Source organism: Geodermatophilus arenarius, assembly GCF_042654585.1.
Taxonomy (GTDB): domain Bacteria; phylum Actinomycetota; class Actinomycetes; order Mycobacteriales; family Geodermatophilaceae; genus Geodermatophilus; species Geodermatophilus arenarius.
Genome location: NZ_JBHSGR010000026.1, coordinates 1 through 57,671, shown reverse-complemented (window position 1 = coordinate 57,671; position 57,671 = coordinate 1). Strand labels below are relative to the sequence as shown.

Below are 57,671 nucleotides of genomic sequence, written 5' to 3'. Positions count from 1 at the left end.
GAGTCCTCGCTGGTCTGGACGCTGATCGCCGCGCTCCTCGTCGGCAACGTCATGCTGCTGGTGCTCAACCTGCCGCTGGCCCGGGTGTGGGTGCAGCTGCTGCGCGTCCCGCGGCCCTACCTCTACGCCGGGATCCTGCTGTTCGCCTCGCTGGGCTGCTACGCGGTCAACGCCGACCCGCTGGACCTGGTCCTGCTGCTGGTCCTCGGCCTGCTCGGGTTCGTGATGCGCCGCTACGGCTGGCCGGTGGCCCCCGCGGTCATCGGGCTGATCCTCGGCCCGGTCGCCGAGACCAACCTGCGACGCGCGCTGGCGATCAGCAGCGGCGACCTCGGGGTGCTGGTCGAGACCTGGTTCAGCCGGGTCGTGCTGTTCCTGGCGCTGCTCGCCCTGGTGCTGCCGGTGCTGCTGCGGGCCGTGCGCGGCCGCCGCTCCACCCCGGAGGAGCTGCAGGCGGGGGAGGGGCTGCGGCACCACGAGCACGGGCAGGAGGAGCGCGTCGGTGCGCGCGCCGACGGGGAGGAGGAGCGGTGAGCCGGCAACCGGTGGTCGTCGTCGGGCACGTGCCCACCCCGCGCGGGCAGGCGGCGCTCGAGCACGCCCTGGCCGAGGCGCACCGCCGCGGCGCCCGGCTGGTCGTGGTCAACAGCAGCCGCGGCGACGCGCTGGTCGACGAGGAGTACCTGCAGGGCGCCCCGCTGCGCCGGCTGCAGGACGAGCTCACCGTCTCCGGCCTGCCCGTCGAGCTGCGCCAGCCGATCGGCCGCGACGTCGCCGAGGAGCTCGCCGACGCGGTGTCCGAGACCGGCGCGGAGCTGCTGGTCATCGGCCTGCGCCGGCGCAGCGCCGTCGGCAAGCTGCTCATGGGCAGCGCGGCCCAGCGGATCCTGCTCACCGTCGACTGCCCGATCCTCGCCGTGAAGGGTCCGCCCGCGGCGACGGCTTGAACGCCGGGCGTCACTGCGCTTATCTTCTGTGTGACGGACGTCACGCCGTCGGACCGGCGTGGCGGGGTCCTCGATGGATGGAGTCGCCCATGAGCGCGCTCACGCCCGACTGCGATCCCGACCTGGCGCACTGCGGTCAGCCCCGGCCCAGTGACGGGATCCGCTCCACGCTGGTCCTCGTGGGGCTCGTGGCCGTGGTGGCGTCCGCCGTGGGCACCGGGACCGTCTCCGGCGTGACGGCCTTCCTCGCCGGCGGGGTCGGGCTGGTCGCGGCGCTCCTGCTGGGGAGCCGCGCGGTCCGCCTGGGCCGGCGCGCCGTCGCGGCGGTGCACCTGCCGGCGCTGCACCGCTCCCGCCCGGCCGGCTGACCCCCGCCCGCCCTGCGGCGGGACGGGCGGACCGGCAGGCTGACCTCCGACGACGACGTCCGAGGAGGCCAGCCCCGTGACCCTGCCCGCCGACCCCACCCTCGTCCCCGCCGCCGACGGCACGCGGCTCGCCGAGCGCCGCTGGACCCCCGACGGCGAGGTGCGCGCGGTCGTGCAGGTCGTGCACGGGCTGTCCGAGCACGCCGGCCGCTACGGCCGCCTGGCCGCCGCGCTCACCGCCCGCGGGTTCGCCGTCGCCGCGCAGGACCAGCGCGGCCACGGGCTCACCGCGCGGTCGACCGGCCCCGGCCGGTTCGGCGACCCCGCCGCCGGTCACGCTGCGGGCAGCGACGCCGTCCTCGACGACGTCCGCGAGCTGGGCCGCCGGCTGGCCGCCGACCACCCCGGCGTCCCCTCCGTGCTGCTCGGCCACTCGCTCGGCTCGGCGGTCGCGCTGGCCTCGGCCGAGCGGGACGGCGACGGGCTGGCCGGGCTGGTGCTGTCCGGGCCGATCGGCGTGGCGCCGCACCTCGCCGCGACGGCGGAGCAGCTCGAGGCCGCGGTGGCCGGCGGGGCGGGCGACGAGCCGATGGAGGCCCTCGCCGCCTTCAACGCGCCGTTCGAGCCGGCGCGCACGCCCTACGACTGGCTGACCCGCGACCCGGCCGAGGTCGACGCCTACCTCGCCGACCCGCTGTGCGGCGACGACGTCCCGCCCACCCACCGGTACGGCGCCGGCATGTTCGCCCTCGCCGCCCGCGCCGCGACCCCCGAGGCCGTCGCCGGGCTGCCGGACGGCCTGCCGGTGTTGCTGCTGTCCGGGCGGCGCGACCCGGTCGGCGGCGAGGACGCCGCCCAGGTGACCGCACTCGCCGGCCTGCTGCGCGGGCGTGGCCTGCCGGTGGAGCAGCACGTCTACCCCGACGCCCGCCACGAGGTGTTCAACGAGACCAACCGGGACGAGGTGACCGCCGACCTGCTCGCCTGGCTGGAGTCGCGGGTGGGCTGAACCACACGGATGTGCTTCCCCGCGACCGAGGGTGAGCAGACCGTCGGCCGCGCCACCTACTGTGGATGCGTGCCCGACCCGTCCACGTACCGCCCGGCGGTCGGCTCCATCCCCGAGTCGCCGGGGGTCTACAAGTTCCGCGACCCCACGGGCCGCGTCGTCTACGTCGGCAAGGCCAAGAGCCTGCGCCAGCGGCTCAACAGCTACTTCGCCGACGTCGCGGGCCTGCACCCGCGCACCCGGCAGATGGTCACGACGGCGGCGAGCGTCGAGTGGACCGTCGTCGGCACCGAGGTCGAGGCCCTCCAGCTCGAGTACAACTGGATCAAGGAGTTCGACCCGCGGTTCAACGTCCGGTACCGCGACGACAAGAGCTACCCGTCGCTGGCCGTGACCCTCAACGAGGAGTACCCGCGGCTGCAGGTGATGCGCGGGCCGAAGAAGAAGGGCGTCCGCTACTTCGGCCCCTACGCGCACGCCTGGGCCATCCGCGAGACCCTCGACACGCTCACCCGCGTCTTCCCGGCCCGCACCTGCTCCAACGGCGTCTTCAAGCGCGCCGGGCAGATCGGCCGGCCCTGTCTGCTCGGCTACATCGGCAAGTGCGCCGCCCCCTGCGTGGGCCGGGTCAGCGCCGAGGAGCACCGGGCGATCGTCGACGACTTCTGCGACTTCATGGCCGGCCGCACCGACCTCATGGTCAAGCGCCTCGAGCGGGAGATGGCCGAGGCCGCCGAGGCGATGGAGTACGAGAAGGCCGCCCGGCTGCGCGACGACCTCGGCGCGCTGCGGCGGGCGATGGAGAAGCAGGCCGTCGTCCTGGGGGACGGCACCGACGCCGACGTCGTCGCGTTCGCGCAGGACGAGCTCGAGGCCGCCGTCCAGGTCTTCCACGTCCGCGGCGGCCGGGTGCGCGGCCAGCGCGGCTGGATCATCGACAAGGTCGAGGAGGTCACCACCGGCGAGCTGGTGGAGCAGTTCCTCCTGCAGGTCTACGGCGGCGTCGACGAGCAGACCGGCTCCTTCGAGGCGGGCGAGTCGGTGCCCAAGGAGGTGCTCGTCCCCGAGCTCCCCGACGACGCCGACGTCTACGAGGAGCTGCTCAGCGAGCTGCGCGGGTCGAAGGTGTCGCTGCGCGTGCCGCAGCGCGGCGACAAGCGCAGCCTGCTGGAGACCGTCGAGCGCAACGCGAAGGAGGCCTTCGCCCGGCACCGGGTCAAGCGCTCCAGCGACCTGACCGCCCGCTCGCTGGCCCTGGCGGAGCTGCAGGAGGCGCTCGAGCTGCCCGAGGCGCCGCTGCGCATCGAGTGCATCGACATCAGCCACGTGCAGCAGACGAACGTCGTCGCCTCGATGGTGGTGTTCGAGGACGGGCTGGCGAAGAAGTCCGACTACCGGCGCTTCGCCGTGCACGAGGGCACCGACGACACCGCGGCGATGGCCGAGGTGGTCCGCCGCCGCTTCGCCCGGCACCTCAAGGAGGAGGCCGACCGGCGCGACGAGCAGGGCGTCGCCGCGGAGGAGGGCCGGCCGCGCCGGTTCGCCTACCCGCCGAACCTGCTGGTCGTCGACGGCGGCGCCCCGCAGGTGGCCGCGGCGGCGCGGTCGCTGGACGAGCTGGGCATCGTCGACGTCGCCGTCTGCGGGCTGGCCAAGCGCATGGAGGAGGTGTGGCTGCCCGGGGAGAGCGACCCGGTGATCCTGCCGCGCACCTCCGAGGCGCTGTACCTGCTGCAGCGGGTGCGGGACGAGGCCCACCGGTTCGCGATCACCTACCACCGGCAGAAGCGTTCGGTCAGCATGCTGGTCTCCCTGTTGGACGACGTCCCCGGTCTCGGGGAGACGCGGCGGAAGGCGCTGATGAAGCAGTTCGGGTCCCTCAAGCGGCTGCGCGCGGCCACGGTGGAGGAGCTCACAGCCGTCCCCGGCATCGGCCGCCGGACGGCGGAGGCGGTCATGGCCGCCGTCGCCGAGCCCGCCACCGGGGACGACGCGGGCCGTCCCGCCGAGGAGGACGGGGCGCCGGTGACCGGCGCGGAGACCGGCGTGGAGGCCGGCGTGGGGACCGTCGTGGAGAGCACCACGGCACCCAGCGGACCGGCGGAGCGGGGCACCCCCCGCCCCGGGGCCGGGGAGACCGCCGAGGTCGGCCGGGTCGCCTCGTGAGCGCCGGGCAGGACGCGGGGACGGCGCCGGTGCCGTCCCCGGAGGGCCAGCACGGGCCGCACGCCGACGTCCCCGCCGGGCTCGACCCGGCCGGCACCGAGACCCCGCCGGTCGAGGTCGTCGTCGTCACCGGGCTGTCCGGCGCGGGCAAGAACACCGCCGGGCGGGTGCTCGAGGACCTCGGCTGGTACGTCGTCGAGAACCTGCCGCCGGCGTTGCTGCTGCCGATGGTGGAGCTCGGCGCCCGCGGCGACGTGCGCCGCTTCGCCGCCGTCGTCGACGTCCGCAGCCGGGCCTTCTCCAGCGACCTGCAGGAGGCCATCCGGGTGCTCGCCGAGGCCGGCCACCGTCCCCGGGTGGTGTTCGTGCACGCCCGCGACGAGGTGCTGGTGCGCCGCTACGAGTCCAACCGGCGCGAGCACCCGCTGCAGGGCTCCGGGCGCCCCCTCGACGGCATCACCGCCGAGCGCACGCTGCTCACCGGCATCGCCGGCGAGGCCGACCTGTGGGTGGACACCAGCGACCTCAACGTGCACCAGCTGCGCGCCACGCTGGAGAACGCCTTCGCCCGCGAGGGCCGCACGCCGCCGCTGACGGCGACCGTGCTCAGCTTCGGCTTCAAGTACGGGCTGCCGCTGGACGCCGACCTCGTCGTCGACGCCCGGTTCCTGCCCAACCCGCACTGGCTGCCGGAGCTGCGCCCGCACACCGGGCAGGACGCCGACGTCCGCGACTACGTGCTCGGCCAGGCCGACGCCGGGCCGTTCCTCGACCGCTACACCGAGGTCCTGCGGCTGCTCATCCCCGGCTACCGGCGGGAGGGCAAGCGCTACCTGACGCTCGCGGTCGGCTGCACCGGCGGCAAGCACCGCAGCGTCGCCATCGCCGAGGAGTTCGCCCGCCGGCTGCGCGCCGAGGGCACCGACGCGGTCGCGCGCCACCGCGACCTGGGCCGCGAGTAGTGGGCGGCGACGACACGGCGCCCGGGTCCGGCGGCCCCCGGGTCGTCGCCCTCGGCGGCGGCCACGGGCTGGCAGCGGCGCTGGGCGCCTGGCGGCGGATCACGCCCGACCTCACCGCCGTCGTCACGGTCGCCGACGACGGCGGCTCGTCCGGCCGCATCCGCCGGGAGATGCCGGTGCTGCCGCCCGGTGACCTGCGGATGGCGCTGGCCGCGCTGGCCGGCGAGGACGACGGCCGGCAGGAGATGGCCCGGCTGCTGCAGCACCGCCTCGGCGGCACCGGCGTGCTGGCCGGGCACCCGGTGGGCAACCTGCTGCTCACCGGGCTGGTCGAGCTGCACGGCGGCGACACCGTCCGCGCCCTCGACGCGGTCTGCGAGCTGGTCGGCGCGTGCGGCCGGGTGCTGCCGATGGCCGACGTGCCGCTGGACCTCGTCGCCCGCGTGGAGACCGTCGACCCCGACGACCCCGCGCGCACCCGCACCATCCGCGGGCAGGTCGCCATCGCGTCCACCCCGGGGCGGGTGCGCGACATCCTCGTGTCGCCGCCGGACCCGCCGGTGCACCCCGACGTGCTCGAGGCGATCGCCAGGGCCGACGTCGTGTCGCTGGGTCCCGGCTCCTGGTACACGTCGGTGCTGCCGCACCTGCTGGTGCCGCGGCTGCGCGCCGCGCTGGCCGCCACCCGCGCCCGGGTGGTCGTCGTCCTCAACCTGGAGCCGCAGCCGGGGGAGACCGACGGCTTCTCGCCGGAGGAGCACCTGCGGGTGCTGCAGGCGCACCTGGGCGGTGTGGCGCTGCACACCGTGGTCGCGGATGCGGAATCGGTGGTTGACCGCTGTGGTCTCCTGTCAGCGGTGCGCGAGTGTGGCGCCGAGCTGGTCCTGGCTCCGGTCGCCGCGCCCGACGGATCACCGCGCCACGACCCCGCGCGCCTGGGGGCCGCGCTGAGCTCGGTGGTCGGGGCACGGTGAGCGGGAACGGTCCCGGCCGGAGCACCGGGAGCGGGGGTGCCCAGACGGTACGAGGGGGAGAGGTGACGCCGAGGATGGCGCCGCAGCAGAGCAGGGGGTGGTCGTCGTGGCGATGACGGCCATGGTCAAGGACGAGCTGTCGCGGGTGGAGTGCACGCGCACCTCCGAGCGCAAGGCCGAGGTGACGGCGCTGCTGCGCTTCTCCGGCGGCCTGCACATCGTGGGCGGCCGGGTGGTCATCGAGGCCGAGCTGGACACCGGCTCGGTCGCACGCCGGCTGCGCCGGGACATCAGCGAGGTCTACGGCTACACGAGCGGGGTCAGCGTGCTCGCCGGCGGCAACATCCGCCGCGGCGTGCGGTACCTCGTCCGGATCGCCAAGCACGGCGAGGGCCTGGCCCGCCAGACCGGGCTGGTCGACCAGCGCGGGCGCCCGGTGCGCGGCCTGCCGCCGTCGGTGGTCTCCGGCAGCATCAACGACGCCGAGGCCGCCTGGCGGGGCGCCTTCCTCGCGCACGGCTCGCTCACCGAGCCCGGCCGCTCCTCGTCGCTCGAGGTGACGTGCCCGGGGCCGGAGGCGGCCATGGCCCTGGTCGGCGCGGCCCGCCGGCTGGGCATCGCCGCCAAGGCCCGCGAGGTCCGCGGCGCCGACCGGGTCGTCGTCCGCGACGGCGACGCGATCAGCGCGCTGCTCACCCGCATGGGCGCCCACGACGCGGTCCTGGCCTGGGAGGAGCGGCGGATGCGCCGCGAGGTCCGGGCCACCGCCAACCGGCTGGCCAACTTCGACGACGCCAACCTGCGCCGCTCGGCCCGCGCCGCGGTCGCGGCCAGCGCGCGCGTCGAGCGGGCGCTGGAGATCCTCGCGGGCGACGCCCCCGAGCACCTGCTCGTCGCCGGCCGGCTCCGCCTGGAGCACGGCCAGGCCTCGCTGGAGGAGCTCGGCCAGCGCGCCGACCCGCCGATGACCAAGGACGCCGTCGCAGGCCGGATAAGGCGTCTGCTGGCGATGGCCGACAAGCGGGCCAAGGACCTCGGCATCCCCGACACCGAGTCGGTGGTCACCGAGGACATGCTGGCTCAGTAGCGCTCGCGGCACCGACGACGACGGGGCGCCCTCCGCTCACGCGGGGGGCGCCCCGTCGTCGTCACCCCCGGGGGTGAGCGCCCGGCCGCGCCGCTGTACCCCGCGCCCGGTGCCGCCGATGGGCGGGGTGGAGGCGGCCGCCCGGGCCCGCCCCGGTGCGGAGCGGAGGCGGCATGACCGCGGGGAACTGGGCCGTCGTCTTCGGCTGTGCCGCGCTGGTCGCCGTCGGCACCGGCGTCCTGGCCTGGCGCCGGCGGCGGCGCACCCCCGCGGCCACCGCGCTCGCGGTCACCATGGCCGGCGTCGCCACCTGGTCGGCCGCCGACGGCGTCGTCTACCTGGCCGGCAGCGAGCCGGTCCAGCGCGTCTACGTCCCCCTGCTCATGGCCGCCGTCGGTCTGGTGGTCGTGGGCACCTGGGTGCTGGCCCGCACCGTCGCCGACCCCTCGTGGCGGCTCGCGCCGCGCGCCGCGGCGCTGCTGGCGGTCGAGCCGGTCCTGCTCGTCCTGACCGGGGCGCTGCCCGCGACCCGCGACCTGGTGATGACCGACATGGTCACCGGCACCGCGGGCGCCGAGTCCCGGGTGACGTTCGGGCCCCTGTTCCTGGCCCACACCGCCTACTCCTACGCGCTGATCGGCGTAGCCTACGCCGTCCTCGCGCGCCGATGGCTGCGCGTCGCCGGCGTCTTCCGCCGCCAGATCGGCATCCTGCTCGGCTCGGCGTGCCTGTCCACGGTCGGCAACGTGGTCGCGGTCGGCTCCCAGCTCGACGGGCACGGCACCGACGTCACCCCGCTGTTCTTCCTGCTCACCGGGCTCCTCGACTGCTGGGCCATCTTCCGCGGCGGCCTGCTGCGGCTGGTCCCGGTCGCCCGCGAGCAGGTCGTCGAGACCGTCCCCGACGCCGTGCTGGTCGTCGACCCCGACGGCGTGCTCATCGACTGCAACCCCGCCGCCACCCGGATGCTGCGGGAGCTGCGCCCCGACCTCGACGGCGACCTCGTCGGCCGTGCCCTGCACGACGTCGCCGGGCCCCGGGCGGTCGGGGTGCTGCTCAGCACCGAGCGCCGCGACGGCCACCGCGTCGCCCAGGTCCGGCCCGGCGTGTGGCTCGACGTGCGCGACTCCGCCGTCGCCGACCCCCGCGGCCGCGCGCTGGGCCGCATCCTCGTCGTCCGCGACGTGAGCGAGCAGCAGGAGCGGCAGCTCGCCGTCGAGCGGCTCAACCGGCAGCTGGCCGAGCAGGTCGAGGTCATCGAGCGGCTGCGCGCGGTCGTCGCCGAGGAGGCCGTCCGCGACCCGCTGACCGGCCTGCACAACCGCCGGCACCTCGACCGGGTGCTGGAGGCCGACCTCGCCCGCCGGCCGCGCACCGGGCAACTGTCGCTGCTCGTCGTCGACGTCGACCACTTCAAGGCCGTCAACGACCGCTTCGGCCACGCCTCCGGCGACCGGGTGCTCCTCGGCGTCGCCGGCACGCTCGCCGCCGCCGTCCGCGAGGGCGACACGGCCGCGCGGCTGGGCGGCGAGGAGTTCGTCGTGGTCCTGCCCGGCGCCGGGCGGGAGCAGGCGCTGGCCCGCGCCGAGCGGGTCCGCCGCGAGGTCGCCGCCGTCCGCCACCTGCTCGACGGCGAGGACGTCGCCGTCACCGTGAGCGTCGGCGTCGCCGTCTGCCCGGCCGACGGCACCTCGGCGGCCGCCCTGCTCGAGGCGGCCGACCGCGCGCTCTACACCGCCAAGGCGATCGGCCGCGACCGCGTCGTCGCCGCCGCGCCGGCCGCCGGTCCGGCGCTGCCCGTGCCGGCCCCGCCCGGCGACCTCCCGGAGCTCGTGGCCGGGGCCTGACCTCATCCGGACGGACCCCGCCCCGGCCGATAGGGTCGTCGCCGATCGAGGCCGCGCGCCGTGCGGCCGACCGGGGCGACGGGCGTCGCCGGGGACACATGGAGGTCAGTCGTGACCGTACGCGTGGGCATCAACGGGTTCGGCCGGATCGGGCGCAACTTCTGGCGTGCCGCCGCGGCCAGCGGCAAGGACATCGAGATCGTGGCGGTCAACGACCTGACCAGCCCCGAGGTCCTGGCCCACCTGCTCAAGTACGACAGCATCCTGGGGGTGCTGGGCGAGGACGTCGCCGCCTCCGACGGCGGCATCGACATCGCCGGCAAGACCATGAAGGTCCTGTCCGAGCGCGACCCGGCGGCGCTGCCGTGGGGCGACCTCGGCGTCGACGTGGTCGTCGAGTCCACCGGCTTCTTCACCAAGGCCGACGACGCCCGCAAGCACGTGGACAAGGGCGGCGCGAAGAAGGTCGTCATCTCGGCGCCGGCCACCGGCGACGACCTGACCATCGTCATGGGCGTCAACCACGAGAAGTACGACGGCACCCAGACGATCATCAGCAACGCGTCCTGCACCACGAACTGCCTGGCCCCGCTGGCCAAGGTGCTCAACGACGCCTTCGGCATCGAGCGCGGCCTGATGACGACGATCCACGCCTACACCGCCGACCAGAACCTGCAGGACGGCCCGCACAAGGACCTGCGCCGCGCCCGCGCCGCCGCGCTCAACATGGTCCCCACCTCGACCGGCGCCGCGAAGGCGATCGGCCTGGTGCTGCCGGAGCTGCAGGGCAAGCTCGACGGCTACGCCGTCCGCGTCCCGGTGCCCACCGGCTCGGCCACCGACCTCACCGTCCAGCTGACCCGCGAGGCCTCGGCCGACGACATCGACGCCGCCTACCGCGAGGCCGCCGAGTCCGGCCCGCTGGCCGGGATCCTCAAGTACACCTCGGCGCCGATCGTCTCCTCCGACATCGTCACCGACCCGGCCTCGTGCATCTACGACGCGAAGCTGACCAAGGTCTTCGGGCCGATGGCCAAGGTGCTCGGCTGGTACGACAACGAGTGGGGCTACTCCAACCGGCTGGTCGACTCGGTCGAGCTCGTCGGCGACTCGCTCTGATGCGGTCCCTCGACGACCTGCTCGCCGAGGGGGTGTCGGGTCGGCGCGTGCTGCTGCGCGCCGACCTGAACGTCCCCCTCGACAAGCAGACCCGGGCCATCACCGACGACGGCCGGATCCGGGCGAGCCTGCCGACGATCGCGGCGCTGCGCGACGCCGGCGCCCGCGTCGTCGTCGCGGCGCACCTGGGCCGGCCCAAGGGCGCGCCCGACCCGCAGTACTCGCTGGCCCCGGTCGCCGCGCGGCTGGGGGAGCTGCTCGGCGCGGAGGTCCCGCTGGCCGCCGACGTCGCCGGCGAGGACGCCCGCGCCCGGGCGGACGCGCTCGGCGACGGCGACGTCCTGCTGCTGGAGAACGTCCGCTTCGAGGCCGCCGAGACCAGCAAGGACGACGCCGAGCGCGGCGAGCTCGCCGACCGGCTCGCCGCGCTGGCCGACGTCTACGTCGACGACGCGTTCGGCGCCGTGCACCGCAAGCACGCGTCGGTGTTCGACGTCGCGCAGCGGCTGCCGCACGTGGCCGGCCGGCTCGTGGCCACCGAGCTCGACGTGCTGCAGCGGCTGACCACCGACCCCGACCGGCCCTACGTCGTGGTGCTCGGCGGCTCGAAGGTCAGCGACAAGCTCGCCGTCATCGAGGCGCTGCTGCCCAAGGTGGACCGGCTGCTCGTCGGCGGCGGGATGTGCTTCACCTTCCTCGCCGCGCAGGGCCACGGCGTCGGCAGGTCCCTGCTGGAGGCCGACCAGGTCGACACCTGCCGCCGGCTGCTGGCCGAGGCGGGGGAGCGGATCGTGCTGCCGGTCGACGTCGTCGTCGCGCCGGAGTTCAGCGCCGACGTGGAGACCGCCGTCGTCGCGGCCGAGCAGATCCCCGACGGGCAGATGGGTCTCGACGTCGGCCCGCGCACCGTCGAGGCGTTCGGCCGCGAGCTGGCCGGCGCCCGCACGGTCTTCTGGAACGGCCCGATGGGCGTGTTCGAGCTGGCGCCCTTCCAGGCCGGCACCCGCGGCGTGGCCGAGGCCGTGGCCGCCGTCGATGGGCTGTCGGTGGTCGGCGGCGGCGACTCCGCGGCCGCGGTCCGGCAGCTCGGCCTCGACGAGGCGGCCTACGGGCACATCAGCACCGGCGGCGGCGCGTCGCTGGAGTACCTCGAGGGCCGGGAGCTGCCGGGCCTCGCGGTGCTCGCGGACTGAGGGGGCCGGGGATGGCACGCACCGCGCCGCGCGCCCCGCGCGAGGGCCGCCGCCCGCTGATCGCGGGCAACTGGAAGATGCACATGACGCACCTGGAGGCCATCGGCCTGGTGCAGAAGCTCGTCTTCAGCCTCAAGGAGAGGGAGCTCGACGACGCCGAGGTCGTCGTGCTCCCGCCGTTCACCGCGCTGCGCAGCGTGCAGACGCTGGTCACCGGCGACAAGCTGCCGGTCGGCTACGGCGCGCAGGACCTGTCGGCGCACGACTCCGGCGCCTACACCGGCGAGGTCAGCGGCGCGATGCTCGCCGCGCTGGCCTGCGGCTTCGTCGTCGTCGGCCACTCCGAGCGGCGCGCGCTGCACGGCGAGGACGACGCGACGGTGGCCGCCAAGGTGCAGGCCGCGCTGCGGCACGGGCTCACGCCGATCCTGTGCGTGGGCGAGGGCCTCGACGTCCGCCGCGCGGGGCAGCACGTCCCGCACTGCACCGACCAGCTCGACGCCGCGCTCGAGGGGCTGTCGGCCGACCAGGTGCGCGGGGTCGTGCTGGCCTACGAGCCGGTGTGGGCGATCGGCACCGGCGAGGTGGCCACCCCCGAGGACGCCCAGGAGGTGTGCGGCGCACTACGGTCCCGCCTCGACGGGCGTTTCGGCCCGGAGACGGCCTCGGCGGTCCGTATCCTCTACGGCGGGTCGGTGAAGGCCGCGAACACGGCCGGGATCCTGGCCGGGCCGGACGTCGACGGTGCACTGGTCGGTGGCGCGAGCCTGGACGCCGACGAGTTCGCGCAGATCTGTCGGATCGCCGCAGGCGGCAGCTAGCCCGCGGCCGCACGGGAGCGGGTGGGTGGACAGCACGCTGCAGGGACCCGCCCGCTCCCGGGGCCGCCGCCTGCCCGAGTGGCTGCGCGGCACGCCCGGGCGCGTCCTCGGGCTCGCCCTCGTCGTCCTGCTCGTCGTCGCGGTGGCCGTGAGCTGCAGCGGCGGCGGGGACGGCGACAGCGGCGTCCCGGTGCTCGGCGACGGGCCCGACGCCGGCGTCGACGGCGTCCGCGCGCCCTCCGACGCGACCGGCGGCACGCTGCGCGTGGTCACCAGCGAGGTCGACAGCCTCGACCCGCAGCGGTCCTACCAGCCCGGCGTGTGGAACCTCATGCGGCTCTACACCCGCACCCTGGTGACCTACGCCAGCGAGCCCGGCCGCACCGGCGAGCTGGTGCCCGACCTCGCCACCGACCTCGGCACCACCCCAGACGGCGGCCTGAGCTGGACGTTCACCCTCGAGCAGGGCGCCCGCTTCGAGAACGGCCGGGCGATCACCTCGCGCGACGTCAAGTACGGCATCGAGCGGTCCTTCGCCTCCGACGTCGTGGTCGGCGGGCCCACCTACGTCGTGGACCTGCTCGACGACCCCGAGAACCCCTACGCCGGGCCGTACCAGGACGAGACCCCGGGCAGGCTGGGGCTGGCCGCGATCGAGACGCCCGACGACGCCACGATCACCTTCCGGCTGCGCTCGGCCCAGCCCGACTTCCCCTACGTGCTGGCGCTGCCCTCGAGCAGCCCGGTGCCGATCGAGAACGACACCGGCGCCGCCTACGGCAGCGACCCGGTCTCCTCCGGCCCCTACGCGGTCACCACCGTCGACGCCGCGACCGGCATCGTCCTCGACCGCAACCCGCAGTGGGACCCGGCCGCCGACGAGGTCCGGACGGCGCTGCCCGACCGCGTCGTCGTCCGCACCGGGCTGTCCACCCTGGAGCGGGACCAGGAGCTGCTCGCCGGCTCGGCCGATGTCGACGTCTCCGGCGCCGGCCTGCACGCGGCCACCGCCGCCCGGCTCGCCGAGGGCGCGGGCGGCGACGTGCCGCTGACCGACCGGGTCGACGACCTGACCACCGGCGCGGTGCGGCTGCTCGCGCTGCCCACCGACGTCGCGCCGATGAACGACCCGAACTGCCGGGCCGCGGTGGCCGCCGCGATCGACCGCGGCGCCGTCCAGGAGGTCGCCGGCGGCGCGGACAACGCCGTCCGCACCTCGCAGCTGTGGCCGCGGTCCCTGGGCGGCGGGCCGGAGGACCCCGACCCGGGCCCCGACCCCGACGCCGCCCGGGAGGCGCTGGCCGCCTGCGGGCAGCCCGACGGGTTCCGCACGGTCCTCGCCGTGCCGGACGCCCAGGCCAGCGTCGCGGTGGCCGAGGAGGTCGTCGCGCAGCTCGCGGAGGTCGGGATCACCGCGGAGCTGCGCCCGCTGCCGGCGACCAGCTTCTACGCCACCGACGTCGGCAGTCCGGACAACGTGGCGCGCAACGGCTTCGGCATCGTGCTGGCCACCTGGACCGCCGACTTCCCGACGCCGGGCTCGTTCCTCGTGCCGCTGGTCGACGGCCGCTCGGTGAGCCTGGTCGGCAACACCAACTACGCCCGGCTCACCGACCCGGCGATCTCCGGGCTGGTCGACGCCGCCCGCGCCGCCGCCGACCCGGAGGCGGCCCGGGGCGCCTGGCGGGAGGTCGCGACGGCGGCCGGCGGGACCGGCGCCTACGTGCCGCTGGTGGAGACGCGCGTGCAGCTCCTGGCCGGGCAGCGGCTGCGCAACGGGCTGGTCATGGAGCCCTACGCGGGGCACGACCTGGCCACCGCGGGCGTGCGCTGACCGGGACGCCTACGGGCACCGGTTACGCTGGGGCCATGGTCGAGCTCGTCCTCAACGTGCTGCTGGTCCTCACCAGCGTGCTGCTCGTGGTGCTGATCCTGCTGCACCGGGGCAAGGGCGGTGGCCTGTCCTCGATGTTCGGCGGCGCGGTCTCCTCCCAGCTGTCCGGCTCCTCGGTGGTCGAGAAGAACCTCAACCGGCTCACCGTGTTCACCGGCCTGATCTGGACCGTGTGCATCGTGGCGCTGGGCATCCTGCTCAAGGTGTAGCCCCGCCCCGCCCCTGGTCGCGGCGAAATCGTGACCGGGGAGACACCCTCAGGCCCTAGACTGCCCGGGCGGCGTGATCACGCGCCGTGACGATCCAGCAGGCAGGTCAGGACGAGGGGGCGCTCGTGGCTGGTGGCAACGCGATCCGGGGGACCCGGGTCGGCGCGGGTCCGATGGGTGAGGCCGAGCGCGGAGAGGCGGCCCCGCGGCACCGGGTCGGCTACTGGTGCAGCTCGGGTCACGAGACGCGGGTAGCCTTCGCCACCGACGCGGAGGTCCCCGAGACCTGGGACTGCCCGCGCTGCGGTCTCCCGGCCGGTCAGGACCCGCAGGCGCCGCCGCCGGCGCCACGGACCGAGCCGTACAAGACGCACCTCGCCTACGTGCGTGAGCGGCGCAGCGACGCCGACGGTGACGCCCTCCTCGAGGAGGCCCTCGCCAAGCTGCGGGCCCGCCGCGGCGCCTAGAGCTCCGGTCTGACCGCCCCGGCGGCGGCCCCGTGGGCCGCCGCCGGGGCACCGGGCGTGCCGGGCGTCGGCAGCCCGCGGCCGTCGGCCAGCGGCCGCCCTCGCGGTGCGGCGCCGGGTCGACGGGCAGCACCCCGCGGAGCACGACCGACAGCCGCCACGGCTCGTCCTCCCGCACCCGCGTGCGGGAGGAGGACGCGTCGGCCTCCGTCGACGGCGCACGGCAGGCAGCCGTCGACGGTGGTCACCCCGCCCCGGGCAGGCGGCTCGCGGCGGCGGCGTCGAGCAGCCAGCGGGTCGCCCGGCGGCCGCGGGCCCCGGCGGCCGGGACCTCGGCGCGGTCGGCGCCACCCAGCGCCCGTGCCACGGCCTCGGCCTTGCCCTCCCCGGACACCAGCAGCCAGACCTCCTCGGCGGCGGTGATCGCGGCGAAGCCGAGGCTCACCCGCGTCGGCGGCGGCTTCGGGCAGTCCCGCACAGGCACCACGGTCCGTTCGTCGGAGACCGCGGGGGAGTCCGGGAAGATCGACGCCACGTGGCCCTCGGGGCCCATCCCGAGCAGCAGGACGTCGAACCGGGGGAGCGGGCCGTCGGTCCCGGCGTCGCGGGCGGCGTCGGCCAGGGCCCCGGCGTACCAGTCCGCGGCCTCCTCCGGGGTGTCGAAGCCGGCGTCGGACGCCGGGATCGGGTGCACCCGCTCCGGCGGCGCCCCGACCCGGTCCAGCAGCGCCTCGCGGGCGCCCTTCTCGTTGCGCTCGTCGTCGTCGGCCGGGACGAACCGCTCGTCGCCCCACCAGACGTCGACGGCGGTCCAGTCGACCGCCTGACCGGGCGCCGGCTCCTCGGCCAGCTCCGCGGCGTGCCGCAGCACCGCCGTCCCGATCCCGCCGCCGGTGAGCACCACCGACGCCGTCCCGTGCACCGCCTGGGCCGCGGCCAGCCGCGCGACCAGCGCGGAGGCCACCGCCCGCGCCAGCAGCTCGGCGTCGGGCTCGACGACGATCCCGGGCGTGGGGCCCTCGATCCGCTCCGCGAGCGCCTCGGCGATCCGGTCCCCGGGAGGCAGCGTCACCGCGCCGCTCCGGAGCCGGCCTCGGACGGGGTCTCGGGCGCCGTCGGGTCCGGGGTGTCGTGCTCGCCGTGCTCGGCCACCTCGTCGGTGCCCTCGGAGTCCGGCGGCACCGTCGGCGCCTCCCCGTGCGGGCTGTTGGTGCCGACGTCGTCCCTCGCGAACGGCGCGCCCGCGTGCTCGGCCGGGTCCACCCACACGTGCGCGCGCACCGGCGCCCGGCCGGCCAGGCCGGTCACCCCGGTGGTGGCCTCCAGCGCCTCGGCGTACGGCTCGTCGGGGTCCAGCCGGCGCAGCTCCTCGCCGAGCAGGTCGCCCAGCGACCGGTCGGGCAGCGCCATCGTGGCGTCGGGCCGGTACGGCTGGCTGATCACCGCGCCGCCGCGGCGGTCGGCGTGCACGCGCACCTCCTCGTCCTGGTCCAGCGTCAGGAACACCGAGTCGATGCCGCTGGGCCCGGGGTGCCGGGTGGCCTGCACGACCTCGACCGCGCTGCCGGTGCGGGACGCGAGCCAGCCGCGCAGCAACTGGGCGGTGGCCGCCCCGGGGTCGCCCTCGACGCGGGCGCCGAGCACCTTCACCACGTCCCCGCGGCGGCCGGACACCGAGTCCAGCGCGGAGGTGAGCGTCGCCCGCCAGCCGGTGGCGCGGGTCCAGGCCAGGTCGGTGTCGCCGGGGGAGTAGTCGTGCGCCCGGGTCCGCAGCGAGGCCAGCTGGTCCGACGCCGACGTGCTGTCGGTGATCCGCCGGTCGGCGATGACCGCGAGCGCGTCGGTGCTCAGCTGCCGCGGCGGCTCGGTGTGCCACCAGGTGACCACCGGCGCGTCGGCGGCCAGCAGCGGCAGCACGACCGACTCCGCGTGCAGCGCCAGGCGCCCGTACATGCGCATGACGACCGCCTCGCCGGGGCCCAGCCGCCCGCCGATGGACACCTCGGCGTCCAGCCGCGGCACCGGGGCCTCGATCTGCCGGCGGACGACGACGAGGATCCGGCAGGGGTGCTGCTCGGCGGCCGCCGTCGCGGCCTCCTCGGCCTCGGCCACCCGGCCCTCGTCGGCCACGACCACCAGGGTCAGCGCCACCCCCGACAGCACCGCTCCGCCGGTCCGCCGCTGGGCGGCGAGCTCCTTGACCACGGCCGAGCCGGTGGTGTCCCAGAGCGTCGTCATCGCGTCTCCTCTCCGCGGGGGCGCCTCACGGACGCCGCCACCGGCGGCCCTCGGCGGCCAGCATCTCGTCGGCCGCGCGCGGCCCCCACTCGCCGGCCCGGTAGGCGTGCGGCGTGCTGCCGGCCCAGAACTCCTCGAGCGGGTCGATGACGGCCCAGGAGGCCTCGACCTCGGCGTTGCGCGGGAACAGCGTGGCGTCGCCGAGCAGCACGTCCAGCAGCAGCCGCTCGTAGGCCTCGGGGCTGGCCTCGGTGAACTGCTCGCCGTAGAGGAAGTCCATGGACACGTCCCGGACCTCCATGACGCTGCCGGGCACCTTCGACCCGAACTTGAGGGTGACCCCCTCGTCGGGCTGCACGCGCACCACCAGCTGGTTGTTGCCCAGCTCCTCGGTGTCGGTGTCGGCGAAGGGCAGGTGCGGCGCCCGGTTGAACACCAGCGCGATCTCGGTGACCCGCCGCGGCAGCCGCTTGCCGGTGCGCAGGTAGAACGGCACGCCGGCCCACCGGCGGGTCTCCACCCCGAGCCGGACCGCGGCGTAGGTCTCGGTGGTCGAGTGCGCGTCGACGCCCTCCTCCTGCCGGTAGCCCCTGGCCCGCTGACCCGCCAGCCAGCCCTGCTCGTACTGGCCGCGGACGGCGAAGGTGTGCAGGTCCTCGGGCAGCGAGATCGCGCGCAGCACCTTGAGCTTCTCGGTGCGGATCTCGTCGGCCGAGAACTCGACCGGCTCCTCCATCGCGGTGAGCGCGAGCAGCTGCAGCAGGTGGTTCTGCAGCACGTCGCGCGCCGCCCCGGTCTTCTCGTAGAAGCCCGCCCGCCCGCCGATGCCGACGTCCTCGGCCATGGTGATCTGCACCGAGTCGACGTGGTGGCCGTTCCAGACCGGCTCGAACAGCTCGTTGGCGAACCGCAGCGCCATGAGGTTCTGGACGGTCTCCTTGCCCAGGTAGTGGTCGATGCGGAAGACGTCCTCGGCGCTGAACACCGAGTCGACCAGCTCGTTGAGCTCCCGGCTGGAGGCGAGGTCGGTGCCGAAGGGCTTCTCGACGACGACCCGCCGCCACCGGTCCGGCGTGCTCTCGGCCATGCCGGTGCGCTGCATCTGCTTGAGCACGACGGGGAACATCGCCGGCGGGATCGACAGGTAGAACGCCGCGTTGCCGCCGATGCCGTGGCTGCTCTCCAGGTCGGCGAGGGCGTGGGCGAGCTCGTCGAAGGCGTTGTCGTCGTCGAAGGAGCCCTGGACGAACCGGACGCTGTTGGCCAGCCGCTCCCACACCTCCTCCCGCCACGGCGTGCGGGCCGCGTTGCGGGCCGCGTCCCGTGCCAGCTCGGCGAAGTCCTGGTCACCCCAGTCCCGCCGGGCGAAGCCCAGCAGCGCGAAGTTCGTCGGCAGCAGCCCGCGGTTGGCCAGGTCGTACACGGCCGGGAGCAGCTTCTTGCGGGCCAGGTCGCCGGTGATGCCGAAGACGACCAGGGCGCAGGGCTCGGGGACCCGCGGCAGCCGCCGGTCCCGCGGGTCGCGCAGCGGGTTGGGGATCACGTGCCCTCCTCGAGGGGGTGCAGGGTCAGTCGAGGGCAGCGAGGACCTGGTCGATGCCGGCGGACCGGTCGGTCAGGTGCAGGTGCAGCAGCGGGCGCTGCCGGTCGGCCAGCGCCTGCCGGTCGCCGGCGGCCTGGGCGGCCTGCAGCGTGCCGAAGGAGTACGGCCGGTCGGGCACCGGGAGGTCCTGCGTCACCGCGCCGGTGAGCTGCAGGAACGCGCCGACCTGCGGACCGCCCTTGTGGTACTGGCCGGTCGAGTGCAGGAAGCGCGGACCCCACCCGAAGGTGACCGCGTGCTCCGTGCGGCGGGCCAGCGCCGCACGCAGCTCGCCGGCCCGGGCGTCGGCCTCGCGGTCCAGGTACGCCATGACGGCGAGGTAGCCACGCGGCGGGACGGCGCCCAGCAGGGCGTCCAGCGCCAGCCGCAGCCCGTCGGCCTGGGTCAGGTCGACGCCGTCGAGCACGCCGCCGGAGGCGTACAGCTCGACCGCGCCGATCGTGGCGGCCGGCCGCTCCTCGGGCAGGCCGGACTCGAGGATCCGCGAGGTGTTCTGCTTGGACTCGGTGACGTTGGGCTGGTCGAAGGGGTTGATCCCCAGCACCCGCCCGGCCACCGCCGTCGCGTACTCCCAGCCGAGGAACTGCGCGCCCAGCGGGCCGGTGACGCCGACCGAGGGCCGGCCGTCGACCGGGTCCCCGTCGACGACGGCCAGCAGCGCGTCCGGCGCCTGCGACCCGGGCGCGTCCACCGACTCCAGGACCACGGGCAGCAGCCCCCGGCCCTCCTTGCCGGTGGACTCGGCGATGAGCTGCTCGGCCCAGTCGCCGAAGCCCTCGATGCGCGGGCCGCTGCCGCCGGTGCCCTCGGCGAGGGCGACCTTGTCCCGGCCGGTGCGGAAGCCCGCGCCCATGGCGACGCCGAGCTCCAGCGCCGGGTTGTCCGGCTCGGCGAGGTGCTCGGCGAGGTCGGCGGCCTCGTCCAGCAGGGTGCCGACGTCCACCCCGGCCAGCGCCGCGGGCACCAGCCCGAACGCCGACAGGGCGCTGTAGCGGCCGCCGACGTTCGGGTCGGCGAGGAACACCGCGCGGGCGCCCATGGCGGCGGCGGTGTCGGCCAGCGGGGAGCCGGGGTCGGTGACGACGACGAACCGCCGGCCGACCTCCTTCTCGTCCAGCCCCGCCTCGGCGAACGCGGCGACGAACGCCCGCCGGTGGCTGTCGGTCTCGATCGTGCCGCCGGACTTGGAGCTGACCACGACCACGGTGCGGTCGAGGTCGGTCATCGCCGCGGCGACCTGCCCGGGGTCGGTGGTGTCGAGGACGACCAGCGGCGCGCCCGCGGTGCGGCAGATGACCTCCGGCGCCAGCGAGGAACCGCCCATGCCGCACAGGACGACGCGGTCGATCCCCTCGCCGGCGAGCTCGGCCCGCAGCTCGGCCAGCCGGGACACCAGCTCGCGCGAGGACGCGGGCAGGTCCAGCCAGCCGAGCCGGATCGAGGCCTCGCTCTCGGCCTCGGGGCCCCAGAGGGTGGCGTCCTTGGCCACCAGGCGCGCGGCGACGTCGTCGTCGGCGAGCTGGGTGCGGACGACCTCCGGGACGTCGAGGCCGGAGCAGGAGAACTCCAGCGTCATGCCTTGTCCTCGAGCTGGCCGCGCACGGACTCGGTGAGCTCGTCCCACGAGTCGACGAACTTCCGCACGCCCTCCTCCTCGAGGACGCGGAACACGTCGTCGAGGTCGACGCCGGCGTCGGCGATGGCCTTCATCGTCGCCGCGGCGTCGTCGTAGGTCTTCTGCACCGGGGTGCCCGCCGCGCCGTGGTCGGCGTAGGCCTGCAGCGTCTTCTCCGGCATCGTGTTCACGGTGCCGGGGGCGATGAGCTCGCTGACGTAGAGCGTGTCGGAGTACTCCGGGTTCTTCACCCCGGTCGAGGCCCACAGCGGCCGCTGCGGCCTCGCGCCCTTGGCCTCCAGCGCCTTCCAGCGGTCGGAGGAGAAGACCTCCTCGTAGGCCTGGTAGGCCAGCTGCGCGTTGGCCAGCGCGGCCTTGCCCTTGAGCTGGTCGGCGCCGGCCTTCTCCAGCCGCTTGTCGATCTCGCTGTCCACGCGGGACACGAAGAACGAGGCGACGGAGGCGATCCCGCTGAGGTCGGCGTCGGGGTCCTGTTCGAGGCGCTGCTCCAGCCCGGACAGGTAGGCGTCCATGACGGCGCGGTACCGCTCGAGGCTGAAGATCAGGGTGACGTTGACGCTGATCCCGCGGGCGATCGACGTCGTGATGGCCGGCAGGCCCTCCACGGTGGCCGGGATCTTGATGTAGAGGTTCGGCCGGTCCACCAGCCACCACAGGTGCGCGGCCTCGGCGGCGGTGGCGTCGGTGTCGTGCGCCAGGCCCGGCGCGACCTCCAGCGACACCCGGCCGTCGCCGGGCTGCCGCTCGGCCACGGGGGCCAGCAGGTCGCAGGCGTCGCGCACGTCGGAGGCGGTGATGGTGCGCAGCGCCTCCTCGACGCTCACCTGGCGCACCGCGAGGGCGTGCAGCTGGTCGTCGTAGGACTCCGACCCGCTGATCGCGGCGGCGAAGATCGTCGGGTTGGTGGTGACGCCGACGACGGAGCGCTCGTCGACCAGCGACTGCAGGTTGCCGCTGCGGATGCGGTCCCGCGACAGGTCGTCGAGCCAGACGGCGACGCCCGCCTGTGACAGCTCGGCCAGCTTCTCGTTCTGTGCCATGTCTCTGCCCTTCGTGGTGAGGCCGCGTGGGTTCAGCGGTCGCCGGTGGGGTGGGGGAGGCCCCCGGTGGCTGCAACCGGGCCGGCCGGGACGGCGTTCCCCGCGGCGGCGGCCTCGATCGACTCGCGGGCGGCGGCGACGACGGCCTCGTCGGTCAGCCCGAACTCCTCGTAGAGCACCGAGTAGGCGGCGCTCGCGCCGTAGTGGGTGAGCCCCACGATCCGGCCGGCGTCGCCGACGAACTCGCGCCAGCCCATGGGCACGCCGGCCTCGACGCTCACCCGCGCGCGGACCGAGGGCGGCAGCACCTCGTCCTTGTAGGCCTGGTCCTGGTCGGCGAACCACTCGACGCAGGGCACCGACACCACGCGGGTCGGGACGCCGTCGGCCTCCAGCCGCTCGCGGGCGGCGACGGCGATCTGCACCTCCGAGCCGGTGCCCAGCAGGATCACCTCGGGCTGCCCGTTCGAGGCGTCGGCCAGCACGTAGGCGCCGCGCGCGACGCCCTCGGCGGAGCCGAACTCCGAGCGGTCGAACACCGGCAGGTTCTGCCGGGACAGCAGCAGGCCGGCCGGGCGGTCGTTGTTCTCGAGGATCGTGCGCCAGGCGACGGTGACCTCGTTGGCGTCGGCCGGGCGGACGACGTCGAGGCCGGGGATGGCCCGCAGCGCGGCGAAGTGCTCGATCGGCTGGTGCGTGGGGCCGTCCTCGCCCAGGCCGATCGAGTCGTGCGTCCACACGTAGGTCACCGGCAGCTGCATGAGCGCGGCCAGGCGGACCGCCCCGCGCATGTAGTCGGAGAAGGTGAGGAACGTGCCGCCGTAGACGCGGGTGCCGCCGTGCAGCGCGATGCCGTTCATGACCGCGCCCATGCCGTGCTCGCGGACGCCGAAGTGCAGCGTGCGGCCGTAGGGGCCACCGCTCCACATCTTCGTCTGGCGGTCGGCCGGCAGGAAGGACGGTTCCCCCTCGACGGCGGTGTTGTTGCTCTCCGCGAGGTCGGCCGACCCGCCCCACAGCTCGGGCAGCGCCGGGTAGAGGGCGGCGAGGACCTTGCCCGAGGCCTTGCGGGTGGCCACGCCCTTGGGGTCGGCGTCGAAGGTCGGCAGGCCGTCGGCGAAGCCCTCGGGCAGCCGGCGCTCGCGCATCCGCTCCAGCAGGGCGGCGCGCTCGGGGTTCTCCTGCGCCCAGGCGTCGAAGCGCTCCTGCCACTCGGCGTGGGCCTTCTCGCCGGCGTCGACCACCGAGCGGGCGTGCGCGAGCACCTCGTCGTCGACCTCGAAGGTCTTCCCCGGGTCGAAGCCCAGGACCTCCTTGGTGGCGCGGACCTCGTCGTCGCCGAGCGCCGAGCCGTGCGCGGCGCCGGTGTTCTGCTTGTTCGGCGCGGGCCAGGCGATGATCGTCCGCAGCACGATGATCGACGGGCGGCGGGTCTCGGCCTTGGCGGCGGCGAACGCGGCGTCGACCGCGGCCAGGTCCTCGCCGTCGTCGACGTGCTGCACGTGCCAGCCGTAGGCCTCGTAGCGCTTGCCGACGTCCTCGGTGAAGGCGACGTTCGTGTCGTCCTCGATGGAGATCCGGTTGTCGTCGTAGACCAGGACCAGGTTGCCCAGCTGCTGGGTGCCGGCCAGCGACGACGCCTCGCCGCTGACGCCCTCCTCCAGGTCGCCGTCGGAGGCGAAGACCCAGACGGTGTGGTCGAAGAGGCTCTCGCCCTCGGGGGCGTCGGGGTCCAGCAGGCCGCGCTCGCGGCGGGCGGCCATGGCCATGCCGACGGCGTTGCCGACGCCCTGGCCGAGCGGGCCGGTCGTCGTCTCCACGCCGGGCGTGTGGTTGACCTCGGGGTGGCCGGGGGTCTTCGAGCCCCAGGTGCGCAGGGCCTGCAGGTCCTCGAGCTCCAGGCCGTAGCCGGACAGGTAGAGCTGGACGTACAGCGTCAGGCTCGAGTGGCCCATCGACAGGACGAAGCGGTCTCGGGCCACCCAGTTCGGGTCCGTGGGGTCGTGCCGCAGCCACTTGTGGAACAGCAGGTAGGCCGTGGGCGCCATGCTCATCGCGGTGCCGGGGTGGCCGTTGCCGACCTTCTGGACGGCGTCCATCGCCAGCACGCGGGCGGTGTCGATGGCCCGGCGGTCGAGGTCGCCGAAGTCCTCCGGCAGCGTGGGGTGCGGCTGCCGGGGCGATCCGGTGGGGGAGTCGGTCGCGGCCTCGGCGGGGGCCTCGGACTCCGTGCTCTTCGTGTCGTCAGCCTGGGTCATGTCGGGCGGAACTCCTCGAGGTCGGCCGTGCGTGGGGCCGTCCGGGGAGCGGTGGTCCGTGCTCCCGGGCGGACGACGTCGGGTGCGGGGCAGCGGATCGGCCGTGTCCCTGGTCTCCCTCGACCCGTGACCCTCCGTCGTCGGCGACGGCCCTACCCGCAGTTCCCGCGGCGTCAACGTGATCAGACCCTAGTCATCCGCACCGGTGGGCGGGGTGGCCGAGGGCTACAGTGGGCCCGTTCCATACCCCGGTTCGAAGGGACCATCGTGCTGTCTTCGTGCCCGGTGGCTCCCTGCCGTCCGTGCGTGCGCGCGGCAGAGGCCGCCCGGTGACGGCGCTCACCCAGCGGCCGGCCGTCCCGGCCCGCCGGCTGTCGGGCGTGGTCGGGGCCTACGTCGCGCTGACCAAGCCGAAGCTCGTCGAGCTGCTGCTGGTGACGACGCTGCCGGCGATGATGATGGCGGCCGACGGGTGGCCGTCCTGGCGGCTGGTGGCCGCGACGATGGTCGGCGGGATGTTCGCCGCCGGCGCGGCCAACGTGTTCAACTGCTGGTACGACCGCGACATCGACCGGCTGATGTCCCGCACGCGCAACCGGCCGATCCCCGCCGGGGTGGTGTCCCCGCGGGCGGCCCTGGTCTTCGGGGCGGCCCTCGCCACGGCGTCGCTGGCGATCCTGTGGTTCGAGACCACGCCGCTGGCCACCGCGCTGGCCGCGGTCGCGATCCTGGCCTACTCCGTCGTCTACACGATGGTGCTCAAGCGCCGGACCCGGCACAACACGGTCTTCGGGGCCTTCCCCGGCGCGGCGCCGGTGCTCATCGGGTGGGCGGCGGTGACCGGCTCGCTCGACTGGCCGGCGCTCGCCTTCTTCGCCGTCGTCTTCTGCTGGCAGATGCCGCACTTCTGGGCGCTGGCCAGCCGCTACCGCGACGACTACGCCCGCGCGAACGTCCCCATGCTGACCGTCGTCGCCGGCCCGGAGAGCGTCGGCCGCCAGTCGGTCGCGTGGGCGTGGGCGACCCTGGGCGCCACCCTGCTCATGGGGTCGATCACCCCGGTGCTGAACTGGGCCTTCGCCATCGGCGGCGGCCTGCTCGGCGCCTGGTACGTCGCCGAGACCCACCAGTGGCTGGACCGCATCCGCGCCGCCGTCCCCGACCGGCCGATGAAGCTGTTCTCGGTGTCGATCACCCACATGACGCTGCTGTCGATCGCCATCGCCATCGACGTCCTCGTCTGACCCACTCGGCTGGGTCGAGATCCCGTGATCTCGACCGTCCGGGCCGGTGCCGCCGGTCGAGATCACGGGATCTCGACGTCCGACGCGACCGACCGCCACGCGGCGCCTCTCGCCGGTCGGGGTGCCCGGTGTCGATCCAGTGTCGTCTCGCGCCGTGTCGGGCGCCGTCACGGCAGGTGGTGCCGTGCCGTGAGCCGAGAACCGCGGTGCCGGAACGGGGTCCCGGCCCACGCGGCGACGGAGTACACCGGCCGTCCGGTCCGCGGCAGGGGCGCGGCGACGCGCCGTCCCGGCCGCGTGAAGGGGGGACCGCGTCGAGGAAGGGGAGGACCGTGGGGAGCACTCCAGGAAGGGCTCCGGCGGTTGCCGCCGCCGCGCTGCTGCTGGCTCTGGCCGCACCTGCGACGGCGAGTGCCGCACCAGCCGCCGGGACCGCGGAGCCGCAGCTGCTGGTGGAGGGGCTCGCCGGCGGTTCCGGGAGCACCGTCGGTCCCGGTGGGGACCTCTACGTCACCGAGCCGGTCTCCGGCGACCTGACCCGCGTGGACCGCCGCACGGGGGAGGCGACGACGGTCGCGGACTGCCTGCCGGAGCGGGTGCTCCCCCCGGACGACACGGGCGGTGCCATGGACGTCGCCTTCCAGGGTCGGACCGCCTATGTGCTGGTGACGCTGGTCGGCCCCGATGTCGGCGGGGACGACGTCGTCGGGCTCTATCGCGTCGACGCTCCGGACACCTGCACGGTCGTCGCGGACATCGGCGCCTGGTCGCTCGAGAACCCCCCGGAGACGGACTTCTTCGTGCCCACCGGCGTGCAGTACGCGTTGGAGGCAGTGCACGGCGGCTTCCTGGTCACCGACGGACACCACAACCGCGTCCTGCACGTGACCTCCGACGGCGGGATCACCGAGGTCCTGACCCTGGGGAACGTCGTCCCGACCGGCCTGGCGGCCCACGGCCGCAGCGTGCTGGTCGCCCTGGCCGGGCCGGTCCCGCACGAGCCGGCGACCGGCCGGGTGCTGGCCTTCCGGCCTGGTGACGAGGACGTCCGCGAGGTCGCCTCGGGTGGCCGGCTGCTCGTGGACGTCGAGCGCGGTCCGGGTGGCGTCTACGCCCTGTCGCAGGGCGTCTTCACGCCCGGCAACCCGGAGGGGTCGCCGGCGGACCCGGACACCGGGCAGCTGCTCCGGGCGACCCGGGACGGCGGCTTCGAACTGGTGGCCGAGCCGCTCGACCGGCCGACCTCCATGGAGGTGGTGGGCCGGACCGCCTACGTCGTCACGCTCGACGGCGAGATCTGGACGGTCGGCCTGCGCGGCTGAGCCCGGCCCCGCACGAGGGGCTCCACCTCGCTCTCCGGTGCCCGACCTCACCCTGCAGCGCGAGGTCGGGCACCGCGTGGTGAGGCCGGCGCGGTCGGGAGTGAGGCCCGGCCCGGCGGCTCAGCGGGCGGCGGTGGCGGGGACGGCGGCGGCGTCGAGGGGCTGCCCGGTCGCCGGGCCGCGGACCGACCACACCAGCCGCGCGGTGTACGCGGTCACCAGCACCGCGCCGAGCATGTGCAGCAGCACCAGCACGACCGGCAGGTGCGTGAAGTACTGGACGAAGCCGACGACGCCCTGCAGGAGCTGGACGACGAGCACGTCGCGCGCGGCCCGGCGGACGCGGTCGGGGGCGTCGGTGGCGTACAGCGCCACGAGCAGCGCGATCGTCAGGCCGACGAGCAGGAACACCGCGTCGGCGTGCAGCCGGCTCACCGTCTCGGGGTCGAAGCCCATGCGGTCGCCGGTGGGGACGCCGGCGTCGTCGAGGTCGCCGCTGTGCGGGCCGCTGCCGGTGACGACCGTCCCCAGCGCGAGCACCACCGCGGTGACCGCGGCGATCCCGCCGGCCAGCAGCGCGATCGGGCGGCGGACCACCGGCCGGCCGACGCCGGGCTCGCGGGACCGCAGCCACAGCACGGTCGAGACGGCGACCAGCAGCGTGGAGACGAGGAAGTGGACGGCGACGGTCCACGGGTTCAGGCCGGTGAGCACCGTGACGCCGCCGATCGCCGCCTGGACCGGGATGCCGAGGAACGTCAGCACCGCCAGCGGCCGCAGGTCCCGGCGCGGGGAGCGCCAGACCGCCACCAGCACCGCGACCGCCACCGCGGTGAGCACGAAGGTGAGCAGCCGGTTGCCGAACTCGATCAGGCCGTGCCCGGCCATCTCCGGCGTCGTCACGAAGCTGTCGGCGGTGCACCGCGGCCAGGTGGGGCAGCCCAGACCCGAGCCGGTCAGCCGGACCACGCCGCCGGTGACCACGATGGCGCCGTTGGCGACCACGTTGGCCAGCGCCAGGCGCGTGATGACGGCGGGGGAGAAGGCGGTGGGCAGGACCGGCACGGCCCGATGCTAGTCGCGGCCGGCCACCTCCCCGGTTCGCCCAGGGCGATCACGGACGGGGAAGGACGGGGCGCCCGACCGCGCTGTAGGAGGCGCAGGCGGCCGACGCGCCGACCTGGTGTCGGTGCGCCCTCCCGGGTACGGGTGCCCCATCCGGGCGACCTCCGAGCGAGCCCCGCCGACGCCCCGACTTCCCCTTGGACGTGAGGTATGACCAACCCCTTCTTCCCGGGCCCCTACGGGAGCCCGTTCGACGACTTCTTCGCCCGCTACCTGGGCGGCGAGCAGCGCACGCCGCGGCAGCGGGTGAGCCCCGTGCAGTTCCTCAGCCAGCAGGCCCGCGAGCTGGTGAACGCCGCGGCCGCGCAGGCCCTGGCCACCGGCAGCGCCGACCTCGACACCGAGCACCTGCTGTGGGCGATGACCGGCGACGAGACCGCGCGCGCCTTCCTGTCCCGCACGGGCACCGACCCCGACCGGCTGCGCACCGAGCTCGAGGAGCGGATGCCGCAGGGGACGCCGCAGGCCGAGCGGGCCGCCCTCACCCCGGCCGCCAAGCGGGTCCTGCTCGACGCCCACCAGGTGTCGCGGGCCCTGGGCTCCACCTACATCGGCCCCGAGCACCTGCTGTTCGCCCTCGCCGTCGACGCCGAGTCCCCGGGCGGGCGGGTGCTGCGCGAGCACGGGGTCACCCCCGAGGCGCTGCAGCAGGCGGCCACCGGCGGCGGCACGCCGGGCGGCGGCCGTCCCGGGCGGCCGGCCTCGAGCACCCCGACGCTCGACGAGTTCGGCCGCGACCTCACCGAGATGGCCCGCAACGGCCAGATCGACCCGGTGATCGGCCGCGAGTCCGAGATCGAGCAGACCGTCGAGGTCCTCTCGCGGCGCCGCAAGAACAACCCGGTGCTCATCGGCGAGGCCGGCGTCGGCAAGACCGCGATCGTCGAGGGCATCGCCGCCCAGATCGTCGAGGGCGACGTCCCGGAGACGCTGCGCGGCAAGCGCCTGGTCGAGCTCGACCTCACCGGCCTGGTGGCCGGCACCCGCTACCGCGGGGACTTCGAGGAGCGGCTCAAGAAGATCGTGGACGAGATCCGCGAGCACTCCGACGAGGTGGTCGTCTTCATCGACGAGCTGCACACCGTCGTCGGCGCGGGCGCGTCCGAGGGCTCCGGCGGCGCGGGCAACATGCTCAAGCCCGCCCTGGCCCGCGGCGAGCTGCACGTCATCGGCGCGACGACGCTCGACGAGTACCGCCGGAACATCGAGAAGGACGCCGCTCTCGAGCGCCGGTTCCAGCCGATCCTGGTGTCGGAGCCCAGCGTCGAGGACACCGTGCAGATCCTCTGCGGCCTGCGCGACCGCTACGAGGCCCACCACCAGGTGCGCTTCACCGACGACGCCGTCCGCGCCGCCGTCGAGCTCTCCGACCGCTACGTGACCGACCGGCACCTGCCGGACAAGGCCATCGACCTCATCGACCAGGCCGGCGCCCGCGTCCGCCGCCGGGTGAAGACCCCGCCGACGGACCTGCGCGGCCTCGAGCAGGAGGTCGAGCGGCTGCAGCGGGAGAAGGACCAGGCGGTCGCCGCCGAGCAGTACGAGCGCGCCTCCGAGCTGCGCGACGAGCTCGCCACGGCGCAGCGCCGCCTGGAGGAGGCCCGCACCGGCGGCGGCCAGCCGGGCGTGCCCGAGGTCGGCGTCGAGGACGTCGCCGAGGTGGTCTCGCGGCAGACCGGCATCCTGGTGGCCCAGCTGACCCAGGAGGAGATGGCGCGGCTGCTGCAGCTCGAGGAGCGCCTGCACGAGCGGGTGGTCGGCCAGGACGACGCCGTCCGCGTGGTCTCCGAGGCCATCCGCCGGTCCCGCGTGGGCCTGGGCGACCCGGACCGGCCGATCGGCAGCTTCCTGTTCCTCGGCCCGACCGGCGTCGGCAAGACCGAGCTGGCCCGGGCCCTGGCCGAGGCGATGTTCGGCGACTCCGACCGGATGATCCGGCTGGACATGAGCGAGTTCCAGGAGCGGCACACCGTCAGCCGCCTGGTCGGGTCCCCGCCCGGTTACGTCGGCTACGAGGACGCCGGTCAGCTGACCGAGGCGGTCCGCCGCCGGCCCTACTCGGTGGTGCTGCTCGACGAGATCGAGAAGGCGCACCCCGACGTCTTCAACACGCTGCTGCAGGTGCTCGACGACGGCCGGCTCACCGACTCGCAGGGCCGCACGGTCGACTTCACGAACACCGTGCTGATCATGACCAGCAACCTGGGGTCGGAGCTGATCCAGGGGCGCAACACCCCGCTCGGCTTCGGCACCGGTGACGGCGCCGCGGCCGACGCCGGCCTGCGGGACCGGCTCATGCGGCGGCTGCGGGAGTCGTTCCGGCCGGAGTTCCTCAACCGGATCGACGAGATCGTGGTGTTCCAGCAGCTGGAGAGCGAGCAGCTGCAGCAGATCACCCGGCTCCTGCTCGACGAGACCCGCCGGCGGCTGTCGGCGCAGGGCATCGAGGTGACCTTCACCGACGAGGCGGTCGCCTGGATCGCCGAGCGGGGCTTCGAGCCCTCGTTCGGGGCGCGCCCGCTGCGCCGGGCGATCCAGCGGGAGGTCGACAACCCGCTGGCCCGGCTGCTGCTCGACGGCCGCGCCGGGGCCGGCCGGCACGTCGTCGCCGACGTCCGGGACGGCGCCCTCGACCTGCGCGTCGAGGACCGCGAGCCGGCGGCGGCCGCCCGGGCCTGAGCCCGTCGTGACCTGCGCCACCCGGCCCCTGACCTGCACGGTCGGGGGCCGGGTGACTTAGGGGGACCTTGCTTGCAGGCCTCCCGAAATAGGACACAATCGTGTTGTGGAAAGCAGCGCGACGCAGGCGGGGACGGTGCGGGCCGACGACGTCCGCACCCGTGACCGCGTGCTCGCGCTGCTGCTCGAGCACGGTCCGCAGACCGCCAGCGAGCTGGCCGGCCGGCTGGGCGTCAGCCCCGCCGCCGTCCGGCGCCACCTCGACGCCCTGGCCGCCCAGGGCCGGGTCGAGGAGCGCGCGGCCGCGGGCGCGCACCGGGGGAGGGGCCGGCCCGCCCGGCACTTCCACCTCACCGACGCCGGCCGGTCCGGGTTCGCCCACGCCTACGACGACCTGGCGCTGACCGCGCTGCGGTACGTCGCGGCCTCCGGTGGTCCCGACGCCGTCCGCGCCGTCGCCGAGGCGCAGCTGGCCGGTCTCGAGCAGCGGGCCTCCGACGCCGTCGCCCGCGCGGCCGGTGCGCCGGTCGAGCGGGCCCGGGCGCTGGCCGAGGCGCTGACGGCCGAGGGCTACGCTGCCACGGCCTCGGCGATCTCCAGCGGCGGGCAGCTGTGCCAGCACCACTGCCCGGTCGCGCACGTGGCGGCGGAGTTCCCGCAGCTGTGCGAGGTCGAGACGGCGGTCATCGGCCGGCTGGTGGGCACCCACGTCCAGCGGCTGGCCACGATCGCCCACGGCGACGGCGTCTGCACCACCCACATCCCCGGGCCGCCTCGCAGCAGCGGAGGCGCCCGGGCTCACACCGGTGCGGGGAACAGAACGACCCCCGCACGCCCTGTACCCGGTGAGCGAGCAGCGCGGGTCGTCCCCCCACGACCCGGCCCCGCACCGTCCACCAGCACCCCCACGAACGACCGGGAGAGGACGCCCGCATGACCAGCACCCAGCAGCCGGTGACCGGCACGCCGCTGACGCAGGACGAGCAGATCGAGCAGCTCGGCCGCTACCAGTACGGCTGGGCCGACGCCGACGTCGCCGGGGCCTCCGCCCGACGCGGTCTCGACGAGGACGTCGTCCGGGACATCTCGGCGCGCAAGGACGAGCCCGAGTGGATGCTCGAGCGCCGCCTCAAGGCGCTCAAGCTCTTCGAGCGCAAGCCGATGCCCGACTGGGGGTCGGACCTCTCCGGCATCGACTTCCAGAACATCAAGTACTTCGTGCGCTCGACCGAGGCCCAGGCCGCCTCGTGGGACGAGCTGCCCGAGGACATCAAGAACACCTACGACAAGCTGGGCATCCCCGAGGCGGAGAAGCAGCGGCTGATCGCCGGCGTCGCGGCCCAGTACGAGTCCGAGGTCGTCTACCACAAGATCCGCGAGGACCTCGAGGAGCAGGGCGTCGTCTTCCTCGACACCGACACCGCCCTCAAGGAGCACCCGGACCTGTTCCGCGAGTACTTCGGCTCGGTCATCCCGTCCGGCGACAACAAGTTCGCCGCGCTGAACACCGCGGTGTGGTCGGGCGGCTCGTTCATCTACGTGCCGAAGGGCGTGCACGTCGAGATCCCGCTGCAGGCCTACTTCCGGATCAACACCGAGAACATGGGCCAGTTCGAGCGGACGCTGATCATCGTCGACGAGGGCGCCTACGTGCACTACGTCGAGGGCTGCACCGCGCCGATCTACAAGTCGGACTCGCTGCACTCCGCGGTCGTCGAGATCATCGTCAAGAAGAACGCGCGCTGCCGGTACACGACCATCCAGAACTGGTCGAACAACGTCTACAACCTGGTCACCAAGCGGGCGATCGCCCACGAGGGCGCGACCATGGAGTGGATCGACGGCAACCTCGGCTCCAAGGTCACCATGAAGTACCCGGCGGTCTGGATGACCGGCGAGCACGCCAAGGGCGAGGTCCTGTCCATCGCCTTCGCGGGCGAGGGCCAGCACCAGGACGCCGGCGCCAAGATGGTGCACGCCGCCCCGAACACCTCCTCGACCATCGTGTCGAAGTCGGTGGCCCGCGGCGGTGGCCGCACCTCCTACCGCGGCCTGGTGCAGATCGACGAGGGCGCGTCCGGCTCGAAGTCGACGGTCAAGTGCGACGCCCTGCTGGTCGACACGATCAGCCGGTCGGACACCTACCCCTACGTCGACGTCCGCGAGGACGACGTCGCCATGGGCCACGAGGCGACCGTCTCCCGGGTCAGCGAGGACCAGCTCTTCTACCTGATGAGCCGCGGCCTGTCCGAGGACGAGGCCATGGCGATGGTGGTCCGCGGGTTCGTCGAGCCGATCGCCCGCGAGCTGCCCATGGAGTACGCCCTCGAGCTCAACCGGCTCATCGAGCTGCAGATGGAAGGTGCCGTCGGCTGATGCCGGACCAGAACGCCCCCAGCACCACCGGTCTCACCACGGAGTCCGCCACCCTCGCCGGCGAGCTGTTCGGCGAGGGGGTGGGCACCCAGGCGGGCCCGCCGGCCGTCCCGGCGGCGGGCACCGGCACGGCCGGCCAGGCCGCGCCGGGCGCCCACTCGCACGGCGGCACCGCCCCGACCGGCTCGCCGGCCGAGCGGTTCACCTCGACCGACCCCGAGGCCTTCGGCGCGGTCACCGGCCGCGAGGAGGACTGGCGCTTCACCCCGATGCGCCGGATCCGCCCGCTGCTCGACGGCGCCCCCTCGGACGCGCACCTGGAGTGGGACACCGACCTGCCCGAGGGCGTCGAGCTGACCCGCGTGGAGGCCGACGACCCGCTGATCAAGGGCCTGCCCGAGCCGGTCGACCGGCTGGCGGCGCTCACCCGGCAGCGCAGCGGCGGCGCGGCCGTCGTCCGCGTGCCGGCGGAGGCCCGGCCCGACCGCCCGGTCACGCTGCGGCTGTCGGGCACCGGCTCGGACGACGTCGTGTGGGGCCAGCTCGTCGTCGAGGTCGGCGCGTTCGCGGAGGTGACCGTCGTCCTCGACCACGCGGGCCTCGCCCGGTACTCCGGCGGCGTGGCCGTGCTCGTCGGTGACGGCGCGCAGGTCACCGTCGTCTCGGTGCAGGAGTGGGCGCCCGGCGCGGTGCACGGCGGGCAGTACGACGCCGTCGTCGGCCGGGACGCCAGCTTCAAGCAGGTCGTGGTCACCCTCGGCGGCGACCTCGTCCGGCTGGTCAGCAACGTGCAGTACGCCGGCCCCGGCGGCACCGCGGAGCTGTTCGGCGTCTACTTCTCCGACGAGACCCAGCACCAGGAGCACCGGCTCTGGGTGGACCACGCGGTGCCCAACTGCACCAGCAACGTGCTCTACAAGGGTGCGCTGCAGGGCGAGGGCGCGCGCACGGTGTGGATCGGCGACGTCCGCATCCGCCCCGCGGCCACCGGCACCGACACCTACGAGCTCAACCGCAACCTGGTGCTCACCGACGGCGCCCGCGCCGACTCGGTGCCCAACCTGGAGATCGAGACCGGCGAGATCGTCGGCGCCGGTCACGCCAGCGCCACCGGCCGGTTCGACGACGAGCAGCTGTTCTACCTCTGCTCGCGCGGCATCGACGCGGAGACCGCCCGCCGCCTGGTCGTGCGCGGCTTCTTCGCCGACGTCGTCCAGCACATCGGGGTCGACGAGCTGCAGGACCGCCTGATGCGCTCCATCGAGACGCGCCTGGGCGCCCTGCCCGGCCTCGACGAGCAGCCGGTCGAGGTGGCCTGACCCATGGCCTTCGAGCGGGTCTGCGGGCTCTCCGACGTCCCCGAGAACGGGGCGCTGCGGGTGGAGCTCGCCGACGTCGACGTCGCCGTCGTCCGGTACGACGGCGACGTCTACGCGGTGCAGGACGTGTGCTCGCACGCCGAGGTCCCGCTGTCGGAGGGCGACGTCGAGGAGTTCGACGGCGCACCCACCATCGAGTGCTGGCTGCACGGGTCGTGCTTCGACCTGCGCACCGGCGAGCCCACCAACCTGCCGGCCACCGAGCCGGTCGACGTCTACCCGGTCCGCGTGGAGGGGGATGACGTCTACGTCGACACCGAGTCCGACGGGCGCCTCCCGCTCGCGGCCGGCAACTGAGGAGCGAGAGAAGAAGTGTCGGTTCTGGAGATCCGCGACCTGCACGTCACGGTCGGTGAGGGCGACGAGACCAAGGAGATCCTCCGCGGCGTCGACCTGACCGTCCGGTCGGGCGAGACGCACGCGATCATGGGCCCCAACGGCTCGGGCAAGTCGACCTTGGCGTACTCGATCGCCGGGCACCCGAAGTACACGATCACCGGCGGCACGGTGACCCTCGACGGCGAGGACGTCCTCGCGATGAGCGTCGACGAGCGCGCCCGCGCCGGCCTGTTCCTCGCCATGCAGTACCCGGTCGAGGTCCCCGGCGTCTCGGTGTCGAACTTCCTGCGCACCGCCGCCACCGCGGTCAAGGGCGAGGCCCCGAAGCTGCGCACCTGGGTCAAGGACGTCCGCGACGAGATGTCGGCGCTGGAGATGGACCCGGCGTTCGCCGAGCGCAACGTCAACGAGGGCTTCTCCGGCGGTGAGAAGAAGCGCCACGAGATCCTGCAGATGCGGCTGCTCAAGCCGAAGATCGCGATCCTCGACGAGACCGACTCCGGCCTCGACGTCGACGCGCTGCGGGTCGTCTCCGAGGGCGTCAACCGCACCCGCGAGGAGGGTGACGTCGGCGTCCTGCTGATCACCCACTACACGCGGATCCTCCGCTACATCACACCCGACTTCGTGCACGTGTTCGTCAACGGCAAGGTCGTCGACGAGGGCGGCAAGGAGCTCGCCGACAAGCTCGAGGCAGAGGGCTACGCCGCCTACGTCAAGGGCTCGAAGGAGACCGCGAAGGCATGACCTCGACCGCCTCGCGTCCCACGGGGACGCGTGTCCCGCTGCCCCTGGACGTCGAGGCGATCCGGGCGGACTTCCCGATCCTGTCGCGCACCGTGCGCGACGGGAAACGGCTGGTCTACCTCGACTCCGGCGCCACCGCGCAGAAGCCCCGCAGCGTCCTCGACGCCGAGCGCGACTTCTACGAGCGGATCAACGCCGCCCCGCACCGCGGCGCGCACCAGCTGGCCGAGGAGGCCACCGGCGCGTACGAGTCGGCGCGGGCGCGGATCGCGGCCTTCATCGGCGCCTCCGCCGAGGAGGTCGTCTTCACCCGCAACTCCACCGAGGCGATCAACCTCGTGGCGTACTCGCTGTCCAACGCGGTGACCGCCAAGGACCCGGCGCACCGCCGGTACGCCGTCGGCCAGGGCGACGAGATCGTCGTGACCGAGATGGAGCACCACGCCAACCTGGTGCCCTGGCAGCAGCTGTGCGAGCGCACCGGGGCGACCCTGCGCTGGCTCGGGCTCACCGACGACGGCCGGCTGGACCTGTCCGACCTGGACACCGTGGTCAACGAGCGGACCAAGCTCGTCGCGGTCACCCAGCAGTCGAACATCCTGGGCACGATCAACCCGCTCGGGCCGATCACGGCGCGGGCCCGGGAGGTCGGCGCGCTGGTGCTGGTCGACGGCGCGCAGTCGGTGCCGCACCAGCCGGTCGACGTCGCGGCGCTCGGCGCGGACTTCCTGGTGTTCTCCGGCCACAAGATGCTCGGGCCCACCGGCATCGGCGTGCTGTGGGGCCGCTACGACGTCCTCGACGCGCTGCCGCCGTTCCTCACCGGCGGGTCGATGATCGAGGTCGTGCGGATGGAGGGCAGCACCTTCATGCCGCCGCCGCAGCGGTTCGAGGCCGGCGTGCCGATGACCGCCCAGGCCATCGGCCTCGGCGCCGCCGTCGACTACCTGCAGGCGCTCGGCATGGCGAACGTGCAGGCGCACGAGGAGGCGCTGACCGCCTACGCGCTCGAGCAGCTGCAGGCGGTCCCCGGCGTCACCGTGATCGGCCCGCCGGACACCGTCGCCCGCGGCGGCGCGGTGTCCTTCACCGTCGAGGGCATCCACCCGCACGACGTCGGCCAGGTCCTCGACGACCTCGGCATCGCCGTCCGGGTGGGGCACCACTGCGCGTGGCCGGTGGTCCGGCGCTACGGCGTCCCGGCCACCACCCGGGCCACCTTCTACGTGCACACCGGGTACGACGACGTCGACGCGCTCGTGGAAGGCGTGCGGGCCGCGCAGCGTTTCTTCGGTGTGACGCCGGAGGAGGCAACCGCCTGATGCAGCTCGAGTCGATGTACCAGGACATCATCCTGGACCACTACCGCAACCCCCACGGCCGCGGACTGCGCGACCCGTTCGACGCCGAGGTGCACCACGTCAACCCGACCTGCGGGGACGAGGTGACCCTGCGGGTGCACCTGGACGGCGAGACGATCGCCGACGTGTCCTACGAGGGCATGGGCTGCTCGATCAGCCAGGCCTCGGTCTCGGCGATGTACGACCTCGTCGTCGGCCGCCCGGTCACCGACGCGCTGGCCACCGGCGACTCGTTCATGACGCTCATGCAGTCCAAGGGCGACTCCACGGTGGCCGAGCAGCTCGAGGACGAGCTCGAGGACGCCGTCGCCTTCGCCGGGGTGTCGAAGTACCCCGCCCGCATCAAGTGCGCGCTGATGAGCTGGATGGCCCTCAAGGACGCCTCCGCCCGCGCGCTGGCCGCCACCCCCACTGGAGGACAGGCATGAGCGAGACCACCGAGAACACCGCCCCCGAGCTCCCGGCCTACAAGTCGGCGCTGCTCGAGGACGTCGAGGAGGCCATGCGCGACGTCGTCGACCCCGAGCTGGGGGTCAACGTCGTCGACCTGGGCCTGGTCTACGGCATCGACGTCGCCGAGGACGGCGACTCGCAGGTCGCCGTCCTGGACATGACGCTCACCTCGGCGGCCTGCCCGCTGACCGACGTCATCGAGGACCAGGCGCGCGCCGCGCTGACCGGCGGCCCCGGCCCCGGCCTGGTCGACGACGTCCGGATCAACTGGGTCTGGATGCCGCCGTGGGGTCCGGACAAGATCACCGACGACGGGCGCGAGCAGCTGCGCGCCCTCGGCTTCCGGGTCTGATCGAGGGACCGTCTGCCCCGCACGACACGCTCCGCGTGCCGCGGGACCCCGCGGCCGCGCCGGACGAGCTCGACCGAGGGTCCGCGATCCCCTCGCCGGACTCCTCGATGGGCCCCCGGGGACGACCCGGCGGCCCACGCGAGCGTCGTGACACTGCCCGCGCCCCTCGGGGCGCGGGCAGTCGTCGTCGGGGGGACCGTCCGGCACGTCGTCGCCGCCGACGTCGACCCGGACCGGGTCGCCCGCCGGTGGCCCCGGACCGGCCGGCCCTGCCGCTGGGCGCCCGCTCCTCTCGCCGCTGCGCGCGTTCCCGAGCCCGGGCCACCGGGCGGTGTGCGCGGAGTCGCTGTCCGGCCCCGAGCCGGGCGCGGGTTGTCCGTGGCGCACCATCGGGTAGGGCGCCAGCGGGCTGCGCACTCCGCCCGAGGAGGACGGCATGAACGAGACCTTCCGGCTGGGCCGCATCGCCGGCATCCGGGTCGGCGTCAACGCCAGCGTCCTGGTGATCGTGGCGATCATCGCCGCCGGCCTGGCACTGGGGCGCTTCCCCCTGGTGCTGCCCGGCCGCAGCGGCCTCGCGTACGCGGCCGCCGCCCTGGTGGCCGCGGCCGCCTTCCTCGCCTCGCTCCTCGCGCACGAGCTGGCCCACGCGGTGGTCGCCCGGCGCAACGGCGTGGAGGTCGAGGGCATCACGCTGTGGCTGCTGGGTGGGGTGGCCCGGCTGCGCGGCGGCGCACGGACCCCCGGGGCGGAGTTCCGCATCGCCGGCGTCGGCCCGCTGACCAGCCTCGTCCTCGGCGGGCTGGCCATGGCGGCCGCCGTCCTGGCGCGGGTCGCCGGCGCCGGCGGGCTGCCCGTGGCCGTCCTGGACTACCTCGCGGTCATCAACGTCTCGCTGGCCCTGTTCAACCTCGTCCCGGCGGCCCCGCTCGACGGCGGGCGGCTGCTGCGGGCGCTGCTGTGGTGGCGGCGCGGGGACCCGTGGTCCTCGGCGGTGACGGCGTCCCGGGCGGGGCGGTTCTTCGGGTTCGCGCTCGTCGCCCTCGGCGCCCTGCAGCTGGTCACCGGCCGCGGCCTGGGCGGGCTGTGGCTGGGTCTGATCGGCCTGTTCCTCGTCAACGCCGCGACCGCCGAGGAGCAGCAGGCCCGCGCGTCCGCACGGCTGGGCGGGCTGCCGGTGGGCCGGGTGATGAGCGGCCCGGTGCTGACCGCCGACCCCGACCAGCCGGTCGACCGATTCCTGTACGAGGTGGCCCTGGCGCACCGGTTCAGCACCTACCCGCTGGTCGGCCCCGGCGGGGCGCTGGTCGGTCTCGTGACCCTCAACCGGCTGCGGTCGGTACCGGCATCCGCCCGGGCGACGACGCGGCTGCGTGACGTCGCCTGCCCGCCGTCGGAGGTCCCGACCGCCCGCCCGGAGGAGCCACTGCTGGACCTGCTGGGGCGCATGGAGGGCTGCAGCGACGGGCGAGCCGTGGTGCTCGACGGCGGCCGCGTGGTCGGCGTCGTGTCCCCGAGCGACGTCACGCGGACCCTGCAGCTGGCCGACCTGGCCGCGGCCGGCCGGTACCCCGGCGCCGGTGGGGGAGCCGACGTCGCCCGGGTGCCGGGCCCCGGACCCGGCTGACCACCGGCCGGGGGTCAGCGCATCTCCGACAGCCGCGCGCCGAAGCCCGCGACCGGGCGCAGCTCGCGGCGGGCGCCGAGGGCCAGCAGGCCCGCGCCGGCGACGAGGACCCCGGCCAGCGGCAGCGGCAGGGCCTCCACCGCCAGCCCCACGCCGAGCGCGACCGCCGTGGCCGCGCCGACGAACAGCGGCGCCCGCACCGCGGCGCGCGCACCGAGCGCCATGGCCGCGGCGGCGGCGACCAGCACCGGCAGCGGGCGCAGCGCGCCGGGCTGCACCACCGCGGCCACCGTCGACGGCGCCGCCGCGGCCACCAGACCCGGACCCCACACCGGCCAGGACGGGCCGTCGAACAGGCGCGGCCCGGCCGCCACCAGCAGCGCCGCGGCGGCCGGCAGGCTCCAGGCCTCGACCACGGCCGTGCCGGTCAGCGCGGCCAGCGTCCACCCCGCAGCGCCCAGCTCCAGCGCGCCGGTGCGCCAGGCCGCCTCGGCCTCGCCCCCTCGGGCCGCCGGCGCCGCCCAGGCGCAGACCAGCACGCCCTGCACGGCCAGCTGCGCCGCGAGCGGACCCCACGCGGCGGAGACGGCCAGGACCACCAGCGCCGCACCCGCGCAGACGGCGCCGACCGTGCCGGTCGCACCGCGGACGTCGGCGGCCAGCGCGGGCCGGGCGGCCAGCGTGCCGGCGAACAGCCCGGTGAGCGCCGCCGCGGCGGCGCCGGCGGAGAGCAGCCCCGCCGGCACCGCGAGCAGCGCCGCGGCGACGAGGCAGCCGACGGCCTCGGCCAGCGCCCGGGCCCGCTCGTCCCGGCGGGCCGCCGCGACACCGGCCGCGGACAGCGCCAGCAGCACCAGCAGCGCGATCAGCGAGGGCCAGCGCGCGGCCGCGACCAGCTGGGCCACCGCCGGCACCACCAGGACGAGCCCCGCGGCGGTCGCGGCGGGCAGCAGCAGCCCCCGGCGCCAGCCGGTCAGCGTGGCCGCGGCCACGCTCGCGAGCAGCACGCCGAGCCAGCCCGCGAGCGGGAGCGGGACCGGCCCGTCGGTGGACAGCGCCGCACCCACCGCCCCGCCGGCGACCAGGCCCGCGACCCCGGGGACCAGCCGCGGCGGCCCGAGCAGCGGCTCGACCGCGCGCTCCAGCCGCACGAGCAGCAGCGCGGCCGCCGCGGCGACTGGCAGGCCGGCCGCGACCCGGCGGGCATCACCGGCACCGGTGGCGGCGCCGACCAGCCCGCCGGCTGCCCCGGCGACGAACCAGGGCGCGGTGGTCACCAGGGCGACGCGGGCCAGCGGGCGCCGCGCCGTCAGGGTGACCGCGAGCCCGGCCAGCGCGACGCCGAGCAGCAGCGCGGTGCGCGGCAGGCCCGCGGGCACCAGGGCGAGCGACCGCAGGGCCGCCACCTGCAGCGCCAGCCAGGCGCCGAGCGGCCAGCTCAGCGGCCGGGGGAGCAGCACCCGCAGGCTGAGCAGCAGGACGGCCAGGCCCAGCGCCGGCAGCGGCCCGCCGTCGGCGGTGCGCTCCCCGCCGGCGGCTCCGGTCAGCGCGAGTGCGACCGCGGCTGCGGCGCACGCCTCCTCGGTGCTGCGCAGCCGGGCCCGGGCGGCCCACGCCGCGGCGCACGCGGCGACCAGCGCCAGCAGCAGGACGCCGATCCGGGCGACCCCGCCCGCCAGCGACGGCCCGGCCAGCGCCGTGGCCACCAGCAGGACCACCCCGACGCCGAGGATCACCTGCGGCGGCCGCAGCCGGGCGGGCAGCGAGGGCAGGGGCGGGCCGGGATCGACGCGGGCCGCTCCCGGCGGGCCCGCGTAGGGCAGGGGTGGCAGCGGCGCGCCCGTCATCGCCGTCCCCCCTCGCGCCCGGCCGTCGGGCCTCACGCTAGGGGCGGTCAGCGCATCTGCGCGACCCAGGCCACCGCCTCCCGTGCCTGCTGCCGGCGCCGCTCGTAGGTGGCCCCGACGACCAGCAGGAGCAGGCCCGCGGTGGCCAGCGTGACCCAGCGCGGCACGAGCGGCGCGTAGGACGCCAGCCGGCCGAGCGTCACCACCAGCAGGGCACCGGCCCCGAGGACGAACGGCGCCTGCCGGTGGGTGAGCGCCCCCGCGACGGTCAGCCCGGCCGCCGCGGCGACCACCCCGACCAGCCGCAGCGGCGCCGGGTCGGCCACGGCGACGACCGCCGACGGCAGCAGCGCGACGGCCACCGCGGCGCCCTCGGCGGCCCAGGAGGCTGCTCCCGTGCGCAGCGCCGGGAGCGCGAGCAGCAGCAGCCCCGCCGCGGCCGGCAGCGTGTAGACCTCCGGCGTGCGGATCTCCGCACCCGCCGCGGCGATCCACCCGGCGAGCACGAGGTCGGCCACCGCGAGGACGGCGGCGAGGCGGCGCCGGGCGACGACGGCGTAGCAGCCGGCGGCCGCCCCGGCCACGGCGAGGTCGACCGCGACCTGCCCCCACGCCCCGGCGCTGCCGGCGGTGATCCCGGCGGCCACGGCGAGGACCGCGCCGGTGCCTGCGGCGGCGACCTCCTCGGGCCGCGCGGCGCGGGCCGTGGCGACGGCGAACGCGGCGGCGGCGACGAGCGCGAGCAGGAGGCCCGCGACCCCGGGGGAGAGCAGGCCACCCCCCGAGGCGATCAGGACGGCACCGCCGGGTGCGGCCAGCGCGGTCCCGGTCGCCGCGGCGCGGACCCCGGGGCGCAGCACCGCGGCGAGGACGGCCGGGACGGCGGCGGCGAGCAGCACCAGGGCCAGCGGCGCGGGGTGGTCGCCGTCGGCGAGGACGCCGGCGACGGCGGCGGTCAGCGCGCCCCCGCCGGCGAGCAGCGCCGCCGGCGCGGACCCGGCGACCGACGGCGGCGCGGCGGTGGTGAGCAGGACCAGGCCCAGCCCGCCCGCCGCGACGGTCCCCGCCACACCGAGCCCGCTCAGCGACCCGGCCAGGGCCAGGGCCGCGACCCCCGCCGCGCCGGCCGCGGCGGCGCGCGGCTCCGGCAGGAACGGCGCCAGCCGCGGCTCCCGCAGCAGGGCGCCGGCGACGGCCGCGGCCACCACGAGGACGCCGGTGGCGACCCACCCGTCGACCGCACCGCCGTCCCAGGCCAGCGGGACGCCGAGGAGCACCCCGGCGCCTCCGGTCAGGGCGCCCAGCCCGAGCGCGACCCGCTGCAGGGCCGGGCGCAGCAGGAGCAGCGCCAGGACGTCGACCAGCGCGGTGGCGAGCAGGACCGCGACCCCCGCGCCGCCGTCGGCCACCCCGAGGGGCAGCAGCAGCCAGCCGGCCGGCTGGGCGGCGAGCAGGGCGACCAGCGGCCAGGTGACCGTGCTGCGCGTGCCGCGGCCGAGGGCCAGGGCCACGGCCGCGCCCGCGACGCAGGACAGCCCGCCCCACAGCCGGGGCGGCACGGCGTCGGCACCCCAGAGGCCGAGCGCGTGCGCGGCGGCGAGGTCGACCGCCAGCAGCGCGGCCCCGGCGCCGGCCAGCGCCTCCTCGGTGGCCCGCAGGCCGCGGCGGGCGCTCCACGCCGAGGCCGCGCAGGCGGCGGCGGTGACCGTGGCCATGACCGCGGCCTGGAAGGTCACGCCCAGCCGGCTCCAGGCCACCGCCACGAACGCGATGGCCGCGGCGACCACGAGCAGCGCGCCCAGGCCCAGCAGCACCTGCTGCGGGCTCAGCCGCCGCCGCGGGGACGGTGGCTGCGGGAGCGGTGGCGTACCGGGCGGCGCGGCGGGCGCGGGCGGCGGCGGCCAGCCGGGCGCCGGAGCGGGCGCGGGCGCCCAGGCCGGGGCCGGAGCGGGCGGAGGGGCGGGGGCCGGGCCCGGGGCCGCGGCGCGCAGGGTGGCCACCAGGGCGTCCCGCTCGCGGGCGAACTCGTCGATGGTCGCGCCGAGCCGGGCCACCACCGTGGCCGCCTGCGCGACGGCGGGCAGGCCGCACGTCCCGCAGGGCGCCGGGGCGGGCGCGGCCGGCGTGCCGCAGACGGGACAGGGCAGACCCCAGGAGGGCCCGGACCAGGAGGGATCGGTCACGGGCGGATGGTGACGCGCCGCGGGCGCCGGCGGTAGCGATCTCGCCCGGACTGTGGACGGACGGGGGTGCCGTGGACGTCACCCGGCAATCCGCTCCGGTTCCGGGACGAGAGGGCCTACCCTGGGATCAGTGATCACGACGACCGGCCTCGAACTGCGCGCCGGCGCCCGCATCCTCCTCAGCGACGTCAGCCTGCGCGTGCAGCCGGGCGACCGCATCGGTCTGGTCGGGCGCAACGGCGCCGGCAAGACCACCACGCTCACCACGCTCGCGGGTGAGCGCCTGCCGCACGCCGGCAAGGTCGAGGTGACCGGCGAGATCGGCTACCTCCCGCAGGACCCGCGCAGCGGCGACCTCGACATCACCGCCAGCGACCGCGTGCTGTCCGGCCGCGGCCTCGACGTCCTCAAGGCCCAGCTGGTCAAGGCGCAGGTCGCCATGGCCGAGCCCGCCGACGACGCCGAGCGCGACCGCGCCGTCCGCCGGTACGGGCGGCTCGAGGACCAGTTCGCCGCGCTGGGCGGGTACGCCGCCGAGAGCGACGCCGCGCGCATCTGCACCGCCCTCGGCCTGCCCGACCGGGTCATGGGCCAGCCGCTGCGCACCCTGTCGGGCGGCCAGCGGCGGCGCGTGGAGCTCGCCCGCATCCTGTTCTCGGACGCCGAGACGCTGCTGCTCGACGAGCCCACCAACCACCTCGACGCCGACTCGATCGCCTGGCTCAAGACGTTCCTCGCCGCGCACAAGGGCGGGCTGATCGTCATCAGCCACGACGTCGAGCTGCTCGACGCCGTCGTCAACAAGGTGTGGCACCTGGACGCCAACCGGGCCACCGTCGACGTCTACAACCTCGGCTGGAAGCCCTACCTCGCCCAGCGGGAGACCGACGAGCGGCGCCGCAAGCAGGAGCGGGCCAACACCGAGCGCAGGATCGACGCGCTGACCGCGCAGGCGGACAAGATGCGCGCCAAGGCCACCAAGGCCAGGGCCGCGCAGAGCATGGACAAGCGCGCCGCGCGGCTGGCCGCCGGGCTGGAGGAGGTCCGCGTCCAGGACCGGGTGGCCAAGCTGCGGTTCCCGACGCCGGCGCCGTGCGGGCGGACCCCGCTCACCGCGGAGGGGCTGTCCAAGAGCTACGGCTCGCTCGAGGTGTTCACCGACGTCGACCTCGCCGTCGACCGGGGCGCGCGGGTCGTCGTCCTCGGGCTGAACGGGGCGGGGAAGACGACGCTGCTGCGGATGCTGGCCGGCACCGAGGTCCCCGACACCGGCGAGGTGCTGCCGGGCCACGGGCTGCGGATCGGCTACTACGCGCAGGAGCACGAGACGCTCGACCACGACCGCTCGCTGCTGGAGAACATGCGCGCGGCCGCGCCGCAGAGCACCGACACCGAGCTGCGGCGCATCCTCGGCGCCTTCCTCTTCTCCGGCGACGCCGCCGACCAGCGCGCCGGCACGCTGTCCGGCGGGGAGAAGACCCGGCTGGCGATGGCCACGCTCGTCGTCTCCGGCGCCAACGTGCTGCTGCTCGACGAGCCGACCAACAACCTCGACCCGGCCAGCCGCGAGCAGGTGCTCGACGCGCTGCGCACCTACACCGGCGCCATCGTGCTGGTCACGCACGACGAGGGCGCGGTCCGCGCGCTCGACCCGGACAAGGTCATCCTGCTGCCCGACGGCACCGAGGACGCCTGGAGCGAGGACCTCGCCGACCTCGTGGAGCTCGCGTAGCGCTCCTGGCGGCCGGGACGACGGGCGGCGCAGCGCTGGACCTGCCCGGTGCCGGCGTGGTGGACGTCCTCGTCGCGGCGCAGCCGCGGGCGTCCACCACCGTCGCCGGCCACGGCACCCACCCGAGGGTGCTCGCGGACGTCGAGGCGGCGTCGGTCGAGGACCTCGAGGAGGCGCTCACCGGGGCGTGGCCGAGCCGCGCCCCGCGCCGGCTGCGCGGGCACCTGCCCGGCGGGTGACCGTCCGGGCCGGCCCTCCGCGCCCGCCGCGGGACGGCTCGCCGGGAAGTTGTCATTCGCGTGGCCGAGCCGCGCGGGCTGGGTGATCATCGGTGCGGGAGGCCGGCGTCACGGGGACGGCGGCACCACGCGAGCCAGCACCCGACCGGGCCGGCACCCCTCGCCGGTCCCGGCGGCTGCGACGGAGGGGAGTCATGGCCGACTCGAGCACGGACCTCGGCAAGGGCAAGCGCATCACCGGTGGGGACCGCACCACCCTGGCGGACGAGCTGAAGAAGCGGTACGACGGCGGGGAGAGCATCCGCTCCCTGGCCACCTCGACGAACCGGTCCTACGGGTTCGTGCACCGGCTCCTGTCGGAGTCCGGTGCCACGCTGCGCAGCCGTGGCGGGGCGAACCGGAACAGCAAGAAGACCGCGTGACGGCGGCCGACGCCGACGGCTGGGTCCGCACCAGCCGGGACGGCGCCGTCCTCACCGTCACGCTCGACCGACCCGACCAGCTCAACGCCCAGACGCCGGCCACCTGGGCGGCGCTGGCGGCCGTGGGCGCCTCGCTCGACGACGACGTGCGCGTGGTCGTCGTGCGGGGCAGCGGCCGCTCCTTCTCCGCCGGCCTGGACCGCAGCCTGTTCGGCGCCGACCCGTCGACCCCCGGCGGGCTCGGCGAGCTGGGCACGATGCCGGCCGAGCTCGCCCAGGAGCGGATCCGCGGGTACCAGGGCGGCTTCCGGTGGCTGCGCTCGCCGGGGATCGTCTCGGTGGCCGCGGTGCAGGGGCACGCGATCGGCGCCGGCGCGCAGCTGGCGCTCGCCTGCGACCTGCGGGTGATGACCGACGACGCGTCGCTGCGGCTCCCCGAGGCGACGCTCGGCCTCGTCCCCGACCTCACCGGCACGAGCACGCTGGCGGAGCTGGTGGGCTACGCGCGGGCGATGGAGGTCTGCGTGACCGGCCGGCCGGTGCCGGCGGCGGAGGCGCTGGCGTGGGGCATCGCGAACGCCGTCGTCCCGGCCGCGGAGCTCGACGGGGCGGTGGCGACGCTGGTCGCCGCGCTCACCGCGCCACCGGCGGGAGCGGTCCGGGAGACCGCGGCGCTGGTGCGCTCGGCCGTCCGCAACCCCCCGGAGGCGCAGGACGCGGACGAGCGGGCCGCGCAGTCCCGGCGGCTGGCCGAGCTGGCGGGGCTGGCGCGCCGCTGAGGGATCCGGAACAGGAGGGGACCGGCCGCTGTTGGACCGGCGGCCGGTCCCCGTCCGGCCGTGAGGAGGTCGCGTCGTGAGCAGTCCCATGACCTCCATGGCGGCGATGCGCTCGTTCCGCCGCGACCCGTCGGTCACCTCGCGGCCGCTGCCGAAGGGCACCGTGCGCCGCATCCTCGGCGTCGCCCGGCCCTACCGGCGCGAGCTCACGTTCTTCCTGCTGCTGGTGGTCGGCTCCTCGGTCATCGGCGTGCTCACCCCGCTGCTGGCCGGCGACATCGTCAACCGGATCGCCCGCCTCGACGGCACCGCCGGCGGCATCGTCCGCATCGCGCTGTTCATCGCCGGCCTGGCGGTGGTCGACGCCGCGATCTCGGTGGCCACCCGCTGGTACTCCGCCCGGATCGGCGAGGGCGTCATCTACGACCTGCGCAGCCGGGTGTTCGAGCACGTGCAGCGGATGCCGGTCGCGTTCTTCACCCGCACCCAGACCGGTGCGCTGGTCAGCCGGCTCAACAACGACGTCGTCGGCGCGCAGCAGGCGTTCACCTCGACGCTGTCCGGCGTCGTGTCCAACGTGATCGGACTGGTGCTCACCGCCGGTGTCATGTTCACGTTGTCCTGGCAGATCACCCTGCTCTCGCTGGTGATGGTGCCGCTGTTCGTGCTGCCCGCGCGGCGGATCGGCCGGCGGCTGCAGGAGATCACCCGGGAGTCCTACGGGCTCAACGCGTCGATGAACGCGACGATGACCGAGCGGTTCAACGTCGCCGGGGCGCTGCTGGTCAAGCTGTTCGGCCGGCCCGACACCGAGGCCGAGAGCTTCCGCGGCCGCGCGGCGCGGGTGCGCGACATCGGCGTCCTGTCGGCCATGTACGGCCGCACCTTCTTCACCGCGCTGACCCTGGTGGCGGCGCTGGCCACCGCGCTGGTCTACGGCCTGGGCGGCTGGCTGGCCTTCGACGGGTCGCTGTCGCCGGGCGACGTCGTCGCGCTGGCGCTGCTGCTGTCCCGGCTGTACGGTCCGCTGACCGCGCTGTCGAACGTCCGGGTCGACGTCATGAGCGCGATGGTCAGCTTCGACCGGGTCTTCGAGGTACTCGACCTCGCGCCGATGATCGCCGAGGCGCCCGGCGCCGTCCCGGTGCCGGCCGGCGACCGGTCGATCGAGTTCGACGCCGTCTCCTTCAGCTACCCGGCCGCCACCGACGTGTCGCTGGCCTCCCTGGAGGACGTGTCGCTGCCCGAGCACGGCGGCCCGACGGCGGTGCTGCACGACGTGTCGTTCCGGGTCGAGCCCGGGCAGATGGTGGCGCTGGTCGGGCACTCGGGTGCCGGCAAGTCGACGATCGTCAACCTGGTGCCGCGGCTGTACGACGTGACCGGGGGCGCGGTGCGGGTCGGCGGGCTCGACGTCCGGGAGGCGACGCTGGCGTCGCTGCGCGACGCGATCGGGGTCGTCAGCCAGGACGCGCACCTGTTCCACGACACCATCCGCGCCAACCTGCTCTACGCCCGCCCGGACGCCACCGAGGAGCAGCTGTGGGCGGCGCTGACCGGTGCCCGGATCGCCGCGCTCGTGGCGGCGCTGCCCGACGGCCTGGACACCGTCGTCGGCGACCGCGGCTACCGGCTCTCGGGCGGGGAGAAGCAGCGGCTGGCCATCGCGCGGGTGCTGCTCAAAGCGCCGGGGATCGTCATCCTCGACGAGGCGACCGCGCACCTGGACAGCGAGTCCGAGGTGGCGGTGCAGCACGCGCTGGACACCGCGCTGACGGGCCGGACGTCGCTGGTGATCGCGCACCGGCTGTCCACGATCCGCAGCGCCGACCAGATCCTCGTGGTCGACGACGGTCGCATCGCGGAGTCGGGCACTCACGAGGAGTTGCTGGCGCTCGGGGGCCGCTACGCCGACCTCTACCGGACCCAGTTCGCCGACGGCGAGCGTCGGACGGTCGGCGCGGCGTAGCAACTAGCGTTCCTCCTGCCCCAGCTGCACCAGGAGGAGCTCCGTGACGTCCGCGCACCCGTACGACGCCCAGATCCGCGCCCTCTACGCCGACTTCGTCGACGGCTGGAACCGGCGCAGCGGCGCGGCGGTGGCCGCGGTCTTCGCCGACGACGGCGACATGATCGGCTACGACGGGACGTCGGTGAGCGGCCGGCTGTCGATCGCCTCGGACCTGCGGCGGGTGTTCGGCAGCCACCCGACGGCGACCTACGTGGCCGTGGTCCGCTCGGTGCGCGCGGTCACTGACGGCGTGGCCGTGCTGCACGCGCACGCCGGGATGATCCCGCCGGGGGAGGACGACGTGGACCCGGGGCTGCACAGCATCCACACGCTGGTCGCCGTCGACGAGGGCGGCGGACGCTGGAAGACCACGCTGTTCCAGGCGACGCCGGCCGCGTGGCTGGGCCGCCGCGACGCCCGGGACGCGCTGACCCAGGAGCTGCGCGGGCTGCTCGCCACCGCCCGGTGAGCGTGCTGGTGGCGGCCGCGGACCTCCTGGCGGGGCCGGACCTCCCGGCGGGCCCGGACCTCCCGGCGGGGCAGCGGCCGGTGCTGCTCGACGTCCGCTGGGCGCTGGGTGACCCGCACGGCCGGGAGCGGTACCTGGCCGGCCACCTCCCGGGCGCGGTGTTCGTCGACCTGGAGACCGAGCTCGCCGCACCGCCGTCGGCCGCCGGGGGCCGGCACCCCCTGCCGTCGCCTGCGGCCCTGCAGGCCGCGGCCCGGCGGTGGGGCATCCGGTCCGGCGACGCCGTCGTCGCCTACGACGCCACCGGCGGGCAGGCCGCCGCGCGGGCGTGGTGGCTGCTGCGCTGGGGCGGGCTGACCGACGTCCGGCTGCTCGACGGCGGCCTGGACGCCTGGGTCGCGGCCGGCGGGGAGCTGGAGACCGGCGACGTCGTCCCGGAACCCGGCGACGTCGTGCTGACCGGCGGCCGCATGCCGACCCTCACCGCCGACGAGGCCGCGGCGCTCCCCGCGCGCGGCGGGGTGCTGCTCGACGCGCGGGCCGGCGAGCGCTACCGCGGCGAGCGCGAGCCGGTGGACCCGCGGGCCGGGCACGTGCCGGGCGCGGTGAGCGCGCCGACGGGGGAGAACCTGCGGGCGGACGGCCGGTTCCGGACCGACCTGGCCGAGCGGTTCGCCGCGCTCGGCGTCCGGCCGGGGACGGCGGTCGGCGTCTACTGCGGCTCGGGCGTGACCGCCGCGCACGAGGTGGCGGCGCTCGCCGAGGCGGGCGTCGAGGCGGCGCTGTGGCCGGGCTCCTGGTCCCAGTGGTCGGCCGACCCGTCCCGCCCGGTCGCCACCGGCCCATGAGGCACCCTCCTAGCCCTGACGGCTCCCGACCGCGGCGTCGTAGCGGTCGAGCAGGACGGCGGCGATGCGCTCGTCGGGCAGCAGGGGAGCGGTGACGACGTCGGCGCCGGCCTCGGCCAGCCTGCCGTGGAAGTGGCCGGGCGCGAGCAGGTAGGCGGCGACGACGACCCGCTCGGCGCCGGCCTTCCGCGCGGCGGCGACCGCGTCGGCGACCGGGGGCTGCGCGGCCGAGCCGTAGCCGGTGGTGACGGGGCCGGCCCAGGAGCGCTGCAGGAGGTCGGCGGTGTCCTCGACGTCGGCCACCGACCGCGGGTCACTGGAGCCCGCGGCGGCGAGGACCACGGCGGTGAGGGGGTCGCGCGGGTCGGCGCCGGCCTGCACCAGCCGGTCGGAGAGGACGTCGGCCAGCCGCGGGTCGGGGCCCAGCGGGCGGGCGGCGACGGCGGACTCGTGCGCGGCCACGGCGCCCGCGATGTCGACGTGCACGTGGTACCCGCCGGACAGCAGCAGCGGCACGACGACGGCCGGCCGCCCCTCCGCGGCGAGGCCCGCGACGACGTCGACCACCGTGGGCGGCTGCACGTCGACGAAGGCGGCCGTCGTCACCAGCCCCGGGCGCAGCCGGCGCGCGGCCAGGGCCAGCTCGGCGACCAGCCGGCGCCCGGTCGGGTTGCGCGTGCCGTGCGCGCACGCGACGAGGACCGGAGCGTCGCTCACGGGGTGCGCAGGACGCCGCCGTCGACCGCCACCATCGTGCCGGTGACGTAGCCGGCGGCGGGGGAGAGCAGGAAGGCCGCCACCCGGCCGAACTCGTCGGGCTCGCCGACGCGGCGCAGCGGGATGCCGGCCTCGGTGCGCGCCCGCATCGCCGCCGGGTCGCCGGACGCGGCCTCGATGTCGGTGATCCGGTCGGTGGCGATCGTGCCGGGCATCAGCCCGACCACCCGGATCCCGCGCGGGCCGAGCTCGTCGGCCAGCGCCTTCGCGGTCATGGCCAGGCCCGGGCGCAGCGCGTTGGAGATGGCCAGGTGCCCGATCGGCTGGCGCACCGACGTCGACAGCACGAACCCGATCGCCGCCCCGGCGGACAGGTGCGGCTCCAGCGCCCGGACCAGCCGCAGGGGGCCGAGCAGCACACTGTCGACGGCGGCCCGCCAGTCGTCCTCCGCCGTCGTCAGCACCGTCCCCGGCGCCGGGCCGCCGACGGAGACCAGCACGCCGTCGACCCGGCCGAGCACCTCGAGCGCGCGGCCGACGAGCAGGTCGGCGGCGCCGGGGTCGGCGAGGTCGGCGGCCACCCCGGACGCGCCGTCGCCCAGCTCCGCCACGGCCGCGGAGACCGACTCGGGGGAGCGGGAGCTGACGAGGACCCGGGCCCCGTCGGCGACGAGGGCCCGGGCGGTCGCCAGGCCCAGCCCCCGGCTCGCGCCGGTGAGCAGGTACCCGCGACCGCCCAGGCCCAGGTCCATCGGGGGATCAGCCTCCGATCAGGCGTTGCGCAGCGAGCGGAGGACGTACTGCATGATCCCGCCGTTGCGGTAGTAGTTCGCCTCGCCGGGGGTGTCGATGCGGACGCGGGCGTCGAACTCCACGTCGCCCGCCCTCACCTTCACCGTGCGGGGCGTGCGGCCCTCGTTCAGCTCGGTGATCCCGGTGATCGTGAACTCCTCGTCGCCGGTCAGGCCGAGCGACTCGCGGTTCTCGCCCTCGGGGAACTGCAGCGGCAGCACGCCCATGCCGATGAGGTTGGAGCGGTGGATCCGCTCGTAGCTCTCCGCGATGACCGCCTTGACGCCGAGCAGCGCCGTCCCCTTGGCCGCCCAGTCGCGCGACGAGCCGGAGCCGTACTCCTTGCCGGCCAGCACGACCAGCGGGATGCCGGCCTCCTGGTAGGCGACGGAGGCGTCGTAGATCGTCGTCGTCTCGCCGGTCAGGTGGTTCTTGGTGACGCCGCCCTCGGTGCCGGGCACCAGCTGGTTGCGCAGCCGGATGTTGGCGAAGGTGCCGCGGATCATGACCTCGTGGTTCCCGCGGCGGGAGCCGTAGGAGTTGAAGTCGCGCCGCTCCACGCCGTGCTCGCGCAGGTACTTCCCGGCCGGGCTGTCGGCCTTGATCGACCCCGCGGGCGAGATGTGGTCGGTGGTCACCGAGTCGCCGAGCACCGCCAGCGCCCGGGCGCCGGTGATGTCCTGGACCGGGGCCGGCCGGTCCTGCATGCCCTCGAAGTACGGGGGCTTGCGGACGTAGGTGCTCTCGGCGTCCCACGAGAACGTGTCACCGGTGGGCGTGGGCAGGTTCTGCCACTGCTCGGTGCCGGCGAAGACGTCCTCGTAGCTGCGGCCGAACTGCTCGGCCGAGACCGCCTCGTCGATGACCCGCTGCACCTCGGCCGGCGAGGGCCAGATGTCGCGCAGGTACACGTCCTGGCCGTCCTTGCCCTTGCCCAGCGGCTCGGACGTGATGTCGACGTCCATCGAGCCGGCCAGCGCGTAGGCGATGACCAGCGGCGGGCTGGCCAGGTAGTTCATCTTGACGTCGGGGTTGATCCGGCCCTCGAAGTTCCGGTTGCCCGACAGCACCGAGACGACGGCGAGGTCGGCCTCGTTGACCGCGGCCGACACCGGCTCCGGCAGCGGGCCGGAGTTGCCGATGCAGGTGGTGCAGCCGTAGCCGACCAGGAAGAAGCCGAGCTTCTCCAGGTACGGGGTGAGGCCGGACTTCTCGTAGTAGTCGGTGACGACCTTCGAGCCGGGCGCCAGCGTCGTCTTGACCCACGGCTTGGTCTGCAGGCCCGCCTCGACGGCCTTCCTCGCCAGCAGCGCCGCCCCGAGCATCACCTGCGGGTTGGAGGTGTTGGTGCAGGAGGTGATCGCGGCGATCACGACGTGGCCGTGGTCGACGAAGGTCTCGGTGCCGTCCTCGAGCACCACCCTGGTCGGCTTGTTCGGCCGGTCGGGCAGCGACTCGCCGGGCAGGTACGGGTGCGGCTTGCCGTCCTCGCCGTTGCCGTGGGCGAAGGGGCTCACCGGGTCCGACGCCGGGAACGACTCGGCCGAGGCCTCGTCGGCCGCGGACACCACGCCGTAGGGCTGCTCGTTCTGCGGGACGCCGGGCTTGCGGTCGTCGCCGCCGGTCTGGTCGTCGGCGACGTAGTCCGGCAGCGCGGCGCGGAAGGAGGCCTTGGCGTCCGACAGCGCGACGCGGTCCTGCGGCCGCTTCGGGCCGGCGATCGAGGGGACGACCGTGGACAGGTCCAGCTCGAGGTACTCGGAGAAGGCCGGCTCGCGCGACGGGTCGTGCCAGAGGCCCTGCTCCTTGGCGTAGGCCTCGACCAGGGCGACCTGCTCGGCCGAGCGGCCGGTGAGCCGCAGGTAGGCGATGGTCTCCTCGTCGATGGGGAACATCGCCGCGGTCGAGCCGAACTCCGGGCTCATGTTGCCGATCGTGGCGCGGTTGGCCAGCGGCACCGCGGAGACGCCCTCGCCGTAGAACTCGACGAACTTCCCGACGACGCCGTGCCGGCGCAGCATCTCGGTGATCGTGAGGACCAGGTCGGTGGCGGTGGAGCCCTCGGGCAGCTCGCCGGTCAGCTTGAAGCCGACCACGCGCGGGATGAGCATCGAGACCGGCTGGCCGAGCATCGCGGCCTCGGCCTCGATGCCGCCGACGCCCCAGCCCAGCACGCCCAGGCCGTTGACCATCGTGGTGTGCGAGTCGGTGCCCACGCAGGTGTCGGGGTAGGCGACGACGCGGTCGCCCTCCTGCCGCGGGAACACCACGCGGGCCAGGTGCTCGATGTTGACCTGGTGGACGATGCCCATGCCCGGGGGGACGACCTTGAAGTCGTCGAAGGCGCCCTGGCCCCAGCGCAGGAACTGGTAGCGCTCACCGTTGCGCTGGTACTCGATCTCGACGTTGCGCTCGAACGAGTCCGGGGTGCCGAAGACGTCGGCGATGACGGAGTGGTCGATGACCAGCTCGGCCGGGGCGAGCGGGTTGATCTTGTTCGGGTCGCCGCCGAGCTCCGCCATGGCCTCGCGCATGGTGGCGAGGTCGACGATGCAGGGGACGCCGGTGAAGTCCTGCATGACCACGCGGGCCGGGGTGAACTGGATCTCCTGGTCGGGCTCGGCCGAGGGGTCCCAGTTCGCCAGCGCCCGGATGTGGTCGGCGGTGATGTCCGCGCCGTCCTCGGTGCGCAGCAGGTTCTCGAGGAGGACCTTCAGGCTGAAGGGGAGCCGGTCTGCGCCCTCGACCGCGTCGAGCCGGTAGATGTCGTAGTCGGTGCCGTCGACGCTGAGCGTCGACCGGGCTCCGAAGCTGTCCTTGCTGGCTGCCACTGCTTGCGCCTCACCCTCGAGAGTCCATCGGGCTTGAATGCCACCCCCCATCATCCCAGCCGCCTGCGGAGACGCACTGGTGAGGCGACCCTTCCCTTCCCCGGTGACGTCGCTCCCACCGGCGACCTACCGTGGGGCGCGTGACCGGCGCCGTCCCCGACCCGCTGCCCGCCTGGCTGGCGCAGGCCCGGCGGGTGACCGTCCTGACCGGCGCCGGGATCTCCACCGACAGCGGCATCCCCGACTACCGCGGCCCCAACGGCGTGTGGACCCGTGACCCGGACGCCGAGAAGCTCGTGACGCTGTCCTACTACGTCGCCGACCCGGAGATCCGGCGCAAGGCGTGGCGCATGCGCGCGGACGTGCGGGCGGCCACGATCGCCCCGAACGCCGGGCACCGGGCGCTGGCCGACCTGGAGCGGCAGGGCCGGCTGCGGGCGCTGCTCACCCAGAACGTCGACGGGCTGCACCAGGCCGCCGGGTCCTCGCCGCGGGCGGTGCTCGAGCTGCACGGCACGGTGCACGCGGTCGAGTGCCTGTCGTGCGGGGACCGGACGTCGATGGACGAGGCGCTGGCCCGCATCGACGCCGGCGACCCCGACCCGGCCTGCACCGTCTGCGGCGGCATCCTCAAGTCCGCGACGGTGAGCTTCGGGCAGGCCCTGGACGAGCGGGTCCTCGACGCCGCGGCCGCCGCCGCCGCGGACTGCGACGTCTTCCTCGCCGTCGGCACCTCGCTGGTCGTGTACCCGGTGGCCGGGCTGGTCGAGATCGCCGCCGCGCACGGCGCGCGGGTGGTCATCGTCAACGCCGAGCCCACGCCCTACGACGGGCTGGCCGACCTCGTCGTCCGCGAGCCCATCTCGACGGCGCTGCCGCGGCTGCTGGGGACGGCGTGACCCGGGCCGGACCGGAGGCGCGCCACCGGGCACCGGTGCTCGACGAGCTGCCGCGGCGGGCGCGCGTCCTGCGGACGCGGTGACCCTGCTCGTCGTCCACCTGGCGCTGACGGCGGCCTACGCCGGCTTCCAGTGGACCGTGCGGGCACTGGTCTACCCGCAGTTCGCGCAGGTCCCGGCCGCGGCGTTCCCGGCCTACGAGCGGGCGCACCGGCGGCGCGTGTCCCGGGTCGTGGGCCCGCTGTTCGCCGGGCAGGGCGTCACCACGCTGTGGCTGCTGGCCGCCCGGCCCGACGGCGTCCCGCTGCTGCCGGTGCTCGCGGGCGGCGCCTGCCTGGCCGTCGTCCTCGGCGTCACCGCGCTGCTCGCCGTGCCGCTGCACCGGCGGCTGGGCGAGGGGTTCGACGCCGGCGCGTTCGGCCGGCTGCTGCGGGCGGACACCGTCCGGGCGGTGGCCGCCACCCTCGGCACGGTCGCGGCCGGGTGGCTGCTGCTCGTCAGCGGCTAGCGTGACCCCGACCACGTCGAGCGGCTGACCGGCGCGCCGGCAGCCCTGGCCACCGGGAGCCCGGCATGCGCGTGCCCCTCACCACCCGCGACTTCCTCGACCGCGCCGAGCTGGTCTACGGCGACCGCGTCGGCGTCGTGGACGAACCGGACCAGCCCGCCCCGTCGGTGGGCGAGGTGACCTGGCGCGAGGTGGCCCGCCGCGGCCGCGCGCTGCAGGCCGGCCTCGACGCGCTCGGCGTGGGGGAGGGCGAGCGGATCGCGGTCGTCAGCCACAACGCCGCCCGGCTGCTCGAGGTGCTGCTCGCCGTCCCGTCGTCGGGGCGCGTGGCGGTGCCGGTCAACTTCCGGCTCAACCCCGAGGAGGTCTCCTACATCGTCGGGCACTGCGGCGCGCGCGTGCTGCTGGTCGACCCCGAGCTGGAGGCGAGCCTCAAGGGCGTCGAGGCCGAGCACCGGTTCACCACCGGCGAGGAGTACGAGCAGCTGCTGGCCTTCGACGCCGAGCCGCGGCCGTGGAGCGAGCCCGACGAGGACGCCACCGCCACGATCAACTACACGAGCGGGACGACGGCGCGGCCCAAGGGCGTGCAGATGACCCACCGCAACATCTGGGTCAACGCGGTCACCTTCGGCATGCACATGCAGGTCGGCGACCGCGACGTCTACATGCACACGCTGCCGATGTTCCACTGCAACGGCTGGGGCCTGCCGTACACGATGGCCGGCGTCGGCGCCCGCCAGGTGGTGCTGCGCAAGGTGGACGGCGCGGAGATCCTGCGCCGGGTCGAGCGGCACGGCGTCACGATGATGTCCGGCGCGCCGGCGGTGTGGAACGCCGTCCTCGACGCCGCCGCCGAGTGGGACGGCGAGGTCCCCGGCCGCGACCGGGTGCGCATCGTCGTCGCCGGGGCGCCGCCGCCGTCGCGGACGATCGCCCGGGTCGAGGCCGGGCTCGGCTGGGAGTTCAACCAGATCTACGGCCTCACCGAGACCGCGCCGCTGCTCACGATCAACCGGCCGCGCGCCGAGTACGACGAGCTCGACCCCGAGGAGCGCGCCAGGCGGCTGTCGCGCGCCGGCGTGCCGGCGATCGGCACCCGCATCGCGGTGAGCGAGTCCGGGGAGGTGCTGGCGCAGGGCAACACCGTGCTCGCCGGCTACTGGGAGAACCCCGACGCCTCCGCCGAGGCACTGGAGGGCGGCTGGTTCCACACCGGCGACGGCGGCAGCCTCGACGACGGCGGCTACCTGACGATCTCCGACCGCAAGAAGGACGTGATCATCACCGGCGGCGAGAACGTCTCCTCGATCGAGGTCGAGGACGCCGTCTTCAGCCACCCCGCCGTCGCCGAGGTCGCCGTCATCGGCATCCCCGACGAGAAGTGGGGCGAGCTGGTGACCGCGTTGGTGGTGCTCGCCGAGGGCGAGACGGCGACCGAGGCGGAGATCATCGCCCACTGCCGGTCCCGGCTGGCCGGCTACAAGGCCCCCAAGCGGGTCGAGTTCCGGGACGAGCTGGCCCGCACCGCCACCGGCAAGATCCAGAAGTTCAAGCTGCGCGAGCCGTTCTGGTCGGGGACCGGCGGCCGCCAGGTGAACTAGCGCGCTCCCCCCTAGGGGGGAGATCCGCCCGCCTGCCCCTCCGGAGGTCACCCGGACCGGTCGACAACCGGTCCGGGTGGCGCCCGCACGGGCGTCCGGAGACCAGCGCCCGGCCTGCGACGCCGGCGCACCGGGAGGGGTCGGCACGTGGGTACGGGTACGCGCACGCGACATCACCGCTGGGCGGTCCGGGCGGCGGGCACGGCGGTCGCCGGGCTGGTCGTCCTCGGGCTGGCGCCGGGCACCGCGTCGGCCGCGCCGAGCGACGCCGAGATCGCCGCCGCCGAGGCCGCCCGCGACGCGGCCGCCGCGCAGGTCGGCGTGCTCAGCGCCCAGCTGGCCCAGGCCGAGGCCGCCGCCGCGGAGGCGCACCAGGCCGCGCAGATCGCGCTGCAGGACTACGAGGAGACGCGGGCCGCCTACGAGGCCGCCCGCACGGCCGCCGACGCCGCCACGGCCGCCGCCGCGCAGGCCGACGCCGACCTCGCCGAGGGCCGCACGCAGGTCGCCCGCCACGCCCGCACGGTCTACATGCAGGGCAGCACCGCGCCCGGCGCCACCGCGCTGCTCTCCGCCGCCGGCCCCGCCCAGCTGGTCGAGCGCGCCGCGCTGCTCGAGGCGGCCGGCACCCACCGCGTCGACGTCGTCGGCGAGCTGACCGTGCTGCAGGAGCAGGCCACCCAGGCCCAGCAGCAGGCGCAGACGGCGTCCGTGCAGGCCGAGACGCTGCAGGAGCAGGCCGCCCAGGCGCTGGCCGGCGCGCAGGCCCAGGAGACCGCCTCCCGCGAGCAGAGCGCCGCGCTCGCCGAGCAGCGCGACGCCGTCGTCGCCGAGGCCGAGGCCGCCGGGCAGCAGGTGGCCGGCATGCAGGCGGAGCAGGCCGCCGCCGAGGCCGCCGCCGAGGCCGCGCTGGCCGCCGCGGCCGCCCGCCAGGCGGTGGCCGCCTCG

The 57,671-nt window shown here is 75.4% G+C and carries 49 protein-coding genes and 1 pseudogene (1 of these 50 running past the window's edge); 38 read left to right on the top strand and 12 right to left on the bottom strand.

Annotation, left to right across the window (positions count from 1 at the left end; translation table 11 throughout):
- The 15 genes from ACFO3M_RS19900 to ACFO3M_RS19830 all read left to right on the top strand — a co-directional run.
- Positions 1-534, top strand: the 3' portion of a protein-coding gene (locus ACFO3M_RS19900; RefSeq protein WP_387993001.1) for a tripartite tricarboxylate transporter permease. The gene continues 1,050 nt to the left of window position 1, outside the view; the window shows 534 of its 1,584 coding nt (coding positions 1,051-1,584); the start codon falls outside the window, past its left edge; the stop codon is at positions 532-534.
- The gene (locus ACFO3M_RS19895; RefSeq protein ID WP_387992998.1) at positions 531-947 is read left to right on the top strand and encodes a universal stress protein; all 417 of its coding nucleotides are present in this window, start codon (positions 531-533) and stop codon (positions 945-947) included. Before ACFO3M_RS19900 ends, ACFO3M_RS19895 begins: the two co-directional genes overlap by 4 nt.
- A gap of 89 nt (positions 948-1,036) precedes the next feature.
- A complete protein-coding gene (locus tag ACFO3M_RS19890; protein ID WP_387992996.1) occupies positions 1,037-1,315 on the top strand; it encodes a hypothetical protein in 279 nt (92 codons plus the stop codon).
- A 76-nt stretch (positions 1,316-1,391) separates the two neighbouring features.
- Complete coding sequence (locus ACFO3M_RS19885; protein WP_387992993.1) at positions 1,392-2,324, top strand: alpha/beta fold hydrolase; 933 nt, start codon at positions 1,392-1,394, stop codon at positions 2,322-2,324.
- Positions 2,325-2,393: 69 nt separating this feature from the next.
- Positions 2,394-4,490, top strand: coding sequence for an excinuclease ABC subunit UvrC (gene uvrC / locus ACFO3M_RS19880; RefSeq protein WP_387992990.1), 2,097 nt, complete (start codon positions 2,394-2,396; stop codon positions 4,488-4,490).
- The gene (gene rapZ / locus ACFO3M_RS19875) at positions 4,487-5,452 is read left to right on the top strand and encodes an RNase adapter RapZ (protein ID WP_387992987.1); all 966 of its coding nucleotides are present in this window, start codon (positions 4,487-4,489) and stop codon (positions 5,450-5,452) included. Before uvrC ends, rapZ begins: the two co-directional genes overlap by 4 nt.
- Positions 5,452-6,426: a gluconeogenesis factor YvcK family protein gene (locus ACFO3M_RS19870; protein WP_387992984.1), complete on the top strand. Its 975-nt coding sequence runs from the start codon at positions 5,452-5,454 to the stop codon at positions 6,424-6,426. The genes rapZ and ACFO3M_RS19870 overlap by 1 nt, the downstream gene beginning before the upstream one ends.
- A 97-nt stretch (positions 6,427-6,523) precedes the next feature.
- Entirely contained in the window at positions 6,524-7,513 is a 990-nt protein-coding gene (gene whiA / locus ACFO3M_RS19865; RefSeq protein WP_456902948.1) for a DNA-binding protein WhiA, read from the top strand.
- Between the two features lie 173 nt (positions 7,514-7,686).
- Positions 7,687-9,360 (top strand): histidine kinase N-terminal 7TM domain-containing diguanylate cyclase, encoded by a 1,674-nt coding sequence (locus ACFO3M_RS19860; RefSeq protein WP_387992981.1) that lies wholly within the window; start codon positions 7,687-7,689, stop codon positions 9,358-9,360.
- Between the two features lie 111 nt (positions 9,361-9,471).
- Positions 9,472-10,479, top strand: a complete 1,008-nt coding sequence (gene gap / locus ACFO3M_RS19855; protein ID WP_387992978.1) for a type I glyceraldehyde-3-phosphate dehydrogenase — start codon at positions 9,472-9,474, stop codon at positions 10,477-10,479.
- A complete protein-coding gene (locus ACFO3M_RS19850) occupies positions 10,479-11,672 on the top strand; it encodes a phosphoglycerate kinase (protein WP_387992976.1) in 1,194 nt (397 codons plus the stop codon). Before gap ends, ACFO3M_RS19850 begins: the two co-directional genes overlap by 1 nt.
- Before the next feature lie 11 nt (positions 11,673-11,683).
- Positions 11,684-12,493 (top strand): triose-phosphate isomerase, encoded by an 810-nt coding sequence (tpiA, locus tag ACFO3M_RS19845; protein ID WP_387992973.1) that lies wholly within the window; start codon positions 11,684-11,686, stop codon positions 12,491-12,493.
- Between the two features lie 25 nt (positions 12,494-12,518).
- A complete protein-coding gene (locus tag ACFO3M_RS19840; RefSeq protein ID WP_387992970.1) occupies positions 12,519-14,327 on the top strand; it encodes an ABC transporter substrate-binding protein in 1,809 nt (602 codons plus the stop codon).
- A 35-nt stretch (positions 14,328-14,362) separates the two neighbouring features.
- Complete coding sequence (gene secG, locus ACFO3M_RS19835; RefSeq protein ID WP_387992967.1) at positions 14,363-14,596, top strand: preprotein translocase subunit SecG; 234 nt, start codon at positions 14,363-14,365, stop codon at positions 14,594-14,596.
- An 86-nt stretch (positions 14,597-14,682) separates the two neighbouring features.
- On the top strand, positions 14,683-15,063 hold the full coding sequence (locus ACFO3M_RS19830) for an RNA polymerase-binding protein RbpA (RefSeq protein WP_458168009.1): 381 nt from the start codon (positions 14,683-14,685) through the stop codon (positions 15,061-15,063).
- A 244-nt stretch (positions 15,064-15,307) separates the two neighbouring features.
- Here the strand turns inward: ACFO3M_RS19830 and pgl are convergent, their stop codons facing one another.
- From pgl to tkt, 6 genes are read right to left on the bottom strand one after another with little or no spacing between them, the layout of a single operon-like run.
- Positions 15,308-16,135 (bottom strand): 6-phosphogluconolactonase, encoded by an 828-nt coding sequence (pgl, locus tag ACFO3M_RS19825; protein ID WP_387992964.1) that lies wholly within the window; start codon positions 16,133-16,135, stop codon positions 15,308-15,310.
- Entirely contained in the window at positions 16,132-17,301 is a 1,170-nt protein-coding gene (locus ACFO3M_RS19820; protein ID WP_387992961.1) for a glucose-6-phosphate dehydrogenase assembly protein OpcA, read from the bottom strand. Before ACFO3M_RS19820 ends, pgl begins: the two co-directional genes overlap by 4 nt.
- Positions 17,302-17,326: 25 nt before the next feature.
- On the bottom strand, positions 17,327-18,844 hold the full coding sequence (gene zwf, locus ACFO3M_RS19815) for a glucose-6-phosphate dehydrogenase (protein WP_387992959.1): 1,518 nt from the start codon (positions 18,842-18,844) through the stop codon (positions 17,327-17,329).
- Between the two features lie 25 nt (positions 18,845-18,869).
- Positions 18,870-20,480 (bottom strand): glucose-6-phosphate isomerase, encoded by a 1,611-nt coding sequence (locus ACFO3M_RS19810; protein WP_387992956.1) that lies wholly within the window; start codon positions 20,478-20,480, stop codon positions 18,870-18,872.
- The gene (gene tal, locus ACFO3M_RS19805) at positions 20,477-21,580 is read right to left on the bottom strand and encodes a transaldolase (RefSeq protein WP_387992953.1); all 1,104 of its coding nucleotides are present in this window, start codon (positions 21,578-21,580) and stop codon (positions 20,477-20,479) included. Before tal ends, ACFO3M_RS19810 begins: the two co-directional genes overlap by 4 nt.
- 32 nt (positions 21,581-21,612) lie before the next feature.
- Positions 21,613-23,838 carry a transketolase gene (gene tkt / locus ACFO3M_RS19800; RefSeq protein ID WP_387992950.1) on the bottom strand — a complete coding sequence of 742 codons (2,226 nt, stop codon included), beginning with the start codon at positions 23,836-23,838 and terminating at the stop codon, positions 21,613-21,615.
- Between the two features lie 329 nt (positions 23,839-24,167).
- Between tkt and ACFO3M_RS19795 the strand changes: the two genes are divergently transcribed.
- On the top strand, positions 24,168-25,082 hold the full coding sequence (locus ACFO3M_RS19795) for a heme o synthase (protein WP_387992948.1): 915 nt from the start codon (positions 24,168-24,170) through the stop codon (positions 25,080-25,082).
- A gap of 332 nt (positions 25,083-25,414) precedes the next feature.
- Complete coding sequence (locus tag ACFO3M_RS19790) at positions 25,415-26,404, top strand: ScyD/ScyE family protein (RefSeq protein ID WP_387992945.1); 990 nt, start codon at positions 25,415-25,417, stop codon at positions 26,402-26,404.
- 120 nt (positions 26,405-26,524) lie between these two features.
- Here ACFO3M_RS19790 and ACFO3M_RS19785 read toward each other — a convergent pair whose 3' ends face one another.
- On the bottom strand, positions 26,525-27,469 hold the full coding sequence (locus ACFO3M_RS19785; RefSeq protein ID WP_387992942.1) for a COX15/CtaA family protein: 945 nt from the start codon (positions 27,467-27,469) through the stop codon (positions 26,525-26,527).
- Between the two features lie 210 nt (positions 27,470-27,679).
- Between ACFO3M_RS19785 and ACFO3M_RS19780 the strand changes: the two genes are divergently transcribed.
- The 10 genes from ACFO3M_RS19780 to ACFO3M_RS19735 all read left to right on the top strand — a co-directional run bounded on the left by ACFO3M_RS19780 (position 27,680) and on the right by ACFO3M_RS19735 (position 38,842).
- The gene (locus ACFO3M_RS19780; RefSeq protein WP_387992939.1) at positions 27,680-30,208 is read left to right on the top strand and encodes an ATP-dependent Clp protease ATP-binding subunit; all 2,529 of its coding nucleotides are present in this window, start codon (positions 27,680-27,682) and stop codon (positions 30,206-30,208) included.
- Between the two features lie 106 nt (positions 30,209-30,314).
- The gene (locus tag ACFO3M_RS19775; RefSeq protein WP_387992936.1) at positions 30,315-31,145 is read left to right on the top strand and encodes a helix-turn-helix transcriptional regulator; all 831 of its coding nucleotides are present in this window, start codon (positions 30,315-30,317) and stop codon (positions 31,143-31,145) included.
- Positions 31,142-32,584 (top strand): Fe-S cluster assembly protein SufB, encoded by a 1,443-nt coding sequence (gene sufB, locus ACFO3M_RS19770; RefSeq protein WP_387992934.1) that lies wholly within the window; start codon positions 31,142-31,144, stop codon positions 32,582-32,584. Before ACFO3M_RS19775 ends, sufB begins: the two co-directional genes overlap by 4 nt.
- On the top strand, positions 32,584-33,903 hold the full coding sequence (sufD, locus tag ACFO3M_RS19765; protein WP_387992932.1) for a Fe-S cluster assembly protein SufD: 1,320 nt from the start codon (positions 32,584-32,586) through the stop codon (positions 33,901-33,903). Before sufB ends, sufD begins: the two co-directional genes overlap by 1 nt.
- A 3-nt stretch (positions 33,904-33,906) precedes the next feature.
- Complete coding sequence (locus ACFO3M_RS19760; protein WP_387992930.1) at positions 33,907-34,260, top strand: non-heme iron oxygenase ferredoxin subunit; 354 nt, start codon at positions 33,907-33,909, stop codon at positions 34,258-34,260.
- A gap of 15 nt (positions 34,261-34,275) precedes the next feature.
- Entirely contained in the window at positions 34,276-35,049 is a 774-nt protein-coding gene (gene sufC / locus ACFO3M_RS19755; protein WP_387992927.1) for a Fe-S cluster assembly ATPase SufC, read from the top strand.
- The gene (locus ACFO3M_RS19750) at positions 35,046-36,371 is read left to right on the top strand and encodes a cysteine desulfurase (RefSeq protein WP_387992924.1); all 1,326 of its coding nucleotides are present in this window, start codon (positions 35,046-35,048) and stop codon (positions 36,369-36,371) included. The genes sufC and ACFO3M_RS19750 overlap by 4 nt, the downstream gene beginning before the upstream one ends.
- A complete protein-coding gene (gene sufU, locus ACFO3M_RS19745) occupies positions 36,371-36,838 on the top strand; it encodes a Fe-S cluster assembly sulfur transfer protein SufU (RefSeq protein ID WP_387992921.1) in 468 nt (155 codons plus the stop codon). Before ACFO3M_RS19750 ends, sufU begins: the two co-directional genes overlap by 1 nt.
- On the top strand, positions 36,835-37,215 hold the full coding sequence (locus ACFO3M_RS19740) for a metal-sulfur cluster assembly factor (RefSeq protein WP_387992918.1): 381 nt from the start codon (positions 36,835-36,837) through the stop codon (positions 37,213-37,215). Before sufU ends, ACFO3M_RS19740 begins: the two co-directional genes overlap by 4 nt.
- 436 nt (positions 37,216-37,651) lie before the next feature.
- On the top strand, positions 37,652-38,842 hold the full coding sequence (locus tag ACFO3M_RS19735) for a site-2 protease family protein (protein WP_387992915.1): 1,191 nt from the start codon (positions 37,652-37,654) through the stop codon (positions 38,840-38,842).
- A gap of 14 nt (positions 38,843-38,856) precedes the next feature.
- Here the strand turns inward: ACFO3M_RS19735 and ACFO3M_RS19730 are convergent, their stop codons facing one another.
- Positions 38,857-40,689 (bottom strand): SCO7613 C-terminal domain-containing membrane protein, encoded by a 1,833-nt coding sequence (locus tag ACFO3M_RS19730; RefSeq protein ID WP_387992913.1) that lies wholly within the window; start codon positions 40,687-40,689, stop codon positions 38,857-38,859.
- A gap of 47 nt (positions 40,690-40,736) precedes the next feature.
- Positions 40,737-42,872 (bottom strand): DUF2157 domain-containing protein, encoded by a 2,136-nt coding sequence (locus ACFO3M_RS19725; RefSeq protein ID WP_387992910.1) that lies wholly within the window; start codon positions 42,870-42,872, stop codon positions 40,737-40,739.
- 130 nt (positions 42,873-43,002) lie between these two features.
- On the opposite strand from ACFO3M_RS19725, the gene ACFO3M_RS19720 reads away from it, so the two are divergent.
- From ACFO3M_RS19720 to ACFO3M_RS19690, 7 genes are all read left to right on the top strand, one after another.
- Positions 43,003-44,604, top strand: coding sequence for an ABC-F family ATP-binding cassette domain-containing protein (locus ACFO3M_RS19720; RefSeq protein WP_387992907.1), 1,602 nt, complete (start codon positions 43,003-43,005; stop codon positions 44,602-44,604).
- Between the two features lie 56 nt (positions 44,605-44,660).
- Complete coding sequence (locus ACFO3M_RS19715; protein ID WP_387992904.1) at positions 44,661-44,843, top strand: hypothetical protein; 183 nt, start codon at positions 44,661-44,663, stop codon at positions 44,841-44,843.
- A 194-nt stretch (positions 44,844-45,037) separates the two neighbouring features.
- On the top strand, positions 45,038-45,265 hold the full coding sequence (locus ACFO3M_RS19710) for a helix-turn-helix domain-containing protein (RefSeq protein ID WP_387992902.1): 228 nt from the start codon (positions 45,038-45,040) through the stop codon (positions 45,263-45,265).
- On the top strand, positions 45,262-46,044 hold the full coding sequence (locus ACFO3M_RS19705) for an enoyl-CoA hydratase/isomerase family protein (RefSeq protein ID WP_387992900.1): 783 nt from the start codon (positions 45,262-45,264) through the stop codon (positions 46,042-46,044). The genes ACFO3M_RS19710 and ACFO3M_RS19705 overlap by 4 nt, the downstream gene beginning before the upstream one ends.
- A gap of 76 nt (positions 46,045-46,120) precedes the next feature.
- A complete protein-coding gene (locus ACFO3M_RS19700) occupies positions 46,121-48,013 on the top strand; it encodes an ABC transporter ATP-binding protein (RefSeq protein WP_387992898.1) in 1,893 nt (630 codons plus the stop codon).
- Positions 48,014-48,056: 43 nt separating this feature from the next.
- Entirely contained in the window at positions 48,057-48,524 is a 468-nt protein-coding gene (locus ACFO3M_RS19695; protein WP_387992895.1) for an SgcJ/EcaC family oxidoreductase, read from the top strand.
- A complete protein-coding gene (locus tag ACFO3M_RS19690) occupies positions 48,521-49,372 on the top strand; it encodes a sulfurtransferase (RefSeq protein ID WP_387992892.1) in 852 nt (283 codons plus the stop codon). The genes ACFO3M_RS19695 and ACFO3M_RS19690 overlap by 4 nt, the downstream gene beginning before the upstream one ends.
- A gap of 9 nt (positions 49,373-49,381) precedes the next feature.
- Here ACFO3M_RS19690 and ACFO3M_RS19685 read toward each other — a convergent pair whose 3' ends face one another.
- Genes ACFO3M_RS19685 through ACFO3M_RS19675 form a run of 3 tightly spaced genes read right to left on the bottom strand, consistent with a single transcriptional unit; the run spans position 49,382 to position 53,712 of the window.
- The gene (locus ACFO3M_RS19685; protein ID WP_387992889.1) at positions 49,382-50,089 is read right to left on the bottom strand and encodes a sirohydrochlorin chelatase; all 708 of its coding nucleotides are present in this window, start codon (positions 50,087-50,089) and stop codon (positions 49,382-49,384) included.
- The gene (locus ACFO3M_RS19680) at positions 50,086-50,841 is read right to left on the bottom strand and encodes an SDR family oxidoreductase (protein WP_387992886.1); all 756 of its coding nucleotides are present in this window, start codon (positions 50,839-50,841) and stop codon (positions 50,086-50,088) included. Before ACFO3M_RS19680 ends, ACFO3M_RS19685 begins: the two co-directional genes overlap by 4 nt.
- An 18-nt stretch (positions 50,842-50,859) precedes the next feature.
- Entirely contained in the window at positions 50,860-53,712 is a 2,853-nt protein-coding gene (locus ACFO3M_RS19675; RefSeq protein ID WP_387992883.1) for an aconitate hydratase, read from the bottom strand.
- A gap of 140 nt (positions 53,713-53,852) precedes the next feature.
- Between ACFO3M_RS19675 and ACFO3M_RS19670 the strand changes: the two genes are divergently transcribed.
- The 4 genes and pseudogenes from ACFO3M_RS19670 to ACFO3M_RS19655 all read left to right on the top strand — a co-directional run.
- The gene (locus ACFO3M_RS19670) at positions 53,853-54,611 is read left to right on the top strand and encodes an SIR2 family NAD-dependent protein deacylase (protein ID WP_387992880.1); all 759 of its coding nucleotides are present in this window, start codon (positions 53,853-53,855) and stop codon (positions 54,609-54,611) included.
- A gap of 79 nt (positions 54,612-54,690) precedes the next feature.
- Positions 54,691-55,119 (top strand): DUF1772 domain-containing protein, encoded by a 429-nt coding sequence (locus ACFO3M_RS19665; protein WP_387992877.1) that lies wholly within the window; start codon positions 54,691-54,693, stop codon positions 55,117-55,119.
- Between the two features lie 65 nt (positions 55,120-55,184).
- Positions 55,185-56,723, top strand: a complete 1,539-nt coding sequence (locus ACFO3M_RS19660; RefSeq protein WP_387992874.1) for an AMP-binding protein — start codon at positions 55,185-55,187, stop codon at positions 56,721-56,723.
- Between the two features lie 147 nt (positions 56,724-56,870).
- Positions 56,871-57,671, top strand: a pseudogene (locus ACFO3M_RS19655) (hydrolase); the annotation flags it as partial.

What these genes read in the sequence shown, in the direction of transcription:
- ACFO3M_RS19890 (WP_387992996.1), top strand. Translation starts at nt 1,037, where the DNA reads ATGAGCGCGCTCACGCCCGACTGCGATCCCGACCTGGCGCACTGCGGT.
- ACFO3M_RS19860 (WP_387992981.1), top strand. Translation starts at nt 7,687, where the DNA reads ATGACCGCGGGGAACTGGGCCGTCGTCTTCGGCTGTGCCGCGCTGGTC.
- ACFO3M_RS19850 (WP_387992976.1), top strand. Translation starts at nt 10,479, where the DNA reads ATGCGGTCCCTCGACGACCTGCTCGCCGAGGGGGTGTCGGGTCGGCGC.
- tpiA (WP_387992973.1), top strand. Translation starts at nt 11,684, where the DNA reads ATGGCACGCACCGCGCCGCGCGCCCCGCGCGAGGGCCGCCGCCCGCTG.
- secG (WP_387992967.1), top strand. Translation starts at nt 14,363, where the DNA reads ATGGTCGAGCTCGTCCTCAACGTGCTGCTGGTCCTCACCAGCGTGCTG.
- ACFO3M_RS19820 (WP_387992961.1), bottom strand. Translation starts at nt 17,301, where the DNA reads ATGACGACGCTCTGGGACACCACCGGCTCGGCCGTGGTCAAGGAGCTC.
- ACFO3M_RS19810 (WP_387992956.1), bottom strand. Translation starts at nt 20,480, where the DNA reads ATGACGCTGGAGTTCTCCTGCTCCGGCCTCGACGTCCCGGAGGTCGTC.
- tal (WP_387992953.1), bottom strand. Translation starts at nt 21,580, where the DNA reads ATGGCACAGAACGAGAAGCTGGCCGAGCTGTCACAGGCGGGCGTCGCC.
- tkt (WP_387992950.1), bottom strand. Translation starts at nt 23,838, where the DNA reads ATGACCCAGGCTGACGACACGAAGAGCACGGAGTCCGAGGCCCCCGCC.
- ACFO3M_RS19780 (WP_387992939.1), top strand. Translation starts at nt 27,680, where the DNA reads ATGACCAACCCCTTCTTCCCGGGCCCCTACGGGAGCCCGTTCGACGAC.
- sufB (WP_387992934.1), top strand. Translation starts at nt 31,142, where the DNA reads ATGACCAGCACCCAGCAGCCGGTGACCGGCACGCCGCTGACGCAGGAC.
- sufD (WP_387992932.1), top strand. Translation starts at nt 32,584, where the DNA reads ATGCCGGACCAGAACGCCCCCAGCACCACCGGTCTCACCACGGAGTCC.
- ACFO3M_RS19760 (WP_387992930.1), top strand. Translation starts at nt 33,907, where the DNA reads ATGGCCTTCGAGCGGGTCTGCGGGCTCTCCGACGTCCCCGAGAACGGG.
- ACFO3M_RS19750 (WP_387992924.1), top strand. Translation starts at nt 35,046, where the DNA reads ATGACCTCGACCGCCTCGCGTCCCACGGGGACGCGTGTCCCGCTGCCC.
- sufU (WP_387992921.1), top strand. Translation starts at nt 36,371, where the DNA reads ATGCAGCTCGAGTCGATGTACCAGGACATCATCCTGGACCACTACCGC.
- ACFO3M_RS19740 (WP_387992918.1), top strand. Translation starts at nt 36,835, where the DNA reads ATGAGCGAGACCACCGAGAACACCGCCCCCGAGCTCCCGGCCTACAAG.
- ACFO3M_RS19735 (WP_387992915.1), top strand. Translation starts at nt 37,652, where the DNA reads ATGAACGAGACCTTCCGGCTGGGCCGCATCGCCGGCATCCGGGTCGGC.
- ACFO3M_RS19730 (WP_387992913.1), bottom strand. Translation starts at nt 40,689, where the DNA reads ATGACGGGCGCGCCGCTGCCACCCCTGCCCTACGCGGGCCCGCCGGGA.
- ACFO3M_RS19710 (WP_387992902.1), top strand. Translation starts at nt 45,038, where the DNA reads ATGGCCGACTCGAGCACGGACCTCGGCAAGGGCAAGCGCATCACCGGT.
- ACFO3M_RS19680 (WP_387992886.1), bottom strand. Translation starts at nt 50,841, where the DNA reads ATGGACCTGGGCCTGGGCGGTCGCGGGTACCTGCTCACCGGCGCGAGC.
- ACFO3M_RS19660 (WP_387992874.1), top strand. Translation starts at nt 55,185, where the DNA reads ATGCGCGTGCCCCTCACCACCCGCGACTTCCTCGACCGCGCCGAGCTG.